Genomic DNA, 57,671 nt, shown 5'->3' with positions numbered 1-57,671 from the left:
ATACGCAGGATCGCGCCCGGCTCCGCCTCGAAGCCGGAGGCCTCGACCCACTTGCGCCAGCTCTCCGGCGCGGCCTCCAGGCGGACCGGGAGTGACTCGCGGCTGACCGGGATCAGCGGGACAGCGGTTTCGGACGACGCAACAAAGACAGAATCCACGCGGCTTTCCTCGAAATCGATCCAAAACGGCCATAATACGCATCTTGTCGATCCCCCGGGATCGTACCCACTCAGCCGGTGCACGGTTCCGTGTGCCGGGGCCCTACAGGATGTGACGATGACGCCAGCGCTGGAGATTCGCGGGCTCAAGAAGACCTACAAGAACGGATTCGAGGCCCTCAAGGGGATCGACCTCGAGGTGGCGCCCGGCAGCTTCTTTGCCCTGCTGGGCCCCAACGGGGCCGGCAAGTCCACCACCATCGGGATCATCACCTCGCTGATCAACAAGACCGCGGGCACGGTCAAGGTCTTCGGTCACGACCTGGACACCGACCTGCAGGCGGTCAAGCGCTCCATCGGGCTGGTCCCGCAGGAGTTCAACTTCAACAACTTCGAGCCGATCGGCGAGATCGTCGTCAACCAGGCGGGCTACTACGGCATCCCCCGGCGCGAGGCCTGGGAGCGCTGCGAGCACTACCTGAACGAGCTGGGCCTGTGGGAAAAGCGCAAGGACATGGCGCGTACGCTGTCCGGGGGCATGAAGCGCCGGCTGATGATTGCGCGCGCCCTCGTGCACGAACCGCGGCTGCTGATCCTGGACGAACCCACCGCCGGCGTCGATATCGAACTGCGCCGCTCCATGTGGGACTTCCTGACCCGTATCAACACCGACGGACGCAGCATCATCCTGACCACGCACTATCTCGAGGAGGCGGAGACGCTGTGCCGCAACATCGCGATCATCGATGACGGCGGCATCATCGAGAACACCACGATGAAGCAGCTCCTCGCCAAGCTCGAGACGGAGACCATGGTCCTGGATCTCAGCGAACCACCGCCGGGCCTCCCCGAGGATGCGCCGGTGGCCCTGCGCCAGGTCGACGAGCTCACGCTGGAGGCCGACATCCGCCGCGGCCAGCACCTGAACGATCTGTTCCGGGTCCTGGATCAGGCCGGAATCCGCGTTCAGAGCATGCGCAACAAGGCCAACCGCCTGGAGGAACTGTTCATCCGCATGACCCGCAACGGCCAGAGCCCCAGTCACCTCACGCCGGGTGCCAGCGGCGCCAGCGAGCAGCCGGAGAACCAGGCATGAGCAGCACCCACCTGCGTCACTACTGGACCGCCTTCCGCACCATCGTCACCAAGGAGGTGCTGCGCTTCGCCCGCATCTGGGTGCAGACGGTGCTGCCGCCGGTGATCACCACGGCCCTGTACTTCATCATCTTCGGTGGCCTGATCGGCGAGCGAATCGGCGAGATGGAAGGCTACCGCTACATGGACTTCATCGTGCCCGGCCTGATCATGCTGGCCGTGATCACCAACAGCTATTCCAATGTGGTTTCGTCCTTCTTCGGTTCCAAGTTCCAGCGCCATATCGAGGAGTTGCTGGTCTCGCCGATCCCCAACAGCGTGATCATCCTCGGCTTCGTCTTCGGCGGCGTGGCCCGCGGCCTGGCGGTGGGAGTGGCCGTCCTGCTGGTGTCGCTGTTCTTCAGTCCGCTCAGCGTGCACAACGCCCCGGTCATGCTGGTCATCGTGCTGATGACGTCGATCCTGTTCGCCCTTGCCGGGCTGATCAATGGTGTCTTCGCCCGCACCTTCGACGATATCGCGATCGTCCCGACCTTCGTGCTCACGCCGCTGACGTACCTGGGCGGGGTGTTCTACTCAATCAGCCTGCTGCCGGAGTTCTGGCAGGGCGTGTCGATGCTCAACCCCATCCTGTACATGGTGGACGCCTTCCGCTACGGCAGTCTCGGCCACAGCGACTTCCCCGTGGCCATGTCCTTCGCCATCATCGCGGGCTTCATCGCCGTCCTTTACTCCGTGGCACTGATCCTGCTCAATCGCGGCGTCGGAATCCGATCCTGACGCCCAGCCCCGGCGAAACCGCCGGAAAGCGGCTTCCGACGGTGTTTATTGCCCGAAAAAACGTGGTATAAAGCGGAAACTCTCCGGGGCAAGGGCCATATGGGTTACAATAGAAAGACATCGCATTTCTTTCTGGCGGGCACCGCCGGACTCGCCATCCTGGTGGGTACCAGCCTCCTGCTCGCCTCCCAGCCCGCCGAGACCTCCCAGCCGCTCCAGATCGGTGCCGGCAACCCGCTCCCCGTCGCCAAGCTGTCCCTCGCACGCCCGGACCACCCGGCCGGAGGCGCGTTGATCAGCCCGGCACCGTCGGCGTCGTTCGATGCGGGCGCGCAGACCGTCGCGTTTGCCACCGACATGCTGGACGACCCGAGCACCGGCTACCACGACGACCCCATCGACCCGGACGCGGAGGCGCCCACCTCCTACGAAACCTTCGACCTCGACGGTGAGGGCGATACCGCCGCCGAGGCGGACGCGGCCGAGGACGAATGGCACAGCCATACGCTGAAGGATGGCGAGCGCCTGACCGGACTCTGGGAACGCGAATGGGATCTCCCCCTCGCGACGCTCTACCGCCTGCTGGATGACGACGAGAACGCCTCCATCCTGAACCGTGTGCGTCCCGGCCAGGAGATCGAATGGCAGGTGGACGACGAGGGCTATCTGACCCGCATGCGCCTGTGGACCTCCCGCGCCAGCGGGCACGAGTGGATCCGCGAGTCCGAGGGCTGGGACTTCGAACGCGGCGAGGTCGAGAATGGCCGCGAGGTCAGCCATCTGATCATCAGCGCCGAGATCGACGGGAACATCGCGTCCGCGCTGAGCGAACGCGCGGATATCTCCCCGGGGGCGGCCAACGCCCTGGCCGTACTGCTCGACCGCTACCTGCCCGTGCGTACCCATGCCCGTACCGGTGACCAGTTCACCCTGCTGGTGGAACAGGAGACGCTGGTCGGCGACGACACCCCGCACAACCTCCGCCTGCTCGCCTTCGACTACGAAGGCGAACGCATCGAGATCCGCGCCGCCCGCAACGTCAACGGCCGGTTCTACACGCCCGAGGGCGAGAGCCTGCTGCCGCCATTCGATCGTCGCCCGTTTGCGGGCAATTACCGCATCAGTTCCAGTTTCAATCCCCGCCGCCGCCATCCGGTCACCGGCCGTGTGGCCCCCCACCACGGTACGGACTTCGCCATGCCGGTGGGCACGCCCATCCTCGCGCCGGCCGACGGCCGCGTGACCCGCGTGGAGAATCACCCCTACGCCGGGCGCTTCATCGTCATCGAGCACGGCCAGGGATACTCCACGCGCTACCTGCATCTGCAGCGACAGCTGGTACGCCCCGGGCAGACCGTGGAGCGCGGTGACCGTATCGCCCTGTCCGGCAACACCGGACGCAGCACCGGGCCCCACCTGCATTACGAGATCCACGTGAACAACCGGCCGCAGAACCCGATGCGCGTGGAGCTCCCGGAGAGCGATGCCCTGGAAGGCGACGAACTCGACCGCTTCAAGTCCATCAGCCAGACCCTCCTGGCCCAGCTGGACAACGGGGTGCGCAACCAGCAGGTCGCCTTCACCTCGTTCGAAGAGCTGACCCGTTGAGGGATTGATCCGAGGGTCCCGTCGGTGGGCGCCTCGCGTTCATCGCCGGGGTCCTGATTGCGTGGTGGCCTCCTCTCCCTTGTCTCCCCTGCTCGACTGGGCGCGTCTTGACTGGCGCGACGGCATGCCCTTTGCTGTCGACTACGGCGACGGCTATTTTGGATCGCGCCAGCCGCGCGCAGAAGCGCAAGAGGTCTTCCTCGAGGCCAACAGCCTGCCGGAGCGGTTCTCCGGCTGCCGCCACTTCGCGATCGGTGAAACCGGCTTCGGCACCGGGCTGAACCTGCTGCTGGCGCTGGAGCAATGGCGCCGGCACGCCCCGTCGGATGCCTTCCTCTCACTGCTCAGCCTGGAGGCACACCCCCTTTCGCCGGAGGACCTCGCCACCCTGCACCAACACCTCGGGCTCGACGATGCCGACAGCCGCGCCCTGCGCGCGCAGTACCCGCCCCCGGTACCGGGACTGCACCGGATCGAATTCCCCGGGGCGCGCGCCACCCTGACCCTGGGCCTGGGCGACGCCGCGCCAATGCTTGCGGGCGTGCGCGGCCGGATCGATGCCTGGTTCCTGGACGGCTTCGCGCCGCGCAGCAATCCCGCGTTGTGGAACACCGGCGTTTTTCGCCAGATCGCCCGGCTGTCCGCGCCCGGCGCCACGTTCGGCACCTACACCGCCGCGGGCCAGGTCCGGCGCGATCTGGAGGGTGTCGGATTTACGGTCCGGCGCGCCCACGGCCACGGACGCAAGCGCGAGCGCCTGACCGGGGCTCTCCGCGCGCCGTCCGCCGAACCGGCGCCGTCGGCACCGCGGGCGCCCCGCCACGTGGCCGTCGTCGGGGCCGGACTGGCCGGGCTGGCCAGCGCGCACGCGCTGGAACGTCGCGGCATCCGCACCACCCTGTTCGACCCCGCCGGAGTCGCCGGCGGTGCATCCGGCAACCCGGCCGCCGTACTGCTGCCCAACCTGCACCCGCGCGATGCCGACCTGAACCGCCTGGCCCTGGCCGGGATGCGCAGGACCCGGACCCTGATCAACGAACTGGAGGCCCATACGGGGGAAGTATTGCGGCTGGCCTCCGGCGTCGCCTTCCACGGCATCAGCGCCCACGGGAAGAAACGGGTGACCCGTCTGCTCAAGGCCGGCAGCGAAGCGACCGGGGTGCTCTTTGATCCGGCGGGCCCGGGATGCACCGACGCCCCGCATCTGTACTACCCCGAGGGCCTGGCGGTGGATATGGCCGCTCTTTGTCGTGCCCTTGCCGGCACCCTGCCGGCGCCCCGCGCAGAGGCTGTCACGCACATCCACCTGACTCCCGGCCAAGACGCAGTGCAACTGGAGACGGAGTACGGCCGGGAGTCATTCGATGCCGTCGTGCTGGCCAATGGCGCCGGTCAGGGGGCGCCCCTGAGCCCCGAACACGGGGCGGTCTCGACGGTCACCGGCCAGATGACCCGAGTGGCGGCCACCCTGCCCGACTGGGGCGGGTTCGTCGCCACCGGACAGGGCTACTGCATCCCGTCCCCCGACCAAACAGCATGGATCGGCGCGACCTACCGGCGCACGCAAGGCCCCGGCATCCGTCAGGCCGACACGCTCCTGGCTACGGACGACGCGGCGAACCTTCGCCACCTGGCCTGGGTGCCCGGCCTGGACGATCCCGCCACCCAGGTCCTGGACCACTGGGCCGGCGAACGGGCGGTGGTCCGCGATCGCCTGCCCCTGGTCGGGCCCAGCCGAATGGACGCGCGCGGCCGCGTCCAGCTCAACCTCGCGCATGGCTCACGCGGCCTGCTGTACGCACCCCTGGCCGCCGAGTGGCTGGCCGACCATTGGCTGGGCCTGATCGAACCCCTGGAGACCACTACCGCCGCGCGACTGGATCCCGCCCGACACGCGGGTCAGGCCCCGGGAGCCTCCGACGAGGCGTAGGCCACATCGTTGCGGCCCGCCGCCTTCACCCGGTACATCGCATGATCCGCGGCCATCATCAGGTCGGCGAGCCGCTGTCCGTCACCCGGATAGAAGGCGACGCCGATGCTGCATGACAGGCTCACCTCCACCGTATCCATATGCCCGGGGTGCAGCTCAAAGGGCTCACGGAAGGCCTCTTGCAGCCGCTCGACCAGCCGCGTTGCCTCCTCCGCGTGGTGCAGCGGGGCACTCAATACGATGAACTCGTCCCCGCCCAGGCGAACCAGCAGGTCATCCGTGCGCAGGCTGCCGGCCAGACGCCTGGCGAGCAGCCGCAGCAACTCGTCGCCCACCGCGTGGCCATACTGATCGTTCACCGGCTTGAAGCGATCCAGGTCGATGAACAGCAGCGCCAGCTGACCCTCCTTGCGGTCGGCCCGGGCCGCCAGACGGGGAAACGCGCGGTCCAGCGCGGCCCGGTTCGCGGTGCCGGTCAACGGGTCCTCCCACGCGAGCGCCTGCATGCGTTCCTCCAGCTGCTTGCGCTCGGTCACGTCCAGGGCATGCCAGACCACGGCCGCGGAACCCTCGAACGGCGTGTGAATCGGTCGGACCCGCGCCTCGTACCAGCGCGTCTCGTCCGCTGCCACCCCCGGCTCGGGCGCGTGGAACGCACTGGCCTGCAGACGGTACTCGGGTTCCTGCATCGCCCCCTCGCGCAGGGCCCTTTGTACGATATCGGAGAACCGATCCGCCACCTCGGGGGGTAACAACTCGGCCAGGGTATGCCCCACGGCCGTGGTGTGCGGGTCGCGGCCATGGCGCGCCTCGCCGAACACCCGCCGCACCAGCCCGGACGCATCAATCACCAGGGCATCGCCGGGCATGGCCTCGAACAGGGCGTCCTGGAGGTCCCGCGCCTCGCTCAGGGCATTGAACAGCATGCGATTCTCGTGCACGTCGACGAAGCTCAGCAGACAGGCCCGCTGCCCGTCCCAGTCGATCGGCACCCAGCGCAACAGATGAAAACGCTGATCCCCGTCCGCGGCCTTCACCCGGATCTCGCGCCCCCGGGGCTCCTCCGGCACCGCGGCGCGGGTGAAATCGAGATCGGGGGGCAGACGCGGACGATCCGCCGGGTGGATCACATCCAGTGTGGCCAAGGCCTGCCCGGGGTTCGGCGACACCCCGGTCATGCGCGCGAAGGCCGGGTTGGCCCACAGAACGCGCCGCCCGGCCACGACCAGCGTCGCGTCCTCCAGGCGGTTGACCAGGGCCTGGTAGCGGCTCAGAGCCTCGCGGCGCTGCCGCATCCCCTGCCCAATGCGGAAGGTATATCCGCTGACCGCCATCAGGCCCACTGCGCCCAGGACCCACCAGGCGGCGGGGCGGGCCGTGGCGGACGGGCTGGGGACCGGCTTTGCCAGCAGCCGCCACTGCCCCCCGGCAAACGTCACATCGAGCTGTAATGGCGCCGATTCGACGTCGAGCGCCTCCGGGTTGTAGAACACCTCGCCCTCGGCACCGGTCCCGTCGCGGCCGCGCAGGGCCAGCTTCAGGCGCTCCGAGCCGGGTACCAACCCGGCCTGCCGCAGCAGGGTGTCGAAATCGAGCGCGATGCTCGACAGGCTCCACGGGTTGGCGGCACCCGACACGTCCTCGTCCTCAGCTTCGGTCAGGACCGGCGCCCGCACCAGCAGCCCGCGGCCGCCCTGGGCCAGCGGCCAGGGCCCGGCGACCACGGTCTCGCGGCTCTCCAGCACGCGATGGAAGGACGCGGACTGCTGGGGATGCTCGGCCAGGTTGAGCCCAATCGCGCCCTCGTTACCGGCCCGTGGGTAGACCAGCTCCAGCACCTCGCCGCGTGCCAGCGTCAGCGACCGGATCAGCTCGGGTTGCCCCCGGTAAAGTCGTTCCGCGGCGCGGGCGAACTCCTCCTCGTTCAACTCCGGATGGACGTAGGCGTAGGCCGCCAGCCCGATGGTGGCGTGTACCGACGCATTCAGCACGCTCTCCAGGCGGGAGCGCAGGCTGTTCGCCTCGGTCGCGAGCGACTGCTCATAACGATCGGCCATCTGCTGCTTCCAGCCGTGATCGATGGCCAGAAAAAGCAGGGCGAACAGCAGCGCCGCGAACAGCGCGGCCACCATCGGGCCCCGCACATACGGTTCGGTGGTGCGGGCCCGCGACGACGAAGCGCTGTCACGGGCGGCGATTTGGGCATCGGAAGCTTCCGAGGTGTCCGGTGGTGGGCTCATGCCGGGTCTTTTGCGGGCGCACAGGGTTCTACTATGCGCCAACGGGGGGCAAACCGAAACGGCTCCGGAAATGCCCCGCTGACGCCCCGCTCACACGGGAGACCCGGCACCCCGCATGGAGCAGGCGGTAGCGCCCGGACGGGGACGGACTGGCAGCCGTCCCGGCGACCACTGCCCGCTCGGCACCGAGGCCAAGGGGCCCGCCGAGCGAAACAATCTGGGATTGGTGGGGACGGCCGGAATCGAACCGGCACGGCCTTGCGGCCAGCGGATTTTAAGTCCGATGCGTCTACCAGTTCCGCCACGCCCCCGGAGCCGCCGCATCATACCGTGCGTGCCACGATGCCGCACCCGAACCCGGCGGGGCCTACTCCGCTTCCGCGGCCGGCATCTCCGCGACTGGCAACGGCACGTGCAGGGACGCCGCGATCGCCCGGAGGAGCTCGACCTCGGCGATCACCGTCTGCCCGCCATGGGTGATGGTGGCGAGCATTGCCGTGACCAGCCTTTGCTTGTCGGCCGGACGCAGTGCGTCCAGCGCCTCCAGGGCGCGATCGAGCTCATCCGCCCAGGCCGCCGCGTCCGCAGCGGCCTCCAGGGCCGTATCCAACACGTCTTTCGCCGGATCTGCGATGCCCAGGGCGACATGGCCCGCCCGCAGCGCCTCGCGCGCGGCCTCGAAGTCCTCCGGATGACCGTGATGGGCGAGCACGGCCAGCACACTTCGCGCATGGCGTTCGTGGCGTTCCAGCCGATCCCGTCCACCCGGGCGGGCGCGGGCCGGCTGATCGAGGTCGCGCAGCTGGCGCCGCAGGAGCCGGCCGGTGGCGTATTCGAAGGCCGACACCCGGCCGTCGGCCCGGACCAGTTCGTCGATCAGCGCCTCCAGCGCCTGGCGCTCCTCCGACGGACGGTGGCGCACGGCCGGGAAGCTCATCTCCAGCAGCGGGATGCGCAGGTCCGGCCGCAGGTGCGGCGCAGCGTCCAGCAAGGTACGCACACGCGACTCGCTCTCTCCGCCCCGCTTCGCGGCGATCCGCAGCAACTGGTGATCCCGCACCTCGGGGTCGGCGCTGATCAGTAGATAGAGCAGCACCTCCACGGCCCAGGCATCGGAATGCGCGGCGCGCTCCAGTGGTCCCGGCATCGCCGCGACCAACAGTCCGGCGCCCAGGATCTGTGCCAGGCCCGGATCCCCGATGTTCTCCATCAGGCGTTCCGGATTCAGCAGCATATTGCCCGACTCGCGCGGCTGTTCGCGCTCGCGCGCCTCCGCCTCGGCCTGCGCCTCCTGTTCCCTGCGACGGGTTTGCGCATCCCGCTCCATCTGTTCGCGGATGGTCTCCAGTTCTTCCGGCTGGAACCCGGGCTCGATGGCCTGGATGCGCCGCACCAGCGGCGGATGGGTCGCGAACATCTGGCCCAGGGCGCCGGAGGCGAACAGCATGTGCCCCACCTCCTCGGTATCGGCGCGCAACGCAGTGTGTCCGGCCCCGATCTTCTTCAGGGCACCGGCAATGCCGGACGGCTGACGCGTGAACTGCACCGCCGAGGCATCGGCCAGGTACTCCCGCTGGCGCGAGACCGAGGCGCGAATCCAGCGCCCGAAAAACAGCCCGATATATCCCACCATCATCAACGCCAGACCCGCCGCAACAATGCCCCCGGCGTTGCGGTTGTTGCGCGACAGGCGCATGGCCAGCAGCACGCGCTGCCCGATGAGCGCCATCACCAGGATCCCGAACAACATCCCCATCAGGCGGATATTCAGGCGCATATCGCCGTTCAGGACATGCCCGAACTCGTGCGCCACCACCCCCTGCAGTTCGTCGCGATCCAGCTGTTCCAGGGCCCCGCGCGTGACGGCAATGGCCGCGTCGTCCGGCGAGTACCCCGCGGCAAACGCGTTGATACCGGCCTCCTGCTCCAGCACATAGACCTCCGGCACAGGCACGCCGGAGGCAATCGCGATCTCCTCGACCACATTCATCAGGCGCCGCCGCAACGGGTCGCGGGTATCGCCGTCCACCCGGGTGCCACCCAGCTCGCGGGCCACGGCCCCGCCGCCATCGCGCAGCCCCAGGGTGCGATAGAGGCTGCCGACCCCGATCAGCCCGATCGTCAGCACGCTGGTCCAGACCATCACCTCGACGTTGCGCGCCAGAAATTCCCGGGTCAGTCAGGGTTCCCCCGCCGCCACCGGCTCGGCCTGCCCGAAAAGCACGAGCACAATGGCGTTCATCACCAGCACGATCGCCAGCACCGCCAGTCCGAACAGGAACAGCAACCAGCGGGTGCGTCGCTGGGCCCGGTCCTGATGCTCGAAGAAGTTCATATCGCCCGGGCCATCAGGAGAAATTCACCTCGACCGCCTCGCGCTTCTGCGGATCCTCGATCTCCAGGAGCTGCGCCGGACGGAAGCCCAGATTGTTGGCAATCAGGCTGTTCGGGAACATCTCGCGCAGGATGTTGTACTGCATGACCGCGTCATTGAAGGCCTGACGGGCATAGGCGACCCGGTTCTCGGTACTGGTGAGCTCCTCCGACAGCTGCATCATGTTCTGGTTAGCCTTCAGATCCGGGTAGCTCTCGGACAGCGCGAACAGCCGCCCGAGGGCGCCGGACAGCCCCTGCTCCGAACTGGACAGCTTGCGCACGGCCTCCGCGTTGGTCGGGTCGCCGGCCACCTCCTGCAGGCTCTGCTGGGCCTGATTCCGGGCCTGGATGACCGCCTCCAGGGTATCCCGCTCGTGGCTCATGTAGCGCTCGGCGACCTTCACCAGATTGGGGATCAGGTCGTAGCGCCGGGTCAGCTGCACATCGATCTGGGCAAACGCGTTCTTGTACCGGTTGCGCGACGTGACCAGCCGGTTGTACGTCCATACCCCCCAGACCACCAGCAGGACCAGAATCGCCAGCACCACCCACTTCGTATCCATCGTGCAAAGCTCCTTTGCGGTTTACCCGGCCGAGTGTACGCGGCGGACGGGTCCCCCGCGAGAGGATTCTCGGGCGCAGACGGCAACCGCCGCCGTGCTTTATCCTTGCGCCAGGCCATCCTCGGAACCTCGCATGAATCTCTCCACCCTGCTCGGCATCCTCGGCAGCCTGCTGGTGTTCGGCAGTGTCATCGCGTTCTCCTCCCAGGACCTCGACGCCTTCCTGAACCTGCCGGGACTGGGGATCGTGGTGGGCGGCACCATTGCGGCCACCCTGATGAGCTACCCCTTCCACGAGGTCATGCGCGTCTTCCGCGCCGGGGCCAACGCGGTCCGCGAGGAACGCTACGACGCCAGCCAGGACCTCGAGGAAATCGTGCAGGTCTCGCGCTACTGGTTCTCCCAAAACCTGCAGCGCATCCAGGACCGCCTGGACCAGATCCGCAACCCGTTCCTGCGCACCGGCATCCAGCTGGTCATCGACGACACCCCGATGGACGACGTCTCCGACCTGCTGAACTGGCGCATGGCCCGCCTGCGCGCCCGCGAACAGGCCGACGCCCAGATGTTCCGGACCATGGCCACCTATGCCCCGGCCTTTGGCATGCTCGGCACCCTGATCGGGCTGATCAACCTCCTCCTGACGACCGAGAGCGACGATTTTACCGTGATCGCGGTCAACCTCGGCATCGCGCTGATCACCACCTTCTACGGCATCCTCCTGGCCAACCTGGTGTTTCGCCCCATCGCCATCAAGCTGGAGCGACGGACCGAGGAGCGCGTGGTCCTCATGACCATGGTGCTGGAAGGCATCATGCTCATGCGCAAGGGCCGTTCGCCCGGATACATCCGCGAGACCCTGCGCTCGTTCATGGAGAACCACAGCGACGAGATCCGCCAGGCCGCCCCCAACGGGGACGAAGAACCCGCCGCGGACCCACGGGACCCGGACCCGTCGAACGAGCGTCGCTGAACCATGCCCGGCCCCGCCTACTCCACCTCGGAGCGCGCCGCGCTGCAGGCCGAAATGGACGCCCACGCGGCGACCCGCCCGGAACAGGCATTTCTCGCCTCCTACCCCGGCGAACGCCAGCGCGACGACGAACACGCCTGGATCCTCACCTACCTCGACGTGCTGACCCTGGTCATCGTCGTCTTCGTCATCCTGCTGACCTTCATGGACCCGCGCGACGACGATCCCCGCGCGGTGTCCGCCAGCCCCGTCGCGCTGGCGCATCCCGACCGCAGCGCGCTGGTCGAGCCCCTGGTCCACCCCACGCTGCTCGGTCTTGCCGACCTCGACGACAGCGTCGCCGAGGACCCGGCGACCCCCGAAACGTCCGCCGAAACAACCGGAACCGGCGCCGATGCCGATCAACTACGGGATCGGGCCCCGGAGGGGGTCGATATCGTCGAGCAACCCGGGCGTCTGGAACTGCGCATCCGCGACGAGATCCTGTTCGCCACCGCCCAGGCCGATCTGCGTTCGGACGGCGCAACGCTCCTGGAAGGACTGCTGACCATCCTGGCGGACCACCCGGGCCTCATCACCGTAGAGGGGCATACCGACAACGTCCCCATCGCGACCGAGCGCTTCCCCTCCAACTGGGAACTGTCCGCGGCGCGCGCCAGTAGCGTCGTGCGGCATCTGGTCGCGCAGGGGCTGGAGCCCTCGCGGCTGCGCGCGGTCGGGCGCGCCGACACGCTGCCGGTGGCGGGCAACGAAACACCGGGCGGGCGCGCCGAGAATCGGCGCGTGTCACTGATCCTCGAGGCCGAGGCGTACTGATACCCGACGCCCCACCCGCATTCCGCGAGCCCGCAGGGCCACTTGACGCCCGCGCGACCCCCCATAGAAGATGCGCAACACTTGCACTTTAAGGAGGCTGGTGTGCGTACCGGACGCGGGTCCCTGCTGGGCGACTTCCTCGACACCACCAATCACTGGGACAAGCTCATTGCCCTGATGGGCGGGATGATCGGCCTTTACCTGTCGCTGGAGGTCGCCGCCTCGGTAACCGACAACGGCATCAACGGTCTGATCCTCGCCTCCCTCGGCGCCACCGCCGTCCTGCTGTTCGCCGCGCCGCATGCCGCCCTCTCGCAACCCTGGAACGTGCTCGGTGGTCATGGCGTTGCCGCCATCGTAGGGATACTGATACGCGACCTGCTGCCCCACCCCCTGCTGGCCGCCGCCGTCGCCGTGGGCCTCGCCATCTGGCTGATGCACTACCTGCGCTGCCTGCATCCCCCTGGCGGGGCCACGGCGCTCTATGCGGTCGTGGGCGGCGACTCGGTCACGGCCCTGGGGCCGTGGTTCCTGCTGCACCCTGTGCTGACCAGTGTCGGGGTCATGCTGATGGTGGCCGTCATCATCAACTACCCGTTCCCCTGGCGCCGCTATCCCGCGAGCCTGACCCCGTCCCCCGAAAGCCCGGAACAAAGCCCGCTGGCGGCCCTGGAGCGGGCCGGTCTCGGCCGCGAGGATCTCGAGCACGCCATGCGCGAGATGAACCTGTATCTGGATCTGACCGAGGACGATCTGGCACGCGTGTACCTGCTGGCCCGCCGCCATCACCAGCACCCCGACCCGATCACCCCGGAGGCCATCCAGCCCGGGGCCTGCTTCAGCAACGGTGGAACGGACGCCGACTGGGCGGTTCGCCGCGTGCTCCGGCGCGACGGGGCGCAGGTGATCTACCGCCACCTGGCGGGCCCCGAGGCCCCGGGTGAAGACCGCGCCACACTGGACGACTTCCTCGCCTGGGCCCATCACCGGCTGGAGCCGGAATACGGCCCGGACGAGTAAGCGCGTTTGGGCCTCTCCGCACCCGGCGCTTATACTCTCGCGCCAGACCTCTGTCGGGTTTCGGTGATCGTCGCAAGCGTGGCGGGATCGCGAAGCCCAAATCCGGCAGATTCCCGGGTCTCCGTAGCTCAGCTGGACAGAGCAGCCCCCTCCTAAGGGGCAGGTCGCAGGTTCGAATCCTGCCGGGGACACCATCTTTTCCCGCTATTTCCGACACTTATCCAACCCCGCCCATCGGGCCAATCCGCAGAAATACGCACGAATTGGCCTCCTCACTGTGGCATGAGTGTGGCAGGAACCGCCCGCCACAATGCTCCACATTCTCATGAGGAACAGGAAGTTACGTGTCGGTATGGCATTGCGCGCGATGGCGCACTGTGGCAAAGTTGTATCCATGACGACCACACCGGCCACATACGCCCACCGCCGCGCCGTCGCGGAATGGTGCGATCGCGCCGCAGCGCGCGCCCGCGCTCTCCCGGGGTGGCAGTGGGTCGTATCCGGGGCGCTCGCGGTCATTGCCATCGGCCTGCTGGCCGGTGGCGCAGCGACCGGAGCGGACGTCCTCGATCTCGCCGTCGCCGCAGTGATGATCCTGATTGGCGGCGGCGTGGCGGGTGCGATGCACGGCGGGCGCGGCTATGCCGCGATGGCCCGCGCCATCCGTCCTGCTCGTCCCCCGTCCACCGTAGGCATCCCCTCCCCTGGGACGGACGACACCACCCCCACCCCGCCGGATCGCCACGACGACTCCGACCAGCCTCCTCGCGCGTAACCCCAGCCTGACGACGCGCCGCGCTCCGCGCGCGGCATCCGTATCGCCAGGCCGGGGTCACCCGGCGCCACCACATCACACGTAGACACGCACGGGTCCCCGGCCACCTGCATCACAGGTGACCGTATGTCCGACCATACCGATACCGAGGGTCCGCGCCAGTACGCGGACGATGAGATCATCAGCGGCCTGCCTACCATCGCCGACGTGCTCGGCGTCTCGGTGGATTGGGTCGTCCGCCACAAGCACGAGCTGCCGTGCCGCCAGATCGGCGGCAAGACCTTCACGACGCCGGGCGCGCTCCGGGTATGGATGATGACGCCGAACACCGCGCCGAAGGTGCTCCCGGCCACCCAGGAGGATCGGAGCCGCCGCCGTCCGAAAAACCGCAAGCACCCCGCGCACATCGAGGCCGCCATCGAGGCCGTGCGCTTGGCCGGGAGGGGGGCGTGATGGGTGGTATGCGACATGCCGCGGACGACGCCTTGACGGGGCGGCTCCAAAGACTCCAGCAGATGGCGGGCTCCCGTCGTCGAGCCCACGACATAGACGCCCAACACAACCACGCCACCGCCGGAGCCTCGGAGCCACCGGCTCAGCCCCCAACGTGGGCAGACAGCCAGCGCGGCGTCTCCAACTGGCTCATCCGATCCTCGCTGTTCGGCATCGTCCGTCGGGGCAGGCGCGCCTATATGCACGACGAGGTGCTGGCGAGCCAGGGCAGTACCCGGATCGTCTATACCGGCGAGCGACTCGACATGGCCGACTCAGAGGTCTGGGATCAGTGCGTCCACTACTGGGCGCGCGAGGCCGCGCCCGAACGCGAGCTGCCCGACCGTATTCGGTTCCGTCCAGGCCGCCTCCTGCGAGAGATCGGCAGGAGTACCGGCACATCCGACCGCCGATGGCTCGATCGCGTCCTCGACCGCCTCACGCCGACGATGGTGCATGTCATCGGCGGTGACGGTACGACCATCTACCGGGGCCAGCTCATCGGGCCGAGCGGGGTCGATCGGGTCACGCGCGAGTACACCGTGGATATGCACCCCGATTTGGTCGCCCTGTACGGGCCGACTCAGTACACCCGCCTCGATGCCGATCAGATCGCAGCTCTGCGGTCCCACCCGACGGCGCACTGGCTCTACCGCCACTACGCGTCCCATAGGGAGCCACATCCCGTCCGTCCCGAGTACCTGCGGGAGCTGTCCGGCGCGGCGATCAGCCCCCGCGTATGGCGTCAGCGACTCCCGGGTGCGCTCGCTCGGGTATGCGATGTCGCCGGATGGTCGTGGCGGATGGATGATCGCGGCCTCGTACAGGTCACCCGTACCCCGGGGGTATGGGCATGACCCCCGGGCGCTGGACGTGTCCCGGGTGGGATAGCTGTTACGCACAGGGTGGGATAGCTGTTACGCGAGGGTGGGATAGCTGTTACGCACAGGGTGGGATAGCTGTTACGCAGGGTGGGATAGCTGTTACGCGAAGGTGGGATAGCGGTTACGCGAGGGTGGGATGGCTGTGCCTATCCACAGGCCCAGAAGTGGCTATTTCGCATTTTGTATCAATGCCTTACCGGACTCCCCCCCGTGCCGCTAATACGGTTTTTAATTCGTTTCTAATCCCGGGGCTGGCCGAAGGCGCTAGCGCGCCCCGTCTCGCTCGGCGCTACGCGCCTCGATCGCGCGCTGCGCGCGCGCCTGCCCTCCGGTCGCTGCGCTCCCTTCGCCCCGCCGCCTGCGGCGGCGGCCTGGGGCCGCTGCGCGGCCCGAAGTACCTGGGGGCCATCCCGACGACCGGGGGACGGGCACGTCTCGCGCGCGACCCAGCGCCCATGGGCGCGAAAGGCGTCTCCGCGGAGGACGGGAGCGGGGTCGAGGGACAGCAGTGCGCCGCAGAACATCACGACATCACGGCCATCGTGGCCGCCGGTCACCGTCCCGCCGTCCGGGTATCCCCGCGCCGTGCGCGCCCGACGGGCGCACAGAGGCCCTGCACGACCCTGGCACCCCCCCATCCCCGCGCCCCGCCCGTGATCGGGGCGCATACACGACGACACGCAGCCGCAGACCGCACAGACACAGGACACACGATATGACACCGATCATCCGCACCCTGCCCGCCGCCCTACTGGCCGCTGGGCTCACCGTCACCGCGCCCGCCTCCGCCGATATCGGCGATGCGATGGACTCGTTCCTCGACTCCTATACCGTCAACGAACCGGGGTTCTATCAGTCGGAGTCGGCCGGGTTCGTCAACTTCGGCCAGCTCACCGCGCGCACCGGCACCCGGTACTACCAGCCGATTCAGATTCAGGCCCCGCGCGCCGAGTTCGGCTGCGGCGGGATCGACGCCTTCCTGGGCGGGTTCAGCTTCATAAACATGGATCAGATCGTGGCGATGGCCCGGCAGGTCGGCTCGCAGGCGGTATCGACGGCGTTCTACCTGGCGCTGGACTCCCTCTCGCCGCAGCTCGGCGCCCTGATGAAGCAGATGCAGGATTGGGCCAACAAGGCCAACCAGTTCAACATCGACTCCTGCCAGACGGCCGTGGACATTAACCGGGGTGCCCTGGGCGCGATGGGGATGCGGGAGTCGATCTGCGAGCGGTGGCGCGACGGCGAATCGATGGCGTCGGACACCTTCGCGTCTAGGTTCGAGTGCGGATCGGAGAAGGAGTGGGATTGGGGCCTGCTGAACCCCCTGAACGACGACGGCCAGCCGCAGGATGATGGCGACGCCCTCAAGATGGCCCTGCGAGGCAATGTCGTGTGGCAGGCGCTCCGCAATGGAGGGCTGGAGGACGAGGACATGATCGAGGTGGTGATGTCGCTGGTGGGCACCGTGGTGTGGCCGGAGGGCGACTACGAGGACTCCGCACTCGATCAGGTCGTGCCGCCGACCACGACGTGGACGGAGATCACCGAGTCGGGTGAGCACTCCGCTGGGGCGGTGACGCTGCTCGCCTGCTCCGACCCGGACGATGGGTGTCTGCGCCCCTACGAGCGGGAGGTAGATGCCAGCGATGCCAATCCGATCCGCATCCGGGTGACGCGCGCGATCGAGGAGATCATGGATGCGGTCCAGCAGCCGCCGAGCGCGACCCATATCGGGTTCTCGGACGACGCGACCCTCGTGCTGGCCCTGTCGCGCCTGCCGATCTTCCAGATGATTCAGGCTGAAACGGATGCGGGCTATCCGGGGATCACCGCCGAGATGTACACCGATGTCGTGGTCGCGGAGGTGATGTACCGCTGGCTGGAGCAGTTCCTTCCCCGGGCGCGCTCGGCCCTGATGGGCGCGGCCAATATGCCTGGCGGCCAGATGGGCGAGGCCCAGCGCCGCGAAATCTCGCTCGTCGTAGCGGAGGTCATGGATCGCGCGCACCGCGACTACCAGGCCGCAATGCGTCAGGCAGGCGGGATGCAGGAGTTCATCCGGATGCAGCGCGACCTCAAGTCGATCATGGAGGCCCGCATGAGCCCGAGCATGGCCCAGCGGATCAAGTTCGCGCAGGAACTGGCGCGATAAGGAGACGAGCATGGCACTGGAGATCATCACCTACGGCTCGGGCTCCTACGTCCAGCAGACGCTCACCTCGCTCTCCGCTCTCGCGGGGAGCAGCGATTGGGTCACGCTCGCGCGGATTGCCGGTGTGGTCGGGATCGTGTGGGTGATGCTTGCGGCATTCAAGAACGCGCGCGGCGGGTCATTGCAGGTCGATTGGTCGTGGTTCCTCGGGTTCGGGTTCATCTACCTGGGTCTGATGGTGCCGAAGGTGGACGTGGCCGTGATCGACCGGATCGAGTCGGGGTGCGGGACGGCGCCCCCGGCGATCGTGACCGGCGTTCCCGTTGGGATCGCGGCATTCGGCTACGTCACCTCGGGCATCGGGGACGGGATCACGCGCCTCTATGAGCAGTACATCAGCCTGCCGGGCGATCAGCAGTACGCACAGAACGGGATGCTGTTCGGGTCGCAGATGGCGCGGACGGTGACGCAGAGCCGGATCACGGACATGCGCCTGTCCTCGGACATGACCTCGCTGATGTCGTCGTGCGTGATGCCGATGATCGCGCGCGGATGGATACCGCTGGACGAGGCGGCGCGTTCGACCGATTTGTGGCAGACGATCAGCTCCCAGCTCCCGAATAACCGCTGGGTCGCGCGTAGCGATGGCAGCGTCCTCTCCTGTCGGGAACTGGGGAACGAGCTGACGCCGGAGATCACGGGCGACGGAGCGCCCGCGATCCAGGCCATTGCGCGCTCGCACGGTGGCGCGATCTGGCCGCAGTGCGATGCTGATGATGCGGCGGCGCGCTACCTGGCCTCCGTCGGGGGTGTGACCGGCCAGGACATGCTCGGGATCAACCAGGATGCCGCGACCCTCACCCGCCAGGCGATGACGATCAATGCGATGCAGGATGCCCTCGCACAGGGGGTCACAGAGACGGACAATGCCGCGCTGGCGCAATCGATCTTCACCGCTCAGGCCGAGCAGACCCAGCGCAACACCTACATGCTGATGGGCAACATGGCCTCGCGCACCCTGCCGGTGATGCGCGCGGTGATCGAGGCCCTGCTGTATGCCCTGTTCCCGGTCATTATGATCTTCATGCTGACCCCGGCCTGGCTGTCGGTGCTGGGCCAGTACATCCTTGTGATGATGTGGATTCAGCTCTGGCCGCCGATGTACGCGGTGCTGAACTCCATCATGTACTGGTACGGAGCGCCGCAGTCGCAGCGTATGGCCGAAATGAGCGACGGCAGCTCCGGGCTGACCATGGAGACCATATCCTCGGTCGCCTACGCCAATTCCGACATGGTGGCGCTGGCCGGGTACATGGCGCTCACGATCCCGATGATCTCCTACATGATGATCCGTGGCGGGGCCATGATCGGGGCGAGCGTGGCGTCGAGCCTGAACCAGCCCATGTCGCAGGCGGCGACCCGCTCGGGCGCGTCCCTGACGGACGCCTCGATGCAGTCCGGCTCGGTGTCGTGGGATACCTCGCAGGTGAACACGTCCAGCGCCAACCAGATCAACACCGCGCCCAACATGCGCTATGGCTCCGGCACCGTCGAGCAGGTCACCGCCGCCGGTGGTGTCTCCCGCATGAGCGAAGGTGGGCAGGCGAGCTATAACGCGAGCCCCGGCGCAACGAGTCTCGGGAATGTCTCTGCGTCCGCTCAGGGTACGTTGGAGTCGGGCATCCAGACCCAGGCTCAGCGCGCCCAGCAAGCGGCGCAGGAACAGGCCCTTGCCTTCGACCAGCGGGTTCAGGGCACGGCTGCCCAGCAGTCCCAGCTCAATGATCTGGTGGGGGATCGAGCCATGGCCTCGGATATGGGGCTGAGCAGCGATGAATCCTTCAAGTACCAGCAGGCGTATGGGCAGCGGGAAGGATTGGTACGGGAAGCCGCAGAGCGCGCGGAGGTCTCGGAATCCGACATGCGTGCGACAGTCAGCGAAATATCCCACTCCATCGCTGCTGGCCTCCCTGGCTCGGTCGTGTCCGCACGCGCACAAGCCTCCTTGGCGGCGCGAGGCCTGTCCCAGGAGCAGGCCCAGCGCGCGGTCTCGGAAGCCGAGACCGTGGCGCGGTCGCAGGAGTATCAGGTGTCGGACGACTACATTCGGCAGGTTGGAGAGCGCGTGGGGAATACCCAGACCGAGCGGTTCGGGGATTCCTTCGCCATGCTGGGCTCGGCCGGTGTGGCTGAGACGCGGGATGCGTCGCAGCGCATGGGTGCTTCCCTTCAGGAATCGCAGTCCTGGTCTGAACTCCAGTCGCGCGTCGAGAAGGACGGGCTTTCCGTGGGTGGCAAGCTCGACGGAGCGATCTACAGCACCCTGGCGCCGAAGGTCGGTGAAGCCAACCTCCAGCGCATGATCGCCAACGCCAACGATGGCGGTGACAGCGCAGACAGCCGCGCACTGATGGGGATGATTCGGGAGAACAGCGAGGAGATCGCGGGCCGGTACTTCGGCGTTGGCATTGCGGGAGCCCCGCAAAACAACGTCAATGCCGCTTACGGAGGCTATGCCTCGGGTGTTCCGGGGGCGGATCAGGCCCGCGACTTCGGCAGCGGGGCGCGGAACGATCTCGCGGACGACGCTGAGGGCCGAGGAATCACCGGCGTCGAAGGCAACGTGCGCGCAGGACGCCAAGACCTCCAGGGCCAACATGACGGTGCCCGCGACATTGCGATCGAAAACATCGGAGGTCAGGCGCCGAGCACCTTGGGCGACTGGCGCGTGGGCGAGAACGGTGGCCTGGAGCTGAAGCCGGGCGCCGACCGCTCCTTGGTCTATCAGGGCGATGGGGCCAGTTCAGGAGGCGGGGGAAGTGAGCGTGCGGCCGTGGAAGATCGTCTCCGGGGCGAGCGGCAGGATCGCGCCGATCAGCAGCAGGGAAGCGCCCAATCGGATTGGCGCGAGGATGCCCAGGAGAAAATGATCGAGGCGAAGCGCAACCAGGGGCCGCGCCCTCCGGGCCGAGGGCGGTAAAGAGAGAGCCGGGCCAGCGAGGTTACTGGTCCGGCCACCCTCCCAAGTGAGGGTCGTGCACTAGCTCCACATCGGACCCACTCTCCCTCATAGGCATCGGCCCATTCATCGCGCCCATCATGTAGGCGTGCAACACGTCGCTCTCGTGCGCGATCTCCTGCGGAGTGAGGGCGCCGTATAGGGCTTCGTCGCTCTCGCGGCTCATCTGCTGGAACACGCCTCCGGGCGATACCGTGCTTTCCTGGGCCGCGAGCTGGGCAACATAGGCATCATCAGCCGAGTCAGCGGATTCCGGCAGCCCCGGATGAGCCGTGAAGTCCTCGATGTCCGGGCTGCGCTGGGTCAGGTCGAATGCCTGGTGCGCCTGGCGCAGACCGTCCAGCACCTCGTAGCGATCCGGGACGTACAGGAGGCCCAAGGCGGCGCCTGCGGCCAGAACGATCCTCTGGCGCAGGGGTAGCTCATCCGGGCTGGTGTAGGTCTCCACACGGCCGTCTCGCACGGCGTAGTGACCCATCGGCACCGGGCGGCCACGGGCGAACGCCACGACGCTCAGCAGGAGCGGGCGATTGTTCCGGTCAACCTGGATGCTGACCGGGATGCGACGGCCCTGGCGGCCGATCAGGGTATCGGTGTATTGCAGGTTCATAGTCGTATCCCACTAGAGGGGGTATTTGTCCCCTTGAGGGCGGCGAACCGCCCTGTTGGAAGGCGGCCTCCCCTACCGGAGGGGGTATTTGTCCCCCTGAGAGCGGTCGTGTCCCAGCGGAGCGGCTGTCCAGGGCCGGAGGGCGGCTGGCGCGGACCGCAGCGCAGCGAGGACACGGGCCGCCCGGAGGGCGTAGCGGACCCTGTACGGCCGCGTAGCGACCCCACGCTCGACCGGGGGTGCGGGTTGAGCGGAGCGACCCCGCACCCCTGCCTCGCGGCGAGCAGCCCCCCTCGCCTGGGCGAGGGGCGGGGGGGAGTGGGTGCCGATGCCTCGGGCCGCACCGTCTCAGTCCACGGCCACGCGCACTACGGTCTCGCCCTCCTGTGCGCGCGTCGGTGTCGGTAGGTCACGCCCGGCGTGACGATACCCCGCTATCGCGACGCACAGAGCGTCGATCATCTCACGCAGCGCCTCGGCCTCGGAGGCACCGTCCGTCAGGGCCTCCGGCACGTCCCGGCAGGTCGCCAGATAGCGCCCGTCTACGTCGCGAGAGAGGCGGACTGGGTAGCTCGGATGTTGCATGGTCCCCTCCTCCCTCCATTCCGTTACCGGGGCGCGGCGTCCAGGTACTCGGCATAGTCGGCATCGGACATTCCCTCAGTCACGCGGGCCGACTCGGCCTCGATCAGCTCGATCAGGAGATCACGCTGTGTCGTACCACGATGCGCCGCCAGGCGGCAGAGTTCCAGCGCCGCCCCCATCGGTATCCCGGTAACGATTCTTGGCCAAAAAAAACTCCCAGCCGGAGCCGGGAGCATAGCCACCACCCCGCAGGGCGGTGATTTTCAGTCTCCGCTACAAAGCCGCAGAGCTGGCATTTCGCTTGCAACCACCGGTCTTCGAGGAGCGGTGCGTAACAATGTGACCGCAGGCCACAACTCAAATATAAAAAATGCGCGGCCTGCGTGTCAACTCCAAAATCGAAAATCCCCACTCCAGGCAATGCCTGGAGTGGGAAAGCTGCCCGCAGCCAATGACTACGGGCGTGGTCGTCGTGTGCGATCGCACATCTATGTCGTATCGACGTCGTACATCATGGTATATCCTCCATATCATTCATTGGAAAAAATAAGGCCGCCAAGCCTCACTACACTCTTTTCGGGATCGGGGGCCAACCCGATCCCGATGCTCACCACACGTCACGATCCATATAGGAACGTGACACCCATCCGCCAGGATGGGGTAATACACCATCGTGCTACCTCCCGCTTTCGGCCTCCGGGTGCCAACCCGGAGTGTTTTACTTTCCCGACAGAAAAGTAAAACTCCCTCGATCCTTTCGAGATCGTGGTTCATTGCCTGATCGCGGAACGCTCTCGGGGCGTCGAGGATTAGCGGAGTCGTTAGCTCCGTGCCGGTGTATGCCACTACACCGACCCTCTCGGCCCTTTGCCCAGTTCTCCTGGGGCAGTCATCAATATCAGCGCCTAAACCCTCGTCAGCACACATCTACCATCACCCGGCGCATCCCCGGGATTTCGGAGGCCCAATGTTCCACAACGGCTCTCTTACGGATGTGTGTCCTTTGAGTTTTCGCAGGTCTCTACCCTAGTCGGCTCTGATATCTCCACATAGCGCCTGCACGGCGCATTTACACGCTTACGCTCCCGCCTATCCACGATGCTCCCCGGAGCGACCCGGATCACATCGAGGTACACCGCCGCCCCTACGACACTCGTCGTATGACGGCGACGCCAGCATCGCTACTGGCGTGGACGGCCCGCGTGTGTGGCACACGTTGCGCGGTTTCCCGCACCCCGTGGGGTGGGCTTCACCACCTCTTGCCCCAGGCAGGGTTTCCCGTTTCTCGCGCGCGCACGCGCGGTCCCCGGTTGGCCCGTGCCCTGGTCGCCCAACATCGGTACATCGATGTCATGGATGGGATAGACCCGTGGGGTTAGTCCGGCTGGCAAGCCGGGATTAGTCCACGGGGCCTCCCTCGCACCCAGTGAGCGGAATTACCCGCGGGTGGGCGCTAAGTAGCACTAGACGTCGGTTGGCGGCCGACGTCCTGGGGATTGGCGATCCCCGGGGGCCATACGGCCCGTGGCGTATGTGCGGCGTGGCTGGCGTGTTGAGGTTGGCGGCCTCCTCCGCCGCTCCCTATGGGAGCCGCCGAGGAGGCCGCCAACGCTCGGCCAGCCGCGCGGTGCCTAGCCAATATCGCGGCCGCCCACCGAGTCCCGGTGGCCGACTCTGGCTGCGGCTAATGCGCAGCCTCCGTGTGGTGGGTATTGCCGGAAATCCGCAACCCACCCGGCATCTGCATAGGAACATTAACTGCATAATGATGCTGCCGTGCTATATTGTTTTTGCATCAGCAACTTAAACCACCCGAATTCAACCATCGGTGAATTACAATGTATAACGCATTCCCGCTTCCGCTCGACAAGAAAACCGTCCGCGCGCCATCCGCCAAGACCCTGGATAGACTGTATAAGTCACTGTTACAGCGACAGGCACAGTCACAGTCGAAGTAACTGTCACTGTAACAGTGACAGTTACACTCACAGTCACAGTGCCTGTAACCGTGACAACAGGGTGCGCCGGCCAGAGGTTGCCGCTGAAGTGCAATGTACAATCAGAACGCGATGAAACCACAGCATCCGCTGTATGTAATACTTGCGGAATCAAGATGTGACCAACGGAGGGACGATGCGGCATATATATGCCTCCCAGGCCGAGGCGCAGCGCGCCATACTGCGCTCCATCGCTCGGGGCTATCCGCTCTACACCACAGGCGTGGTGCGCGAGGACAAATGGGATCGACTAGTCGCGAAGTTCCGGCGCATCTACGAGGTCGATATATCCCCTGCTGCCCGTCAGCACCGCAAACGACGAGGCCGATGCGCCGCACTCCTGATCGGAGCTGGGCTGCCGCCGGATGATCGGGGCGAGATGGTCCGCTGGGTGCTACTGGTCACCGAGGCCGGAACCGGCCGGGTGAAGGACGAAGAAACACTGTGTGACGCTCGCTCAGAGCGTCTGACGTGGGGCGATTATGTGTGCATGTACCTGACCCGGCCCCGACAGCATGGCGGGGGCGCCCGATGGACGTGGTGCCTCACGCCGCAAGCGGAGCGCGAGTGCACTAACTACCTGACCGAGCTGGCCCAGGCCGCAGGCCGGAACGGCGACCCTAGGCGTCTACGTGCCTACGTCGACACCCTGCTCCGCCGACCCATGCACTCGGGTGTTAGAACCCAGACGGCAAAGATGCTGCGGAGAGCTCAACGGGTCTGGGCAAAGCACTCAGGCGGTTTACCGTGCCCTCTCCCTACCCCAAGCTCCCTTCCTAACTTCTCCTCCTATCGCACGAAAGCCAAGAACGCCGATCGTTCCGTTGGAAATTCAGCGAGCCTCATCCAATCCACAGCGACCGGACGCTAGCCAGCCAGACCGCCTTTCACAACCATGAAATCGGAAACGTACGGTTCTGCCGCCTCATTTATCGCTCCTCTGAGCTCTTCAATAGACACCGATCCATCTCTACGAGCAAAAATCTTTTTTTCAATACGCACGTTTTCCGAACAAAAACTATAAACCCCTTTTTCGTGCATAACCGGACCTCCGAAAAATGAGCAAATCGCCCCGAAAACGTGGCTACCCACCGCAGCCTCGAAAAAATCCACTAGTACGGCTTGATCTCCTACCTCTTCGTCACCTTCCTCTAGAGAAAACTCGACCACCATTGCCGGAGCATCGTCGAGCACCAACGTAGCGAAAGAACAGATCCCGTCACGGCCGATCAGCAACTCGTCCAAAGAAACCGCGACATCCTCTGTCACTTCGAAAAACGAAATCAAGCGCCACACACACCTTAAGCAATCCAACTCTTCAGAAAATTCAAAGTCGCTAGCTGTAGAACCCACCGGGCCGCCAAGCTCCCTACCATCCGGAAGAGACAATCTCCAATTCACCTCATCACTTCCGGAAGTCAAAAGCCTCAATACCTCTAAACGCGCTTTCACCTCTCCTATCGCGCTACGAACCTGACGATCTACGGAGAAATTAAATTTGGCCGCCCCTGTAAATGGATTCATTACTATCTCAAACCAGTCACCCTGCATTCTTACGCGAGCCATCGTTTCAGGAACCATAGGGTTAAGAACTGAGCCAAAAAGTTCAACTCGGAATCCGTGCCCAATAGATAGCTTTCCTTCCCTGAATCTCAGCTCACCAACCGCCGATGGCTCGGCCTTCAACACCTTCAGGCTACCCTCTTTCGAGCTTAGGAAGGGTGTCTTGTCTTGAATACCAAACCGTTTCTGAAACCCTGTGACAGAAACAACCGGAACCTCGGTATCCAGACCTACAGACGCCTCCACCAAGCGTTGCAGATTACATTCACCACACGTGGTAAAGCTAATCTGTCCGGCGCCATCATCATAACCTACTTCTTTTAAGTACGACTGCTTCCATGAGTGATAGTCTTCAAAGCTCTCGCCTATATATTTCTCGAAACGCTCTCTCAAGCGGTTGCCATCAACTTCTTCAAGCACATGCTCTTCATTATATTTGATGAGTATTGATTTTTTTCTCAGATTATCGTCCGGGCTCTTGTCGAGCGCCTTACGTACGCCGGATAGCGCTCGATAGATCACGTCCTTGCCTACATGCACGACAAAAATGTTTTGCGGCAAATTAGCCCCGCCAAACTCCAAGAAAACAATAAATGCAGGAAGCGGGTCGATAGCAAGGTGACGAATAACTGAGAGCGGGATAGAAAGCTTACGAGCGTTACCGTCGGTCGCCTTAACCTGCACCTTGAATTCGGGTCTTGCCCTGTGAAGGTCATCAGCACGATGTTCCGGTAGAGACATGAACTCCACGATGTAGTCCCATCCCATCCGGTCAATATCAGACTTGTTGGCAACCATGCCTGACGCATGGCAAAGACTGGCAAATGTACTTTCGCCCAGGTTCCCTAGGTCTCGCATATTAAGCGTCCTCAGCCCAAGGCACACAAATCAAGTCTTCACCGACTGCAAACCAGCCTCTCGGCCAGCCACCCCACCACCATGAAAACCCCGTATGCAGCCACTACGGCCAGCGTGGTCCATATGATGACAATCGACAATGATGACATGGCAAACCTCCCTACCCGCCTAGCCAAGCCTCTCTACCAAATCGTCGGCGCGCAGGTGCGTATACCGACGCAGCATGGCCAGGTCAGTGTGGCCGGTAATAGCCGACACCTCAACGATTGACAGGCCCCGCTCGAACAGGCGTGAGGTCGCCTCGTGGCGAAGGTCGTGCAGGCGCACCCCGACCAGCCAATCGGCGTCAGGCGCGACCCCAGCCGCCCCCTGGGTCTCGACATAGCGCGCCCTTGCCGTCTGCACCGCGCGGCCGAACGCCCGGCTGGCCGCATCGGGTGTCAGGCCCCATACCCTCCCCGACAGTCGGCGCGGGAGCGCGGCCAGCTCATCCCGCGCTCGCGTCGAGAGCGGGACGTCGCGCGCCTGTCCGTTTTTCGTCTCCGGGAGGTGTACTACCCGACGGCGCAGATCGACATGCTCCCACGTCAGGGCGGTCAGCTCGCCGCGTCGCATGGCCGTCTCCACCGCCACGCGGCACAGACTCGGCAGCTCCCGTGACCCGGTAACGGCCAGGATCGCATCCAGTTCGGCGTCCGACACCCGGCGTTCGCGACCTCGCCCCGCCGGAGGGAGACGCACACGATCCGTTGGTGCGCCATGGGGTACATGGATGCCCCAGTCGGTCATCGCCACCCGATAGATGCGCCCCAGCAGCCCCAGCTCCTTCCTCACCTGGTCGCCCGAGACGGTCTGCAGCCGACGGTCCCGGTAGGCCGCGATCCGGTCGGGAGTGAGCGCAATGAGCGAGTGCGGCCCCCACTCGTCGATCAGGCGCGTGAGGTCGGAGGCGATCTGCCGGCGGGACTTCTTCTGGGGCAGCACTTCGCGCGCGTAGCGCTCGCACGCATGGGCCACCGTGGTCCGCTCCCCGTCGGTACGCGGCAGGAACTGGCCGGTGTCCATCTCGCGCTCGGTCGCCCTCGCCCACTTCTCAGCGTCGGCACGGGCGGCGAACGTCCGGGTGATCGAGGGCTGGCCCAGCCGGCGTATCTGGGCTTCCCATTTGCCGGTGGGGCGTCGTCGAATAGTGGCCATTTTCGGGCTTCAATGTGGCAGGATTGTGGCAAGAGCCGTCAGATTGCCCTATATTTGCCGTTATTTCTACACACCCCTCCCCCCTCCTAAGGGGCAGGTCGCAGGTTCGAATCCTGCCGGGGACACCATTTCTCTCGCAGGCCGTCGGGATTCCCCCTAGCGCCGCGACCGCAACGGTCGTAAGGTAGGCCAATGGCCATGCTGACGACCGAACAGTCCAGCCGCATGATCGATCGCCTCGCCCCGCTGATCGGGATCCAGGGCGAAGTGGATGGCTGCATGGTGGAACTGGTCGAGGTCCTCGACGAAGGCCCGCGCGGGCTGCCCGGCGTGGCCCTGATGAGCATGGGCTCCCGGCGCAGCATCCAGGCCAACCAGTACGGCAATCCGCTCTGCCGGCACTCGGAGGTCCGCACCCTTTCCCTGCTGTCCGAGGTCGAGCGCGACCTGCATCCCGTCCTGCGGCAACTGCTTCCGGACAACGTTGTGGCGGAGTTGCGGGCGCTGCTGGCCGACTGAGGCGAATCGCGGGCTTTACCCGGCCGCGCGGTCACCGCGTGGCGGCTTGCGCGCCTCGGCCTCCTCCACCATGGGTTCCAGGCGTGGCCACACGGCATCCAGCAGGTGCGGCTGCGCCGCCTCGCTGGGGTGAATGCCGTCATCCATCAGCATTCCGTCCTCCAGCAGCACGTCCTCGAGAAAGAATGGCTCGAAGGCCAGATTCCGCGCGGCCGCCAGGTCGGCAAAGACCGCCTCGAAGCGTTCGGTGTAGCGCCGCCCGTAGTTGGGCGGGATGCGAATGCCCAGCAGCAGGGTCTCGGCCCCTGCGGCGTCGATCGCGTCCACCATCGCCTCCAGGTTCTCCCGCATGGCCGACGGTGCCAGGCCCCGCAGGCCGTCATTACCCCCGAGGGCCAGGATCACCAGGGCCGGGTCCATCCGCTCCAGTACCTCTGGCAGCCGCGCCCGGCCGCCGGCTGTCGTGTCACCGCTGATGGAGACGTTTTCCACCACCCATTCCCGCTCGCGCTCGGCCAGGCGCTCTTCCAGAAGGGCCGGCCACCCGGCAGACTCCGGCATGCCATAGGCCGCACTCAACGAATCCCCGAACACCAGGATTCGCAGCGGCTCGGCGGAGCGATTTTCGTCTTCCGGGGAATTCCCGGGCGCAACGGGACTCCATAGCAACGCGATCAAGCCCATCACGACCAACGGAATACGCAACATGGATGCATCCTCGTCATATGTACTGGAGGCCCGGGACATCGAACAGCGGATCAACGGACCCAGCGGGCCGCTGGACATCCTGCGCGGCATATCGCTGGCGGTCCAGGCTGGCGAGACGGTCGCGATCCTCGGCGCCTCCGGATCGGGCAAGTCCACCCTGCTCGGGCTCCTTGCAGGTCTGGACGCCCCGAGCGCGGGAGAAGTTCGCCTGCTGGGCCGGACCATCAGCGAACTGGACGAGGATGGCCGCGCCGCGTTGCGCGCCGGCCGGGTCGGGTTCGTGTTCCAGTCCTTCCAGTTGCTCCCGGCGCTGACGGCCCTGGAGAACGCCCTGCTGCCACTGGAGCTGAACCCGGCCCATGCCGGCGAAGATCAGGCCACCCTGAACCGCTGGGCCAGCCAGGCCCTGGAGCGCGTGGGCCTTGGCGAACGCGCCGCGCATTACCCGCACCAGCTTTCGGGGGGCGAGCAGCAACGGGTGGCCATTGCCCGCGCCATTGTCGACCACCCGGCGGTCCTGTTCGCCGACGAGCCCACCGGGAATCTCGACGGCAAGACCGGGCAGCGCATCATCGAGCTGCTGTTCGGCCTGGCCCGGCATCCGGACGGCGACGGGCCCGCCACCGCACTGGTGCTGGTGACCCATGATCCGGAACTGGCGGCGCAGTGCGACCGCATCATCTCCATTCAGGATGGCGTGCTGGCATGACGGCAAGCCACATCCATACCCGGGGGCAGGGCCGCAACCCCCTGCGCGCGCTGCTGCGCGGCACCTGGCGGGAATGGCGCTCCGCCGAACTGCGGGTACTGGCCGCGGCGCTGGTCGTCGCGGTCGCCGCGGTCGCGGCCGTCGGCTTCTTTACCGATCGCGTGGATCGCGGGATGGCCCAGCAGGCCACCGCCCTCCTCGGCGGTGATCTTGCGGTGGTCAGTGACAACCCGCTGCCGGCGGGCTGGCCCGACGAAGCCGCGCACCGCGGGCTGGACACGGCGCGCACCGCCTCGCTGCCCAGCGTGGTCTTCGGCAAGGACGACCAGTCGCGCCTGGCGGCCCTGCGCGCGGTCGAGCCCAGCTGGCCGTTGAAAGGCGAGGCCCGCACCCGCTCGGGACTGGACGGCGAGGAACAACCGCGCGAACGCGGGCCGCAACCCGGTACCGCCTGGCTGGAATCCACCCTGCTCGAGGCCCTGGGGCTTCAGGTGGGCGACCGGGTCGAGGTCGGTGACCTGGATCTGGAGGTCACCGGCATCCTCACGCACGAACCCGACCGTGGCAGCAATCTGCTGAACATCGCGCCGCGTCTGATGCTCGCCTTCGACGACCTGGATGCCAGTGGACTGATCGGCCCCGGCAGCCGGGTGCGCTACGAGTTCTTTGCCGCCGGACCGAGTGCGGAGATTGCCGCCTTCCGCGACTGGCTGGGGGACGACCTGGAGGCCGGGGAACGCCTCCTGGGCCTGGACGATGCGAACCCGGAGCTGCGCACCGCCATCGAGCGCGCCGAGCGCTTCCTCGGGCTCGCTTCGCTGATGGCGGTGCTACTGGCCGGGGCCGCGATCGCCGTGGCGGCCCATCACTTCGCCCAGCGCCGCGCCGACCCGGCGGCCGTGATGCGCGCCCTGGGGGCCAGCGGCCGCCAGGTCCTGCTGACCTACTTCGGCCGGGTGCTGCTGGTCGCCCTGCTGGCCAGCGCTGTCGGGCTCGCCCTTGGCTTCGCCGCGCAGTTCGTCCTCGCGTCCCTGCTCGGCGGCTGGCTTGACGGAGACCTCCCTCCTCCGGGAGCACGGCCACTGGTCGCCGGCCTGGGCGTGGGACTGATTACCGCCGTTGGCTTCGCCCTCCCCGCGTTGTTGCGCATTGGCCAGGTCTCGCCGTTGCGCGTCCTGCGCCGCGATCTGGGCCTGCCGCCCACCTCGGTATGGCTCTCCGGCGCCCTCGCACTGCTCGCCTTCGGCGGCCTACTCTACTGGCAGGCCGCCGACCCGCAACTCGCCGCCTGGGTCCTGATCGGCACCGCGGTGGCCATCGCGTTGCTGGCCGTCCTCGGGATGGGGCTGGTGCTCGCCCTGAGGCCTCTGCGCAACCGCGGCGGCATGGCCCTGCGCTTCGGGCTGGCCAACCTGTCCCGGCGCGGCGGCCTCAGCGCGGTGCAACTGGTGGCCTTCAGTGTCGGGATCCTGGCCCTGCTGCTGCTGGCGATCGTGCGCGTCGACCTGCTGGAGGCCTGGGATGCCAGCATCCCGGAGGACGCCCCCAACCAGTTCTTCATCAACATCCAGCCGGGCCAGGAGCAGGCCTTCGCCGACCGGGTCGAGGCGGCCGGCCTCGAACGCCCGCAACTCGACCCGATGATCCGCGGCCGCCTGATCGAGATCAACGACGAACGCGTTCATCCGCAGGATTTTGACGATGATCGCGACCGAAGACTGGTGGATCGCCAATTCAACCTGTCGTATGCGCACACCCCGCCGGCGCACAATCGCATCGTCGACGGACACTGGTTCGGCGAGGCCGGGCAGGATCCCGACCGGGGCTGGTCGGTGGAGGCCGGACTCATGGAACGCTTCGACCTGGCACTGGGCGACTACCTGACGTTCCGGGTTGGGGGGCAGCCCATCCGCAGTCCGATCACCAGCGTCCGCGAGGTCGACTGGGACAGCTTCCAGGTGAATTTCTTCGTCATCGGCCCGCCTCCGCTGCTGGACCAGCAGCCCCGGACCTTCATCACGGCCATGCACGTGCCCGAAGACCAGCGCAGCGCCCAGAACCAGTGGTTGCGGGAGTTCCCCGCCGTATCGGCCATCGACGTCAGCGCCATCCTCGCGCAGGTCCGCGATGTGATGGACCAGGCCACGCGGGCGGTCGAATACGTCTTCCTGTTCACCCTGATCGCCGGGTTGACCGTGCTCTACGCCGCGGTCCAGGCCACCCGCGACGTCCGACGACGGGAGGCCGCCCTGCTGCGCACCCTCGGGGCACGTCGCCACCACATTCGCAACGGCTTGCTGGCGGAATTCGGGACCCTGGGCCTGCTGGCCGGGCTGCTCGCGGCCGTGATCGCCACGGCAGTGGGCGCCCTGCTCGCCTGGCAGGTGTTCGAGTTCGACTACAGCGTCAATCCCCTGACCTTCGTCTACGGGATCGGGGGCGGCACGCTGGGGATCGCCCTGGCCGGCTGGCTGGGGACGCGCCGGGTGCTGGACCAGGCCCCGCTGGCGGTGCTGCGCGGCCCGGAATAAGCCGGGCCGGACCGCTCGCGTACCGGGATCAATGGCCGTACATGATGTCCACGTCGAGGAAGCCGAACAGGACCAGTAACGCCAGCGCCCAGAGGTAGAAGGAGAAGACCTTCAGGTTGGCGCGGTACAGGAAGAACAGCACCATCTTCAGCGACACGATCCCGACCAGCGCGGATACCACAAAGCCCACCGCCAGGGCCGTCCAGTTCAGGTCCCCAAGGCCGTTGCCGTTCAGGACGTCCAGCGACTGCACGGCGGTCGCCGCCAGGATCGTGGGGATCGCGAGGAAAAAGCTGTACTCCGCCGCCCAGCGCCGCTTGAGCCCGGTGAACAGCGCGAAGACGATCGTCATTCCGCTGCGCGAGAGCCCGGGAATCAGCGCGAAACCCTGCGCCACGCCGATGATCGCCGCGATCTTCGGGCTCAACTGGCGCAGGCCCAGCGGGCGCCGCTGCAACCGGTCCGTCCACCACAGCAGCACGCCGGTGAGGCTGAGCGTCCCGGCGATCAGCGTCGGGTGGGCAAACACCTGCTCGAACCCGGCCTTCAGGGTAAAACCCACGACGGCGGTCGCGAACACCGACAACCCGCACAGCAGCGCCAGGCGCAGGAACAGCATCTCGCGCCCCGCGGAGCCCCGGACGGAGGCCCACTGCCAGCTCTCGCGGGCGATCCCGCCACTCAGCCGCAGCAGGCTCTTGCGGAAGACAAAGACAATCGATACCAGCGTGCCGACGTGCACCACCAGATCGAACAGGATCATCTCAGGGCTTTCCGGGGGCGGCAGTGGCTCGCCCTGACGAATCAGCCAGTGCTGGGTCAGAACCAGGTGGGCGGTCGAGCTGACCGGCAAGAACATGAAGATGCCCTGCACGATCCCGAGCAGGGTGGCGACCCAGACTGTCATGACAGGTGCGGCTCCGTGATCCCGAGGCGGGCCGCAGTATACGCAAACCACCTACCCGGCGTCGGTACCGGCGTCGCACCGCCGGCAAAAGCCCGGCCAGGAGCCTGTCGGATTTGGGCGATCGTCGCGAGCGTGGCGGGAGAGCGAGCCCATTTTTTCGGTCTCTCGAGGCGCATAGTGGGCACTATGTAACGAGAGAGAGCGGAAAAAGGGGCCGTTCTCCTGCGCGCGCAGCAGATCAGTCCCAAATCCGACTGGCTACTAGACTCGGAACTGGGTCGTCAGACTTCGCAACTGCTCGATGCGCGCCACCAGGGCATCGGTCTCGCTGGCGGTGGCCTCGGCATTGGCCGCTGTCACCTGGGCCCCCTGACTGACCTCCGTGAGGGTGCCATCGACCTCGCGCGCGACCTCCGCCTGCTGTGACACGGCACCGGAGATCTCGTTGTTGAGATGCCGGATCCGCTCGACCGCCGAGCGGATCGACTGCAGGGCCTCGCCGGCACCGGCGGCCTCGTCCACGCCGGTCTCGCCCTTCTCCCGACTGCGCTCCATCGCACCGGCCGCCGAGCGCGCACCCGCCTGCAGCCGCTCGATCATGGCCTGGATCTCGGTCGTGGACTCCTGCGTCCGGGTCGCGAGCGTCCGGACCTCGTCGGCGACCACGGCAAACCCCCGACCCTGCTCGCCCGCGCGGGCCGCCTCGATGGCCGCATTCAGTGCCAGCAGGTTGGTCTGCTCGGCGATCCCGCGTATCACATCGAGAACCGACCCGATCTGGTCCGACTCGGCCTGAAGACGCGCCACCTGTTCGTTGGCGGTGCCGATCTCGCTCGCCAGCTCGCGCATGGTGCGCACGGTTGTGTCGACCACGCCGGAGCCGGTCCGGGTCTCGGTCTCGGCCTGGTCGGCCGCCTCGGAGGCCGTGCGCGCGTTGCGGGCGATCTCCTCGGCCGAGGCCGTCATCTGGTTCATGGCCGTCGCCACCTGGCCCAGCCGCGCCTGTTGCTGCTGCACCTCCTGATTCGTCTCCTCCGCCACGCGGTGCAGGGTGCCAACCGACTCCCCCAGCTCCCGTGCATGCTCCACCATCTCGGAGACCATGCGCTGCAGACGCTCGATGAAGGCGTTGAACAGACGAGCCAGGCGGTCGATGCCGTCGTTGCGCGGGGCCTCGATGCGCTGGCGCAGGTCCCCCTCACCCTCCGAGACCGCACGGAAGCGCCCGGCCAGTCCAGCCAGGCGGCGACGGATCATGAACACGAACAGGAAGTACACCACCACGATCACGCCAATCGCCACGCCCAGCATCATCGCGTTGACCTGCCAGGCCGCGACATCCAGCAGCCGGTCCACCGCAGCGGCCACTTCGGCCTCCAGGGCCGGCGTGGTCGCGTGCTCCTGCATGACCTGCTCCAGGGTGGCCTCCATCCCGCCCTTCAGCGTGGCCGTATGCCAGAACACCGCCGCGGCGGCGATCAGGAAGAACACCCCGACAATCGCACTCAATGCGAGCGAGAAACGTCCCGCCAGCGAAAGGCGACTCAGCCACCCACTCTCCTGCTCCATTGCCGCCCCCTGATGCCGGTACACTCCGGATTTTGTTATCGCTGTAACGACCCACCGGCCCGAAACTATAGGCCGTGGCGCACCTGTGCTTCACGTGCCCGCAACGCATGCGCTTGTGACGCAGGTCCGGACCGATTAAGGTTCTCTGAAATATACGTTCAAGCATATCCTCGATCACCGCGAACCGACGAAACCCTCCTATGCAGCTCACCCGCTATACCGATTTTTCCCTTCGCGTCCTGATGTACCTCACCGTGCAGCCGCGCGAGCAGCGCGTAACCGTCAGCGACATCTCCGAGCAGTTCGCCATCCCCCGCAACCACCTGGTCAAGATCGTGCACCAGCTCGGCCAGAAGGGCTACATCATCACCCGGCGCGGCAAGGGGGGCGGGATCTCGCTCGCCTGCGAACCCGCGGAGATCAACGTCGGCAGCGTAATCCGCGACATGGAGCCGAACCTGAACGTGGTGGACTGCGAGAACCCCGTCTGCCCGATCCTGCCCGCCTGCCAGTTGCGCGGTGTTCTCAACGACGCACGCGACGCCTTCCTCGCCGTGCTCGACCGCTACACCATTGCCGATGTGACCCAGGCGCCCGACTACCTCTACGAGCTCCTGCATCCCGGCAAGAGCGCCTGAACCCCGGTATCCTTCGGCCATGGAACGGCCCGACCCGGCACCCCGAAAACGAACCGCCCTGCACGCGCACACCGGCGCCCGCTGGCTGGCCGTGGCCGTTCCGTGCCTGCTGGCGCTCGCGAGCGCCGACGCACGCCAGGCCTGTCCCGATCCCGGGACCACACCCACCCCCCTCGCCGAACTGCGCGCGGGGACCCTCCCCGAAGGAACGGAGGTGGTCGCGGAAGGCACCGTAACCGGCGTCTTCATGGACACGGACCAGCTGGGGGGCTTCTACCTGCAACAGGGCTCGGCCACCGGGGCCACGGGCCTGTTCGTCTACGCCCCACGAAGGGACCCGGTCGCGGCCGGGCAGCGCCTGCAGGTGCACGGCGCCTTCACCCGCCATCGAGGCCGCCCCCAACTCTCGCAACTGGACGCGGTGGTGACCTGCGCCGACGGCGAACCGCCCGCCCCCGTCGACCTGCGCCTGCCCGACGCAGCCGACCGGCTGGGCGACTTTATCGACCAGCCGGTCCGTTTCCCGCAGCGCCTGACGGTCACCGACAACCGGGACCTCGGCCGCTACGGAAGCATGACGCTGGTCGCCGACGGGCGCCTGGCGCACCCGGGCCAGACCGCCCCCGCGGACAGCCCGGGGCGCCAGGACATAGATCGGCGGATCGAACTGGACGACGGGAGCTATCGCGCGAACCCCGACCCGATCCCGTACCTCGACGACCAGGGGACCCGCCGCGCGGGAAGCTCGGTGGAAGGCCTCACCGGTATCCTCACCCACGCCTTCGGCGCGTACCGGATCCACCCCACCGAGCCCGTAGACTGGACCGGCGGCCAGCGTCCCGACCCGGTGCCAACCGCGGATGCGGGTGACCTGCGCATTGCCACCGCGAACATGGAGAATGACTTCGTCACGCTGGGCGAGCGTGGTGCGCAGACCCCGGCCGAGCGCCAACGCCAGACCGCCAAGCTGGATGCCCTGCTGCAGGGCCTGGATGCGGACCTGCTGGGCGCGGTCGAACTGGAAAACGCCGCGGCTGCGCGCGAGACCCTGGTGGCGCGCCTGAACGCCCGCCCCGGGGAGCGTGGCGAATATGCGGCCATCGTTCACCCGGCACCGGGGGACGACGCGATCAAGGTCGGCCTGCTCTACCGACCGGAACGGCTGCGTTTGGTCGACACGGCCGCCGACCGCGATACCGTCCACCACCGCCCCCCGCTGCTGGGCTGGTTCGAAGCGGGCGCTACCGGCGAACATCTCGGTGCCGTGGTCGTACATTTCAAGGCCAAGAGCGGCTGCCCCGACAGCGGCGATATCGACCGTGGCCAGGGCTGCTGGAACCAGCGCCGTACCGCGCAGGCCGAACGCCTCGTCGCCTGGATACGCGAACAGCAAACCGGCGAGTTCGCGGATGCTCCCGTCGTGGTCCTGGGCGATCTCAACGCCTATGCCGCCGAGGACCCCCTGCACGTCCTCCATGCCGCAGGAAAACACGATCTCGTGCACGACGACCCAAGTACCGCCCATACCTACGTCTTTCGCGGCCAGGCCGGGCAGCTGGACTACCTGCTGGGGCCCGACACGCTGCGTGAACGAGTCCGGGACGGCGCCACCTGGGCGGTCAACGCCGACGAACCGGAATTCCTCGGATTTGATGGCCGCGCCCCGGCCGACGGGCCCTGGCGCGCCTCGGATCACGATCCGGTCTGGGCCGACCTGTACCTGGACTAGTCGGTGACTGCGGCCACTCAGTCGCGGGCGTCCGGTTCCGCAGGCACGGCGGCCTCCGCCTCGGCCGCCGACACGTTGTCGACAATCCGTACCGGCAACGGCCCGCCCAGGCTGCCCAGGGTCCTCTGCGGGAACGGGATGTCGATACCGGCCTCGTCCAGTGCCGCCTTCACCCCCTCGTGCATGGAGTTACGCAGGTCCAGGAATTTCTCCCGCCGCGCCCAGACCGAGAGCTGGATCTTCAACGCGGAGTCGCCGTACTCGAGGAAGATGAACAACGGCTTGGGCTCCTCCAGACAGACCGGGTTGCCCTCGGCGACCCCCATCAGCACATCGCGCAACTGCTTGAGATCGGTGTGATAGGCGACCCCGATCTGCATGTCGAGCCGACGGATCGGGAACCGACTGAGGTTGGTCAGCTGGGACTTCACCAGGCTCTCGTTGGGCACCCGGACCATCAGGTTGTCGAAGGTCCGCAGCTTCACCGACAGCGGATCGATGGACAGTACCTCTCCGGTGGCATCCCCCACCTTGATCACATCCCCGACAGAGAACGGCCGCTCACCGATCAGGAACAGCCCGGAGATCAGGTTGGAGGCGGAGGTCTGCGAGGCAAAGCCCAGCGCCACCGTGAGGATCCCGGCCGCACCCAGCAGCACGGTGAGGTCGAAGCCCAGCTCGCGCAGGGCCGAGGCCAGCACCAGGAGCACGATTACATAGAAGCTGATGCGCCGGGTCAGCATCACCTGCTGGGCATCGAGCTTGTCTTCCAGCACCCGCGCCAGCCCGCGCGACACCAGACGCGCGACCAGCAGACCCACCAGCAGATAAACCGCCGCGCGGACGGCCGCGAGGAACGCCTCGCTGGTGACGAAGGCCTGCGCGGCCTGTAGCCATTCGTTCATCGTGTGCGTCGCCCCCTACTGAAACAGGGCGCTGAACGCCCGCACCATCAAATGCCGTCCGCCGGCCTCGCGGGGCTCGGCGATACGCTGCGCCTCCGTCGCGGCCCCGGGCGGCCCCGGGTCGATCTTCATCGCCGCCATGTCACGGTCCTCCTCGCGCTCCATGCGCACGGCCGGGGTCCACAGCCGATGGTGGCGATCGGCATACACCGGCAGTCGCGGCACCGGCAGGTTCACGCGCTCCAGGAACAGGGCATCGTCCGCCTTGTTGGCGATGGTCAGCGGCGTCACCACACGATGCGGCCGTTCCGGCACATCCGCCAGGTCCAGGCGCGCCTGGGTCCGGGTCGCGTAGCACAGCTCGCCATTCACGGTGTTGGGGCCGAACCAGGTATCGGAAGGCGTATACACCGGGAATTCCTGCACCCGCGCCGCCCCCAGGTGCAGCTGCACCCAGGCCGGCGAACTGAGGTACAGGGTGACCTGCCCATGGGCCGGCACGTAGAACGGATTCTGCGGGCGGCTCACCATCGGACGATCGGCCAGGGCCACGCGCAGCTCCGGCTCGGCATCGGCCGGGGCCCCGGCAAACCGCAGCAGGTCCCGGGCACCGGCGGGAAAGGGTTCACTGCAGGGGACGTCGATCGCCAGGGTCGCGTCCGCCGCGTCGCGCGGTCGTTCCAGCACCATCTGCCATTCCTGCGCCCCATGCAGGAGCCACAGGTCCAGCGGACCGATGGACCAGCGACCGTGCGCGCCCGAGGCCAGCGGCCGGCGCCCCCACCAGGTCGCGGGATCGGTTCGCGTTGTCGAGGTCTCCGCCATCATCCCGTCCTTGCCATGCACCGCCTCACTGTAAACCAGAAACGGACGCCCGGGAGCCGGCGACGCGCGTTCTCCGGTCAGAAAAGGTCCAGCTGCCCCTCCTCGCGTCTCTGCCGCGGGCGCGCCGGCGGCACGAACTGGCTGCAGTCCAGCTCCAGCAGGCGGCCACCCAGGCCCGCCCGCCGCCGGGCCAGCCGGAAGCGCTGGCGCAGCAGCTCGGCATACGCCCCCGCCCCGCGCATGCGGTGCCCGAAGGTCGCGTCATACAGCTTGCCACCATGGGCCTCACGCAGGCGCTGCAGCACATGGTCTGCCTTGAGCGGGTGGTGATGGCGCAACCAGTCCTCGAACAGCGGCGCCACCTGGCGTGGAAGACGCAGTAGCACATATCCGGCGGCCACCGCCCCGGCGGCGGCCCCAGCCTCCAGCAGGGACTCCAGCTCGCCGTCCGTCAGCACCGGGATCAGGGGTGCCACCAGAAGGCTCACGGGCACACCCGCCGCGCTCAACCGCTTGATAGTCTGAAAACGCCGTTGCGGAGCCGCGGCGCGCGGCTCCAGGTGCCGCGACAGGTTGCGGTCCAGCGTCGTCACCGATACGGCGACCTGGACCAGCCCGCGCTCGGCCATCGGGCCCAGCAGATCCAGATCGCGCTCCACCAGGGCCGACTTGGTCACGATCGACACCGGATGCCCGGTCTCCGCCAGGACCTCCAGCAGCTGCCGCGTAATCCGCCAATCCCGTTCCACGGGCTGATAGGCATCGGTGTTGATACCCAGCGCAAGTGGCGTCACCCGATGGGACGGGCGGGCCAGCTCGCGCCGCAGGCATTCGGCCGCGCCCACCTTGGCAAACAGCCGGCTCTCGAAGTCGAGGCCAGGGGACAACCCGACGTAGGCATGCGCCGGGCGGGCGAAGCAGTAGGCACAGCCGTGTTCACAGCCCCGATACGGGTTCAGCGAAAGCTCGAAGGGCACATCCGGCGACTGGTTCCACGACAGCACGCGGCGTGGATGCTCGACGGTCACCTCCGTACGCAGGGGCGGCGGCGCCTCGCCATCGCCTTCCCAGCCATCATCGAAGGGTTCTCTCTGGGTGGCCTCGAAGCGGGCATGCGGGTCCAGAGTCGCCCCGCGCCCTCGTGCAAGCCCCCTCGTGGGACCGCAGCGCTCGGTCATCGGGTCAGCCCGTCCATGCGCTCGCACAGCTGGCGAAAATAGCCGGACTCCGACAACATCGCCCGGCCTTCGCCGCTCTGGTTCAGCCGGTCCAGCAGGAGCCGCAGGCGCCGCGCGGCGTGCTGCCGGGAGGCCTCGTCATCCGCCGCCTGCAGCAGGGCCTCCGCCGATGCGATCTCGCCCCGGATCCGCACCGCCTCCGGCACATAGCCGGCATTCTTCAGCACGCGATAGGCCATGCGCAGCTCTTCCGGCACCGCGCGGTCATCGTCCAGCTCCAGCGGCCGGCCAGCCCCCGGGAGGTCGTCGAACGCCCCGCGACGCGCCGCATCCGCCAGTTTCGCCTCGATTTGTGCCTCATTAAGCAGCATCGCTCGCCGCGTCAACCGCATCCGTTATGCCGGCCGAACCCGCCCTGTTGAGGACCGAACGGGTTTACCGTAAGGTCCGCCGCACCCGCACAACACGACCAGCGCACGGACCCCGATGGCAGCCACTTCGCGAGAAAACCCGTCGGCGTCCGCCGTGCGTTCCCTCGCGCCGGCCCGCGAGGCCCTGCGCGCGGACCCGCGGTTCGACACCTACCTGACTCGGCAGATCCCGGTGCTGGTGGCATTATCGCTGCTGCCCGGGCTCGGGTATATCCTGCTGGGCGCCCTGCACGATGCGCTTGTCGCGGCCGCCTCCTGGTACGCAGTGATGTTTGCCGCCTCGCTCTGGGGAGTCCAGCTTTTCTGGCGGTACCACCGATCGCCGCTGTCACCGGAGCAGCGCAGCCGCTGGCGCCTGCGGCTGACGCTCTTTCTTTATCTCTACCTGGCGCTGTGGACCTGGATCTTTCTGGTCTTCGTGCGCCTCGACGCCCAGAACCTGCACTACATCGCCATCTTCACGCAGATCGGCGCCACCACGGTCGTCGCGGCCCTGCTCTACCCAGCCCCGTGGGTCTTCCGCCCGTTGATCCCGGCCATGATGGTGCCGCTGGCCGGCTACTTCCTGCTGATCGGTGACTGGTATGGCTACGTGCTGGCCGCCTTCTCCGCGACCCTGGCCCTGGTGCTGTACTACGCCGCCAGCAGCAGCTTCGGGCTTCTGCGCGACAGCCTGTATCAGGCCTCGCACGACGCCCTCACCGGGCTCAACAACCGCGCCGCCTTCATCGAGCACCTCGAGCAGAGCCTCGAGGTGCTGCAGCATCATCGCCAGCATTCGTTTCTGCTGCTGATCGACCTGGATCATTTCAAGACGGTCAACGACCTTCTGGGCCACGACATCGGCGACGAGTTGCTGAAAGCCGTCACCCGCGACTTCGCCAACACCCTGCCGCCGGGCCACCATCTCGCCCGTCTGGGCGGCGACGAGTTCGTGATCGTCGCCCCCGGAAAGGAAGACCGGCATACCTGCGAACGGGCGGCCCGGCGCCTGGCGCACTCGCTGCTGCGGGTGGTCAAGACGCCCTACATCATCCGCAATCATCACCTGCATGTCAGTGCCAGTATCGGCATCCGCCTGATCGAGCCGCACCCGGGGATCGACTCGCACCAGCTGGTCCGCGAGGCCGACATCGCCATGTACGAGGTGAAGGACCGCGGGCGCGACGGCGTGGTGGTGTTCAGCGACGAACTGTCGCAAGCGGTGGAACGGCACCTGCAGATCGAGCGCTGCCTGCATTTCGCGCTGCAGAACCGGGAGATCGAGGTGCTCTTCCAGCCGCAGCTCGACCGCGACGGCCGCATCCGCAGCGCCGAAAGCCTGATCCGCTGGAACAGCGCCGAACTGGGCCCGGTTTCCCCCGCGGAATTCATCCCGATCGCCGAGCAGACCGGCTTCATCAGCGAACTGGGCGACACCGTGATCGCTCGGGCCTTCCAGACCCTGCGCGACTGGGATCGCGCCGGCTTCCACCTGGAACAGCTCGCGATCAACATCAGCCCGCGCCAGCTGGTGCACCTGAATTTCGTGCAGCGCATGCAGGAGCTGATCGCGCGCCACCTGGGCCGTGAACACGCGCATCGCATCACACTGGAGATTACCGAACACGTCGTCGCCGAGGATACCGACCGCGTCGTGTACATCATGCAGGCCCTGCGCGACATGGGCCTGCGCTTCTCGATGGACGACTTCGGCACCGGGTTCTCGTCACTGAGCTACCTGAAGCGCCTGCCCTTCGACGAACTCAAGATCGATCGCAGCTTCGTGCGCCAGGTCGACCACGACCCCGGTGATCAGGCGATGGTGCGGACCATCTGCGACATCGCCCGGCAGTTCGAGCTGGAAGTCGTCGCGGAGGGGGTCGAGACCGAGGCCCAGCATCAGTGGCTGGCCACGCACGGCAATCTGCGCTTCCAGGGCTACCTGTTCGCCCGCCCCATGGAGGCCGGCGCCTTTCTCGACTATTGCCAGGGAATCCCGGCACCGAGCCGTGCGGTGGCGCCGTCGACCGGAGGGTAGCGGCCCGGGATCAGGCGCCGCCGGTCGCGGCCGGCACCACCCAGAGCGTGAGCGACAGCAGGATCGCCGTCAGGCTTACCCCGATGATCGGCAGCATCATCACCCCGGCCAGCGCCTCGCGCCGAAACAGGCGCACGGCCATCCCGCCCAGCGTCAGCGTCCACCCGATCGCGACAAAGAACGCCAGGGCGTTGAGCTCCGCGCGCCACAGCAGGATGAGCGCCACCGGCAGCCCGAGATTCAGGATCACGACCCCCATCTCCTGGCTCCCCGCCGCCCGTCCGGCGGACAGGGCATAGGCGTACGCGGCCCAGACCATCAGCAGGCCGAAGCCGAGCGCACCCGCCGCGGGCGAACTGAGCGGGGCCCGCAGGATGGCCGCCCCGGCCGGTTCCAGGCCGACCCCCAGCGCAATGATCAGCAGCGCCACCCCCAGGCTGATGGCCAGCCAGAACCACAGGGTTCCGCGTTGCACATTCGGTTCCGTCATATCCTGGTCCTCGTCCTGTCGGTGGCTGCCTGACCTGCTGACCGCGCGCGTCCTTCAGGGTTCGCGTTGTCCGATCGCACCCTGGTTACGGCCCGGCCCCTGATTACCGGGCCAGCTGCCAGGCAATGGTCTCGCCCGCGCGCAGCGGTACACCCGGGTCATGGCCGAAGAGTACTGCCTCGGGCACGGTCCAGGGTGAGCGTTCCAGCGTCAGGGTGTCGGTGTTGCGCGGCAGTTTGTAGAAATCGGGCCCGAAATGGCTGGCGAATCCCTCCAGACGATCCAGCGCATCCGCGGCGGCAAAGGCCTCCGCATACAGCTCGATGGCCGCATGCGCGGAATAGATTCCCGCGCAGCCACAGGCCGACTCCTTCGCGTGGCGCGGATGCGGCGCGCTGTCCGTGCCCAGGAAAAAGCGCGGATGGCCGCTGGTCGCGGCCTCCATCAGTGCCTTGCGATGGCGTTCGCGCTTGAGGATCGGCAGACAGAAGTGATGCGGGCGCATCCCGCCGGCAAACAGCGCATTGCGGTTGTAGAGCAGATGCTGGGGCGTGATGGTGGACGCGACATTGGCGGGCCCGTCCTGGATGAACTGTACGGCCGACTCGGTCGTGATGTGTTCCAGCACCACCCGCAGCTCCGGAAAATCCCGGATCAAGGGCTCCAGATGGCGCTCGATGAACACCGCCTCGCGATCGAAGATGTCCACGTCCGGATCCGTCACCTCGCCGTGGATCAACAGCGGCAGATCCACCCGCTGCATGGCCTCGAACACCGGGTAGCAGCGGCGGATATCCGTCACCCCGCTGGCCGCGTTGGTCGTGGCCCCGGCCGGGTACAGCTTCACCCCGTGCACAAAGCCGGAGGCCTTTGCCGCGTCGATCATGCCCGGGGTCGTGCCCTCGGTCAGATAGAGCGTCATCAGGGGTTCGAAATCGGCCTCCTCCGGCAACGCCGCCAGGATGCGGTCGCGGTACTCCGCCGCGGCCTCCAGCGTGGTCACCGGCGGCTTCAGGTTGGGCATGATGATCGCGCGCCGGAAGCGGCGCGCGGTATCCGGCAGCACCGACGCCAGCACATCGCCATCCCGCAGGTGCAGGTGCCAGTCGTCCGGTCGGGTCAGGGTCAGGCGGTTCATCCGTAGTTCCCTTCGCAGGGGCCCGCACCGTACGGGCCCGTCACAGTCATCAGTTATCAGGATAGCGCGGAGCGCAAGTCGGTCTCGGACCAGCCCTCCACCAGTAACGTCTTGTTACGCGAGTTGGCGCCTGCCACCACCCGCACAGCCGACTTCGGGCATTCCAGTTTTGCTGCGAGCAGCTCGATCACGGCCGCATTGGCGCGCCCCTTCTCCGGCGGCGCCTGGACCTGCAGCTTGAGGGTCTCCCCCATCCAGCCGGCCACCGCGTTGCGCTTGCTGCCCGGAGCGACCTTCACCTTCAGCCGCGCCATGCGAAACACTGAGCCATGTATACGCTCTACTCGGCGGGCCGCGTCGCCATGTAGGCACTGAACACGCCCAACTGCACATCCCGCTGCACGTCCTCGAACCCGACCGCGCGCAGGGTGTCCTGGATCTCTTCCGGCGGCACGCACTGGTCGATGGTGTCCCAGAAATAGCGCATCAACAGGTGGCCGTCGGGATCGCGGGTCAACACCTTGCCGACGAACGGCACGAAGTCCCGGAAATAGAAACGCGCCAACGCGAACTGGCGCCGGGTCCGTGGCCGCGAGACCTCCAGGATGGTGCAGCGACCGCCCGGCTTGAGCACGCGGAAATACTCGCTGAACAGTTCATGCAGATCCCGCACATGGCGCAGCCCGTAACCCATGTACAGGCGGTCGAACTGGCGGTCCGGCAGCGGCATCTGCTCGCCGAGGCTCTGGACGAAGGTCGCGTCCATCTTGGTGCGGGCGATGTCCATCATCCCCCGGCTCGGATCCACGCAGGTCAGATGGTCGTCGCCCACCACCTTCCGGATCTCCTGCGCGACCGGCCCCGTCCCGGTCGCCACATCCAGGACGTTCATCCCGGCCTTCAGGCCGGACTTCTTCAGCACGAAGCGGCGATAGGCCTGCCCCGTCCCGAAAAAACCGACCCGCAGGATGCGGTCATAGTACGGGGCCGTCCGGTCGAACAGGTCGTCGACGTAGGCGCGGCGGCTGCCCTCGTCCCCGTAGTAGTCCTTCAGGACCGGGTGCGGCTTCTTGGTCGTTGGCTGCATTGCGTATTCTCCCAGGCAGGGGACCAGGGGCCGACCAGACACTGCGGCCGACCCGATCCGGCGTCAGTTCATCATGGCATTGCGAGCGCCTCGCACAGGCGCTCCGAGTACTGTCCCTCGATCTCCACCAGCAATTCCTCGCGACAGATGTCGCCATGCAGCAGAAGCCAGGGGATGTGGTGACCCAGGCGCGCCCGCAGGTGGTTCTCCACGGCGGGCGCATCCTCGGCGTGGCGCAGATAGACCTTGAGCAGCGAGAGCGCCTGCGGCGTTTCCGCTCGCACCGGGTGGTGGGTGGAGGCCTGCTCCAGCAAAGCCCCGATATTGCGCAGGCTCTCGTCAATCTGCGCCTCGAGATCCCCTACATGGCGGCTTTCATGGCCCACGATGCTGGCCGTGCCCGAAATGAACAGCTCGGCGGCCTGCGGGCCCGGCTGCCAGAGGCTGGCGCGGGCAAACGAGGGGCTGCGCGGCCCGTACTGCCGGGGGTAGCGGTAGGCACTGACCTGGCGCGGATTCTCGATGCGCGCCGCGGGCTCGCCCGTCGCAATGAAGTAGATCAGCAGGCCGTCGGAGTGCGTGCCGATCGCCGTGGCCGCCGGCAGGATGCGCTCGTACTCCGGCAAGGCCTCGAAGACCTGCGCACGCCCGCTGCAGAACCCGCGATAGCGCTCCTGCCCGTCGACCGGATCATTGATGGCCGGGAGGTAGTTCCAGACCCGCACCAGGTGGTCAAAGCCCAGCGCCCGACAACCGGACAGGATCTCGCGGTAGGCGCGTTCCGTCAGCGGTTCCGGGTCCGCGCGGGCATCCAGCGGCGCGTGCCAGCAACCCACCAGGCAGTCGCGGCCGCGCAGGTAGGTCAACGAGCCGTCTGCCCCTGTCTCCCCGCGTACGCCGTCCCGCAGCGACCAGCACTCCACCCAGTCCGTATCGCGGCCCAGCGGCTCCAGCCCCACGTGGATCTCCAGGCGTCCGGGCTTGCGCTCGACACCACTGGTGCGACCAAAACGAATCACCACGGACGCCGAGGCGCCGTCCGGATCCTGTGCTCGACGGTAGGTGACCGTCAGCGGGGCTTTGTCAGCGGATTCCATCATTCGGTGGGAGCGGGAGGCGCATCGCCTCTCCATCGGCATCCATTCCGGCCAGAACAGCGGCGCAGTCTACCAATCTCCCGCGCTGGAGACACGGTCTCCTGGCGGGCCGGGGCCCGCCAGAATGTCGCTGGGCTTCCGTCAGGGCTCGTCAAGCTCGATACCCGCCTCGGTCAGAAATGCCCGCAGGCCTTCGAGGTAGGCATCCCCGGTGGCCAGAAAGGCCTCGTTATGGCCGCCTTCCATTTCCAGCAGTCGAGCCTGCCCGGCGGCCGCGTACAGCCGTTCGGTGTGGGCAAACGGCACGATCTCGTCGTCCACGCTGTGGGCCAGCAGCAGCGGCGCGGTGATGGCCTCGATGCGGCTCAGGGTGTCGTATTCGTGGCGCAACAGGGCCCGCACCGGCAGCCACGGATAGTGGCGCGCTCCGAGATCCGCAGCCGAGGTAAAGGCCGATTCCAGGATCACCGCGCCCGGCTCCACCCCGGTGGCCAGATCCGCCGCCACCGCCGCCCCCAGGGAGCGCCCGAACACCGCGACCGAGTCGGGGGCGATCGAGCGCCCTTCCGTCAGGTACTCCCAGGCGGCGCGGGCATCCGCGTAGGTGCCCGCCTCGTCCGGGCGGCCCGCGCTGCGGCCATAGCCGCGGTAGTCGATGATCAGGACGGCAAGCCCCAGTTCATGGAAGAGCTGCAGGGAGTGCAGTCGGTGGCTGATATTGCCGGCATTGCCATGCAGAAACAGCAAGACCGGCGACTCCTCGCCCTGCGGCGACGGCACAAACCAGCCATGCAGCTGCACCCCGTCCGCAGTCACCAGTTCGACGTCTTCGTAGTCCAGTCCAATGCGTTCCGGCGTGCCGGTCAGGTTGCTGGAAGGCATGTAGACCAGACGGTCCTGGGTCACGAAGATCAACCCGGTCATCAGGGCGTATCCGAGCCCTGCGAGCACCAGGATCTTGAACAGATTGGCCATATCCCGATCCTGACCGTCCAGTCGCCCCTGTGCAAGGCAAACACCGAGTGTGTGAAGCGCTCTCGCCCGTGCGCCCGGACCGGTACAATGCCCGCGAACGATCTGGCTGAAACGACCCTACCCCATGCGCCATTCGCTGCTTACCAATACGGATCTGCAGGGCCTCGACCGCGACGCGCTGCTGCGCCACTTCGCGGGCAGCCAGCCGCTGGACGATTCCACCGGCCAGCAACTGGCCGAGGCACTGGACCTCGCGCTGGAGGCGGTCGAGGCCGCCGGGCTCGAATCCCACCCGCTGGACGTGGCCGAGATCCTGCGCCACCTCAACGTGGACCGCCAGACGCTGATCGCAACCCTTCTGGTACCCGTCTATCTGGCCTCCCGGATCACCCCGGCCCGGATCGAAACGGACTTTGGTGCGGCTATCGCGCGTCTCACCACCAACGTCGCGGCCCTGGTGCGGCGCCGTTTCGAGGCGCCGGCGGGCCGGCCGGAACAGGCCGAGCGCCTGCGCCGCATGCTGATGGCGATGGTCGACGACGTGCGTGCCGTGCTGATCAAACTGGCGTTCCGCGTGCAGCACCTGCGCCTGCTGGTACGCGAGCCGGATGACAGCGCCCGAGCCCTCGCGCAGGAGACCCTGGACGTCATCGCGCCCCTGGCCAACCGCCTGGGCGTCGGCCAGCTCAAGTGGGAGATGGAAGACCTCGCCCTGCGCATCCTGGAACCGGAGACCTATCGCGAGATCGCCAGAGGCCTGGAAGAAAACCGCACGGAAAGAGAGACCTATGTAGAAGCATTTGCGCAGACTCTTAAGGACCGCTTGCGCGCCGAAGGCATCGAGGCACGGGTCTTCGGGCGGCCCAAGCACATCTACAGCATCTGGAGGAAGATGCAGCGCAAGCGGACCTCGCTGTCCGAGTTGTACGATCTGCGCGCCACCCGCGTGATCGTCGACCAGCTGGCCACCTGCTACACCGTACTTGGCATCGTCCACAACGACTGGCGCCACCTGCCCAGCGAATTCGACGACTACATCGCCAACCCCAAGGACAACGGCTACCAGTCACTGCACACGGCCGTGGTCGGACCTGAGGGCAAGGTGGTGGAGGTGCAGATCCGTACCCGCGAGATGGACGACTTCGCCGAGCTGGGGGTCGCCGCCCACTGGCGCTACAAGGAAGGCGGGCGCGAGGACCAGGCTCTCAACCGCGCCATCAACAGCCTGCGCCAGCTGCTGGAGGCCGCCGACAACAACGATCAGAACCTGCTCGACGAGATCCAGAGCGAACCCCTGCACCAGCGCGTGTTCGTGCTTACCCCCCAGGGCGAAGTACTGGATCTCTCCCTGGGCGCGACGCCGCTGGACTTCGCCTACGCCGTCCATACCGAGGTCGGCCACCGCTGCCGTGGCGCCAAGGTGGACGGGCACATCGTGCCGCTCACCTACAAGCTGAAGTCGGGCGAGCGCGTCGAAGTCCTGACCACTCGCGAGGGCGGCCCCAGCCGCGACTGGCTGAACCCCAATCTCGGCTACCTGAACACCGCCCGCGCCCGCTCCAAGGTCCGCACCTGGTTCCGCCAGCAGCACCAGGACGAACACCTGGCCACCGGCAAGCACCTGTTCGATCGCGAATGCCAGCGTCTCGGCTGCGGACAGGACCTCGACCGCGGCGCCCTCGCCGAGGCCATGAAGTACCAGACCTTCGACGAGCTGCTGGTCGCGTTGGGTGCCGGCGACATCACCACGGCCCAGATCGCCGGGCGCATCTCCCAGCAGATGCGCGAGACGCGGGGTCGGGAAAAGCCCGTCGCGCCGCCCGCGCCCCAGCGCCCGCGGCGCCATGACGGCGAGGCAAAAGAGGACGACATCAAGATCCGCGGCGTCGGCGGCCTGCTGACCACCCGGGCGCGCTGCTGCAACCCGCAGCCCGGAGACCCCGTCATCGGCTTCATCACCCGCGGTGCCGGCGTCTCCGTCCACCGCAGCGACTGCGTGAACATCCTGCGCATGCCGGAGGAAAAGCGCGGCCGCCTGATCCCGGTCTCCTGGGGCGAAGAACCGGAACGCGAGGCCATCACCCTGGAGGTGGACGCCCATGACCGCCCCGGCCTGCTTGGCGAGGTCGGCAACGCCTTCTCCGAATGCGGCATCAACCTCCTGCGCGTGAACACCCAGACCAACCGCGAAGACCGCAGCGTCCGCATGGAACTGGAGGCGGAATACAGCGACCTCGGCGAGCTCAGCAACCTCTTCGACCGCCTCCAGGCCCTCAACAGCATCCAGACCGTCCGCCGCCTCCCACCCGCGGCCTCCACGTAGACATGTAGGAGCCCAGCCCTCTGGGCGATCCGGGCCTGTCCAGTGCCGCATCGCCGAGAGGGCTCGGCTCCTACAGGAGATACGGAACAGGCTTCTGCCCTAACCCTCGGGATGCCCCCGACCGGTGCGCATGGAATATCGGCGGGTGGTCTCGTAGGCGTTGGTGCCCTTGCGACCGGATTTCAGTTCGCGGATCTGCTGCGCGACCTCGGTGCGGCGCTGGGCCAGCTCCTGTACCGAGCTTTCATAGAAGCGGCCAAGCTCCTCGAGCGCGGCACGCAATGCCGCCCCGGAGTCATCGCGAAGCGGCACCGGCTCCGGGCCGAAGGCCCGTTCAACCAGGCTGCGCGCCTGCCGATCCAGCTCCTGGAGCTCTTCCCAGTCCTCTTCAGCCACCGCGCGCGCCATGTGGGCGCGGATCGCCTCGACGGCATCTTCGAGCGTGGCTTCCGAACCGGCCCCACTGTTCGAAGTGGCGGGACCGCTCATGGGTAAAGGCCGGACTCAAAAACCGCGCAAAGAGCCATGCAAGGCCTTCCGCTAGCCTGCCCGGCGCTGGTCAGCCGGGATCTCGTCCCAGCCCGCCTTGATCTCGCGCAGCAGCTTGGCCACCTCGTCCAGAGCCGCGGGGTCATTCTGGGCGTTCGCCTCCAGCAGACGACGGCTCATGTATTCGTACAGGGCATCCAGGTTCCCGGCCAGTTCGGCATTGTGCTTGTGGTCCAGCACGGCCCGCAGCGACTCGACGATATCGATCGCCTTGCCGATCTTCTCGCCCTTCAGGCCCACGTTACCCTGCTGCATCGCACCCTTGGCCACGGCGATCCGCTCCAGTGCGCCCTCGAAAAGCATCTGGATCAGCCGGTACGGGTCCGCTACCTGCGCCTCGGCCAGCGCGCCCGACTGCCGGTACTGGTTCACCGCTCGATTCATGCCCGGTCCGTACATGCGTTGCTCTCCGTTATCCGTTCGCCCCAGCGGCGCGACTATCGACGAGAATTGTTCTGGGCCAGCGGCATATTCGCCAGCTGGTTGGTCAGAAAGTCGCCCGTACTCTGCATCTGCGCTACGGCGGTATCCATGCGCGAGAACTGTGCGATGAGGCGGCTCTCCATGCGCTCGAGGCGGACATCCAGCCGCTCTCTCTGCTGTTCGATACGTTCCAGGTCGTTACGCAACCCGTCGGTACGGTTCCCGATCAAGCCGTCCGGTGCAACGAAGGTCCGGGTAACCTCTTCCATGCGTCCACCGACTTCACGCACGACCTGGGCAATACTATCGAAGTCGTTGTTATCCATTGCTTGATTAAAGCGACTGGTGTCGAAATTCAGCGTCCCGTCGCGATTCGAGACAATCCCCAGTTCGGCCAGCGTCTGCACCCCCGAATCCGGCACTCCGGCCTGCTGCAACAGGGCCTCACTCAAGCGGCTGCGCACACCGCGCACGGTACTGTCACCCGTCAGCACCGACGGCTCGTCGTCCTCCACGTTGTAGGACGTCAGTTCTCGGGTTTGTCCGACCAGCGTGTTGTACTGCTCGACAAAGCCCTGCAGGGCCTCGCGCAGCGCGCTCTGGTCTTCCCGCACCGAGACTGTAGCCGGGGCCGTGGAGGTGCCCTGCAACTCGATCGTGATGCCTTCAATGGCGTCGTCCAGGGTGTTGGTGGCGCTGGTCACGGTCACGCCGTCGATTACCGCCTCGGCATTCTGCGCGGCACGCGTCTCGACCAGGTTGCTGCCATCCAGTCGCGCCAGACCGCTGCCGGCCGGGTCCTCGGTCGCGGTCAGCGAGATGGTGTTGTCCGCGCCCGTCTCGGTGGAATTCAGCACCAGCCGCGCACCGTTACCATCGTTCACGATAGACGCACGCACGCCCGCACCGGCCTCGTTAATGGCATCGCGTACATCGCGCAGCGTTTCGCCTTCTTCGACATTGATCGTCACCGGGCTGCGATCCCCCAGCTGCAACTGCAACTGCCCGGCCCCGACTTCGGCATCACCGTCCGCAAAATCCCCTGCGGCAGTGGCGAGGGCCTGCGCCTGCGCCAGCTGGTTCACCTGCAGTGAGAACGCGCCATTGGCCGCGGTGCCGTCGGCACTCACGTTCGCCACGCTGTCGTCGGAGATCGAGGCCGTCTGATTCAGTTCAAATCCGGACAGAGACAGCAGCGAACCCTGGAGCTGTTCGATCCCGTTGCGCAGGTTCCCGAAGGCCGAAATCTGTGCCTCGATGCGCTCCTCGCGCTGGTTGAACCGCTGCTCCTTCGGAACGCGTTCGGCGTTCAGCAGGTCGCCTACAATCTGGTTCAGATCCAGCCCGGACCCAACACCCATCGCACTGATTGCCATCGTATTGCTCCTCGCAGGTCGACGTCTCGACCGCCTCTGTGCACGTACAACCTCTATAACGACAGCCTAGCGCAAATCTTGATCCCCCACTGCGAAAAATCTGCGCAGCCGCAACACAAAAAAAGGCCGCACCTCGGGGGATGCGGCCTGTCGGGACCGGGCGGGCACTCACGACCGGCGCAAGTGATCCCCGGGAATCGGCCGGGCTTCATTCGAAGGCCGACGCGGACCCGCTTACTGCAAAAGGGCCAGCACGTTCTGCGGCACCGCATTGGCCTGCGACAGCACTGAGGTACCCGCCTGCTGCAGCACCTGGGCGCGGGTCAGCTCCGCCGTCTCAACCGCGAAGTCCGCATCGCGGATCCGCGAACGCGCGTCCGACAGGTTCTCGGCACTCACACCCAGGTTGTCGATCGTGGACTCGAAGCGCACCTGCACCGCCCCCAGCTCCGCGCGCAGGCTGCTCACCTGGCTCAGCGCCCCGTCCAGCGCACCGAGCGCCTGGGTCGCGCTCTCGCGAGTGATTACGTCGATGTCGTTCAGGTTCACCTGTGTCATGGATGTCCCGCCAGCAAAGAGGGGGAAGGTCACTGTTGCACCGTCCGAATCCCGTACGGTAATCCAATCATCCGCGATGAATTCCGCATCAAAGGCCCCGTTGATCACGATCGCGGTATTGCCGTCGTTGGCCACCCGCAGGGCTGCGCTCAGCCCGGCGTCGGCGATGGTGCTGTTATCGGCCGCCGAATCCTGGATCGCGCTGTTGATCCCACGCACCAGCTCCTCCAGCGAGGTCACCCCGGAAAAGGTTGTGGTCACCTCATCGCCCGTAGCTACGCCATCTTCATATAGGGTGATGTCAAAGGGACCCGAGAACGTCAACCCATCTTCGATCTGCTCCTGGCTGAATCGCGCGGCGGAGATCGCCTCGGTTGTACCGAGCTGGGAGGTCCGCGAGTCCACGCCGCTGACCGCAATGGTCTGGCCCTGGTTCGCGCCCACCTGGAAGAACAGGTCCTCCACACTGCCGTCCAGCACACGGCCACCGTTGAACTCGGTGCTGTTGGCGATCCGCGAGACCTCGGCCATCAGCTGCTGAACCTCGTCGTTCAGCGCCTGACGGTCGGAAGCCGAGTTGGAATCGTTCGCCGCCTGCACCGCCAACTCTCGTGCACGCTGCAGCGCATCGCCCACGGTACTCAGCGCACCCTCGGCCGTCTGCGCGAACGAAATCCGTCATTGGAATTACGCACCGCCTGGTTCAGACCGCGAATCTGGGTGCTGAAACGCTCGGAAATGGCCAGACCGGCCGCGTCATTCTTGGCGCTGTTGATCCGCAGGCCCGAGGACAGACGCTCCAGACTCTGCGCCAGTGCGCCCTGAGAATTCCCCAGATTGCGCTGCGCGTTCAGGGACAAAACGTTGGTGTTGATAACCTGGGACATTACCCCCTCCCTGTAAGCCCCGAAACTGGGGCAACGAAGGCCCAATTAGCCCTCTCTATGCACCTTTATCTGCCGGAGACCCGGCATCTTTAGACCCGGCCGGCAGTTTCTTGCCGTGCGTCCGGCAACCCCCCGTCACCACAATCAAAAAGGGCCGACCCCGAACCCGGGACCGGCCCTTCTGGGCACCATCATGCGGACCGGTGCGGCGCGTCCCGAAAGGCATCAGGCCTGATCCTCCAGGCCTGTACCGCCCAGCTCCTGATCACTCTGGAATCGCTCCACCAGGGCCAGCACGGCCTCCGGCGGGATCTGCCGGATCACCTCTTCGCGTTCTCCATCCATCACCGTGATCACCGTGCGGCCACTGGCATCATCCACACTGAACTCCAGCGCCCGCTTGGTGGATTGCAGGTAGGAATTGATCGACTCCACCACCTGATTGACCTCGTCCATGTCCATGGCCTCGATCGCCGGGCCCGTGGAAGCTGGAGCCGTCGATTCCGTACTACTGCCCGTACGCGCAACGGCCTCCGGCCGCACCTCGCCACGAACAAGACCCACGCCAGGCCCCGGGGCCTTGGCCCCTTCGCCCCCGCGCGGGTTCACTGCCACCAGCGGTGATGTGATATTGCCAATTCCATCACTCATATCGCTGTCCTCTTCAGAAGGGGAGGATGACGCCCTCGCCATCCTCCCTCAACCAGAAGCTCGAGTGATCGAGCTTACTGCAGCAGGGCCAGCACGTTCTGCGGAACCGCGTTGGCCTGCGACAGCACCGAGGTACCCGCCTGCTGCAGCACCTGGGCGCGGGTCAGCTCAGCCGTCTCGGCCGCGAAGTCCGCATCACGGATCCGCGAACGAGCGTCCGACAGGTTCTCCGAACTCACACCCAAATTGTCGATCGTCGACTCGAATCGAACCTGCACCGCACCCAGTTCTGCCCGCAGGCTGTTCACCTGGGTCAGCGCACCATCCAGCGCACCAATCGCCTGCGTAGCCGATTCACGCGTGATCACATCAATACCATTCAGGTTGACGTCCTCCGAGGTGACAGCACCTGTGCCTGCTGTCTCGGAGAAGAGATCAACCGTACTTGAGTCCTCGAGCGTAATCTGGCCCCCACTTACCTCTAAACCTTCAGTTCCCAGCTGCGAGGTAATGGCCAAGGTTGTGTTGCCCTCGTTGTCCACGCGAAGCGCCGCCCGTAGGTTGGCATTCGCCACCTCCAACGCATTGGCGTCCCCACCAGCCACAACATCGGTGATCTCGGAATTCACGAGGCGGACCACATCCTCCAGAGTTTCGGCACCTGACAAGTCAACAGTGATGTCAGCGAATGCATCTCCTGATATCTGGATATCAGAAAAAGCCGTATCCGTATCAATCTCACCGATTTCCTCTTGACTCAGCCCGTTGGCCCCAACTACCTCGGTCACGCCCAGCTCCGAGGTCCGCGAGTCCACGCCACTGACCGCAATGGTCTGGCCCTGGTTGGCCCCCACCTGGAAGAACAGGTCTTCAACACTGCCATCCAGGACGCGACCGCCATTGAACTCGGTACTATTCGCAATGCGCGACACCTCCGACATCAACTGCTGAACCTCATCATTCAGTGCCTGACGGTCGGAAGCGGAGTTCGAATCGTTCGCGGCCTGCACCGCCAGCTCGCGCGCACGCTGCAACGCGTCGCCCACAGTACCCAGCGCGCCCTCCGCCGTCTGCGCAAAAGAAATGCCGTCGTTGGAGTTGCGCACGGCCTGGTTCAGACCGCGGATCTGGGTGCTGAAACGCTCGGAAATAGCCAGACCGGCCGCGTCGTCCTTGGCGCTGTTAATGCGTAGGCCCGAGGACAAACGCTCCAGACTCTGGGCCAGCGCACCCTGGGAGTTCCCCAGATTGCGCTGCGCGTTCAGGGAAAGAACGTTGGTATTAATCACTTGAGACATGGTCGCTCTCCTGTAGAGTCGTACTCGCCACCTCGGGCGGTTCAGCCGACGGACTCAGCCCGCCTTCAACAAAGTTAACGACACCCAGACACCATCCTTTAGCCCCAAACCGGAATTTTTTTCAAATCCGTTGCGGTTCTTTCTCGAGACCACAAAAAAAGGCCGACCCATGGGGTCGACCCTCTCAAATTGCCTCTAAGTTCCTGGGGCACAAGCCCGGTTGTGAGGCTCAGGCCTTGTCCGCCAGCCCCGTACCACCGAGCTCCTGCTCGCTCTGCAACTGTTCCACCAGGGCCAGCACGGCCTCCGGCGGGATCTGCCGGATCACCTCTTCGCGTTCTCCGTCCATCACCGTGATCACCGTGCGGCCACTGCTGTCGTCCACGCTGAACTCCAGCGCCCGCTTGGTGGATTGAAGGTAGGAATTGATCGACTCCACCACCTGATTGACCTCGTCCATATCCATGGCCTCGATCGCCGGGCCGGCGGAACCTGGAGCCGTTGATTCCGAACGATTGTCCGCTCGAGCCACGGCCTCCGGCCGCACCTCGCCACGAACAAGACCCGCACCGAGACCCGGGACCTTGGCCCCCTCGCCCCCGCGCGGGTTCACTGCAACGAGCGGTGATGTGAAATTGCCGATTCCATCACTCATATCGCTGTCCTCTTCAGAAGGGGAGGACGGCGCTCTCGCCATCCCCCCTCAACCAGAAGCCCGAGTGATCGAGCTTACTGCAGCAGGGCCAGCACGTTCTGCGGAACCGCGTTGGCCTGCGACAGCACCGAGGTACCCGCCTGCTGCAGCACCTGGGCGCGGGTCAGCTCAGCCGTCTCGGCCGCGAAGTCCGCATCACGGATCCGCGAACGAGCGTCCGACAGGTTCTCCGAACTCACACCCAAATTGTCGATCGTCGACTCGAATCGAACCTGCACCGCACCCAGTTCTGCCCGCAGGCTGTTCACCTGGGTCAGCGCACCATCCAGCGCACCAATCGCCTGCGTAGCCGATTCACGCGTGATCACGTCAATCTCATTCAGGTTGACGTCATCAGCCGTGGAAGTACCAATTAGATCCACGTTGTCCTGCGGAGCGTCGGCGTCCGTAGAAACTACGCCCCCGTCAACCTCCAGGCCTTCGGTCCCAAAGGCGGAAGTAATCGCGATGGTCGTCTCGCCATCATTGTTTACGCGGAGCGAAGCCTGAAGATTTGCGTTCGCCACTTCCAGTGCATTGTCGTCACCCGTGGCGACGGTATCTGCAATCTGGCTATTGATGGCACGCACCGCATCTTCAAGAGTGTCAACATCCGTGAACTCGACCGTAATCTGATCAAAATCGGCACCGTCGATCGTAAGGTTGGTGATGCCCGTTATACTCGCATTGTTGATCGTCTCCTGCGTAAGACCGTTTTCACCCGCCACTTCGGTCACGCCCAGCTCGGAGGTACGCGAGTCCACGCCGCTCACCGCGATGGTCTGACCCTGGTTCGCCCCCACCTGGAAGAACAGGTCCTCGACACTGCCATCCAGCACGCGACCGCCATTGAACTCGGTGCTGTTCGCAATGCGCGAAACCTCCGACATCAGCTGCTGAACCTCATCGTTCAGTGCCTGGCGGTCGGAAGCGGAGTTCGAATCGTTCGCGGCCTGCACCGCCAGCTCGCGCGCACGCTGCAACGCGTCGCCCACAGTACCCAGCGCGCCCTCCGCCGTCTGCGCAAAAGAAATGCCGTCGTTGGAGTTGCGCACGGCCTGGTTCAGACCGCGGATCTGGGTGCTGAAACGCTCGGAAATAGCCAGACCGGCCGCGTCATCCTTGGCACTGTTAATCCGCAGGCCCGAGGACAGACGCTCCAGACTCTGGGCCAGGGCCCCCTGGGAGTTCCCGAGGTTGCGTTGCGCGTTCAGCGAAAGAACGTTGGTGTTGATCACTTGAGACATGGTCGCTCTCCTGTAGAGTCGTACTCGCCGCCTCGGGCGGTTCTGGTGAACGGGCCGATCCCCGCTCTCAGGACCCTTAACGACCTCCCCCACAGAACCTTTAGCCCATCCTCGAAATTTTTTTCACCGCGGGCGGCAAATCGTTGGCGCCCGCTGCGCTGTGTCCGGGGTGACGGTTCTGTGGCAGAAAGTTACGTAAACGGGGACCACGGGCCGGCCACCCCAGGGTGGCGACCACATCCCGTCATTGCGTACATGGACGCCCCCGGTTTGCCAAGCGTTTGAGTGATGGTTTCGGGGCGACGATTGCTCCCGTACATTCGGACTGCGTGTGCGGCTTTCATTCGCCACGGTCCCGGATGGATTCCGCGGGTGGAGGGTCCCAGCGAGGTCACGCACTCGAGGTGCTTCGCAATGATCGGACTGGCCCCCACCGGGATCGCTCCCGTTGCCATCATGCTCAATCGCTTGCGCAATCGAGGGTTGGGTACGTAATAACGCGTTCGCTTCTCCGTTTT

47 protein-coding genes, 2 tRNA genes and 2 pseudogenes (1 of these 51 running past the window's edge) are annotated in these 57,671 nt (G+C 66.4%); 20 read left to right on the top strand and 31 right to left on the bottom strand.

Features of this window, described 5'->3' with window-relative positions; translation table 11 throughout:
- On the bottom strand, positions 1–158 hold the 5' end (the start) of the coding sequence (locus F627_RS0105680) for a M17 family metallopeptidase (RefSeq protein WP_018875499.1). It extends 1,228 nt beyond the left edge of the window; only the first 158 of its 1,386 coding nucleotides appear in the window; its start codon is at positions 156–158; its stop codon lies off the left edge, out of view.
- 118 nt (positions 159–276) lie between these two features.
- Here F627_RS0105680 and F627_RS0105675 point away from each other — a divergent pair, with 118 nt between their 5' ends.
- From F627_RS0105675 to mnmD, 4 genes are all read left to right on the top strand, one after another.
- Positions 277–1,254 carry an ABC transporter ATP-binding protein gene (locus F627_RS0105675; RefSeq protein ID WP_018875500.1) on the top strand — a complete coding sequence of 326 codons (978 nt, stop codon included), beginning with the start codon at positions 277–279 and terminating at the stop codon, positions 1,252–1,254.
- Positions 1,251–2,033 carry an ABC transporter permease gene (locus F627_RS0105670; RefSeq protein ID WP_018866346.1) on the top strand — a complete coding sequence of 261 codons (783 nt, stop codon included), beginning with the start codon at positions 1,251–1,253 and terminating at the stop codon, positions 2,031–2,033. Before F627_RS0105675 ends, F627_RS0105670 begins: the two co-directional genes overlap by 4 nt.
- 99 nt (positions 2,034–2,132) lie before the next feature.
- Positions 2,133–3,641, top strand: a complete 1,509-nt coding sequence (locus tag F627_RS0105665) for a peptidoglycan DD-metalloendopeptidase family protein (RefSeq protein ID WP_019583539.1) — start codon at positions 2,133–2,135, stop codon at positions 3,639–3,641.
- Positions 3,642–3,765: 124 nt separating this feature from the next.
- Complete coding sequence (gene mnmD, locus F627_RS0105660; RefSeq protein ID WP_019583538.1) at positions 3,766–5,571, top strand: tRNA (5-methylaminomethyl-2-thiouridine)(34)-methyltransferase MnmD; 1,806 nt, start codon at positions 3,766–3,768, stop codon at positions 5,569–5,571.
- On the opposite strand, the gene F627_RS0105655 is transcribed toward mnmD, so the two are convergent.
- The 4 genes and pseudogenes from F627_RS0105655 to F627_RS0105640 form a co-directional block, all read right to left on the bottom strand.
- Positions 5,541–7,703 (bottom strand): diguanylate cyclase, encoded by a 2,163-nt coding sequence (locus F627_RS0105655; protein ID WP_019583537.1) that lies wholly within the window; start codon positions 7,701–7,703, stop codon positions 5,541–5,543. The two genes, mnmD and F627_RS0105655, sit on opposite strands and share 31 nt — an antisense overlap.
- Positions 7,704–8,035: 332 nt before the next feature.
- Positions 8,036–8,122 (bottom strand) — tRNA-Leu (locus F627_RS0105650).
- A gap of 56 nt (positions 8,123–8,178) precedes the next feature.
- Positions 8,179–10,146, bottom strand: a pseudogene (locus F627_RS15570) (M48 family metallopeptidase).
- 13 nt (positions 10,147–10,159) lie between these two features.
- A complete protein-coding gene (locus F627_RS0105640; protein WP_019583534.1) occupies positions 10,160–10,750 on the bottom strand; it encodes a LemA family protein in 591 nt (196 codons plus the stop codon).
- Between the two features lie 133 nt (positions 10,751–10,883).
- Here F627_RS0105640 and F627_RS0105635 point away from each other — a divergent pair, with 133 nt between their 5' ends.
- The 9 genes from F627_RS0105635 to F627_RS0105595 all read left to right on the top strand — a co-directional run bounded on the left by F627_RS0105635 (position 10,884) and on the right by F627_RS0105595 (position 20,842).
- Complete coding sequence (locus F627_RS0105635) at positions 10,884–11,723, top strand: motility protein A (protein WP_019583533.1); 840 nt, start codon at positions 10,884–10,886, stop codon at positions 11,721–11,723.
- Between the two features lie 3 nt (positions 11,724–11,726).
- Positions 11,727–12,539, top strand: coding sequence for an OmpA family protein (locus tag F627_RS0105630; protein ID WP_019583532.1), 813 nt, complete (start codon positions 11,727–11,729; stop codon positions 12,537–12,539).
- Between the two features lie 102 nt (positions 12,540–12,641).
- Positions 12,642–13,559, top strand: coding sequence for an HPP family protein (locus F627_RS0105625; RefSeq protein WP_019583531.1), 918 nt, complete (start codon positions 12,642–12,644; stop codon positions 13,557–13,559).
- A 117-nt stretch (positions 13,560–13,676) separates the two neighbouring features.
- A tRNA-Arg gene (locus F627_RS0105620) sits at positions 13,677–13,753 on the top strand.
- A gap of 200 nt (positions 13,754–13,953) precedes the next feature.
- Positions 13,954–14,334, top strand: coding sequence for a hypothetical protein (locus F627_RS0105615; protein WP_231363077.1), 381 nt, complete (start codon positions 13,954–13,956; stop codon positions 14,332–14,334).
- A gap of 126 nt (positions 14,335–14,460) precedes the next feature.
- Positions 14,461–14,787 (top strand): hypothetical protein, encoded by a 327-nt coding sequence (locus F627_RS0105610; protein ID WP_019583529.1) that lies wholly within the window; start codon positions 14,461–14,463, stop codon positions 14,785–14,787.
- Positions 14,787–15,683, top strand: a complete 897-nt coding sequence (gene trfA / locus F627_RS0105605) for a plasmid replication initiator TrfA (protein ID WP_019583528.1) — start codon at positions 14,787–14,789, stop codon at positions 15,681–15,683. The genes F627_RS0105610 and trfA overlap by 1 nt, the downstream gene beginning before the upstream one ends.
- A 742-nt stretch (positions 15,684–16,425) precedes the next feature.
- Positions 16,426–17,862: a conjugal transfer protein TraH gene (locus F627_RS0105600; RefSeq protein ID WP_019583527.1), complete on the top strand. Its 1,437-nt coding sequence runs from the start codon at positions 16,426–16,428 to the stop codon at positions 17,860–17,862.
- A gap of 10 nt (positions 17,863–17,872) precedes the next feature.
- Positions 17,873–20,842, top strand: coding sequence for a conjugal transfer protein TraG N-terminal domain-containing protein (locus F627_RS0105595; RefSeq protein WP_019583526.1), 2,970 nt, complete (start codon positions 17,873–17,875; stop codon positions 20,840–20,842).
- Positions 20,843–20,864: 22 nt separating this feature from the next.
- On the opposite strand, the gene F627_RS0105590 is transcribed toward F627_RS0105595, so the two are convergent.
- The 5 genes from F627_RS0105590 to F627_RS0105565 all read right to left on the bottom strand — a co-directional run bounded on the left by F627_RS0105590 (position 20,865) and on the right by F627_RS0105565 (position 27,511).
- A complete protein-coding gene (locus tag F627_RS0105590; RefSeq protein WP_019583525.1) occupies positions 20,865–21,491 on the bottom strand; it encodes a hypothetical protein in 627 nt (208 codons plus the stop codon).
- Positions 21,492–21,839: 348 nt separating this feature from the next.
- Positions 21,840–22,076, bottom strand: a complete 237-nt coding sequence (locus F627_RS0105585) for a type II toxin-antitoxin system HicB family antitoxin (protein WP_019583524.1) — start codon at positions 22,074–22,076, stop codon at positions 21,840–21,842.
- 23 nt (positions 22,077–22,099) lie between these two features.
- Complete coding sequence (locus tag F627_RS16900) at positions 22,100–22,255, bottom strand: hypothetical protein (protein ID WP_019583523.1); 156 nt, start codon at positions 22,253–22,255, stop codon at positions 22,100–22,102.
- A gap of 2,685 nt (positions 22,256–24,940) precedes the next feature.
- A complete protein-coding gene (locus F627_RS16895) occupies positions 24,941–26,434 on the bottom strand; it encodes a hypothetical protein (RefSeq protein ID WP_155987099.1) in 1,494 nt (497 codons plus the stop codon).
- 228 nt (positions 26,435–26,662) lie between these two features.
- Positions 26,663–27,511 (bottom strand): site-specific integrase, encoded by an 849-nt coding sequence (locus F627_RS0105565; protein WP_231370136.1) that lies wholly within the window; start codon positions 27,509–27,511, stop codon positions 26,663–26,665.
- 372 nt (positions 27,512–27,883) lie between these two features.
- Between F627_RS0105565 and F627_RS0105560 the strand changes: the two genes are divergently transcribed.
- The gene (locus tag F627_RS0105560) at positions 27,884–28,210 is read left to right on the top strand and encodes a hypothetical protein (RefSeq protein WP_018866355.1); all 327 of its coding nucleotides are present in this window, start codon (positions 27,884–27,886) and stop codon (positions 28,208–28,210) included.
- Between the two features lie 15 nt (positions 28,211–28,225).
- Here the strand turns inward: F627_RS0105560 and F627_RS0105555 are convergent, their stop codons facing one another.
- A complete protein-coding gene (locus F627_RS0105555) occupies positions 28,226–28,918 on the bottom strand; it encodes an arylesterase (protein WP_019583519.1) in 693 nt (230 codons plus the stop codon).
- Here F627_RS0105555 and F627_RS0105550 point away from each other — a divergent pair.
- Positions 28,917–29,627 carry an ABC transporter ATP-binding protein gene (locus F627_RS0105550; protein ID WP_018875510.1) on the top strand — a complete coding sequence of 237 codons (711 nt, stop codon included), beginning with the start codon at positions 28,917–28,919 and terminating at the stop codon, positions 29,625–29,627. The genes F627_RS0105555 and F627_RS0105550 overlap by 2 nt on opposite strands.
- A complete protein-coding gene (locus F627_RS0105545; RefSeq protein ID WP_019583518.1) occupies positions 29,624–32,158 on the top strand; it encodes an ABC transporter permease in 2,535 nt (844 codons plus the stop codon). Before F627_RS0105550 ends, F627_RS0105545 begins: the two co-directional genes overlap by 4 nt.
- A gap of 28 nt (positions 32,159–32,186) precedes the next feature.
- Here F627_RS0105545 and F627_RS0105540 read toward each other — a convergent pair whose 3' ends face one another.
- Positions 32,187–33,065, bottom strand: coding sequence for an undecaprenyl-diphosphate phosphatase (locus tag F627_RS0105540; RefSeq protein WP_019583517.1), 879 nt, complete (start codon positions 33,063–33,065; stop codon positions 32,187–32,189).
- 261 nt (positions 33,066–33,326) lie between these two features.
- Positions 33,327–34,634, bottom strand: coding sequence for a methyl-accepting chemotaxis protein (locus tag F627_RS0105535; RefSeq protein WP_019583516.1), 1,308 nt, complete (start codon positions 34,632–34,634; stop codon positions 33,327–33,329).
- Between the two features lie 200 nt (positions 34,635–34,834).
- On the opposite strand from F627_RS0105535, the gene F627_RS0105530 reads away from it, so the two are divergent.
- Both F627_RS0105530 and F627_RS0105525 read left to right on the top strand, forming a co-directional pair.
- Positions 34,835–35,272 (top strand): Rrf2 family transcriptional regulator, encoded by a 438-nt coding sequence (locus F627_RS0105530; protein WP_018875514.1) that lies wholly within the window; start codon positions 34,835–34,837, stop codon positions 35,270–35,272.
- Positions 35,273–35,291: 19 nt separating this feature from the next.
- Positions 35,292–37,001 carry an ExeM/NucH family extracellular endonuclease gene (locus tag F627_RS0105525; RefSeq protein WP_019583515.1) on the top strand — a complete coding sequence of 570 codons (1,710 nt, stop codon included), beginning with the start codon at positions 35,292–35,294 and terminating at the stop codon, positions 36,999–37,001.
- Between the two features lie 17 nt (positions 37,002–37,018).
- Here F627_RS0105525 and F627_RS0105520 read toward each other — a convergent pair whose 3' ends face one another.
- From F627_RS0105520 to F627_RS0105505, 4 genes are all read right to left on the bottom strand, one after another.
- Positions 37,019–37,906 carry a mechanosensitive ion channel family protein gene (locus F627_RS0105520; RefSeq protein ID WP_018866363.1) on the bottom strand — a complete coding sequence of 296 codons (888 nt, stop codon included), beginning with the start codon at positions 37,904–37,906 and terminating at the stop codon, positions 37,019–37,021.
- 15 nt (positions 37,907–37,921) lie between these two features.
- Positions 37,922–38,731, bottom strand: coding sequence for a hypothetical protein (locus F627_RS0105515; RefSeq protein ID WP_019583514.1), 810 nt, complete (start codon positions 38,729–38,731; stop codon positions 37,922–37,924).
- A gap of 77 nt (positions 38,732–38,808) precedes the next feature.
- The gene (locus tag F627_RS0105510; RefSeq protein WP_019583513.1) at positions 38,809–39,909 is read right to left on the bottom strand and encodes a PA0069 family radical SAM protein; all 1,101 of its coding nucleotides are present in this window, start codon (positions 39,907–39,909) and stop codon (positions 38,809–38,811) included.
- Complete coding sequence (locus F627_RS0105505; RefSeq protein WP_019583512.1) at positions 39,906–40,280, bottom strand: DUF1992 domain-containing protein; 375 nt, start codon at positions 40,278–40,280, stop codon at positions 39,906–39,908. Before F627_RS0105505 ends, F627_RS0105510 begins: the two co-directional genes overlap by 4 nt.
- Positions 40,281–40,395: 115 nt before the next feature.
- On the opposite strand from F627_RS0105505, the gene F627_RS0105500 reads away from it, so the two are divergent.
- Complete coding sequence (locus F627_RS0105500) at positions 40,396–42,360, top strand: bifunctional diguanylate cyclase/phosphodiesterase (protein ID WP_026332041.1); 1,965 nt, start codon at positions 40,396–40,398, stop codon at positions 42,358–42,360.
- A gap of 10 nt (positions 42,361–42,370) precedes the next feature.
- On the opposite strand, the gene F627_RS0105495 is transcribed toward F627_RS0105500, so the two are convergent.
- The 6 genes from F627_RS0105495 to F627_RS0105470 all read right to left on the bottom strand — a co-directional run bounded on the left by F627_RS0105495 (position 42,371) and on the right by F627_RS0105470 (position 47,147).
- Positions 42,371–42,850, bottom strand: coding sequence for a hypothetical protein (locus F627_RS0105495; protein ID WP_018866368.1), 480 nt, complete (start codon positions 42,848–42,850; stop codon positions 42,371–42,373).
- A 103-nt stretch (positions 42,851–42,953) separates the two neighbouring features.
- Positions 42,954–43,988, bottom strand: coding sequence for a dihydroorotase (gene pyrC / locus F627_RS0105490; protein WP_018875520.1), 1,035 nt, complete (start codon positions 43,986–43,988; stop codon positions 42,954–42,956).
- 56 nt (positions 43,989–44,044) lie between these two features.
- A complete protein-coding gene (locus tag F627_RS0105485; protein ID WP_019583510.1) occupies positions 44,045–44,302 on the bottom strand; it encodes a DUF167 domain-containing protein in 258 nt (85 codons plus the stop codon).
- Positions 44,303–44,328: 26 nt separating this feature from the next.
- Entirely contained in the window at positions 44,329–45,075 is a 747-nt protein-coding gene (locus F627_RS0105480; RefSeq protein WP_018866371.1) for a class I SAM-dependent methyltransferase, read from the bottom strand.
- Positions 45,076–45,146: 71 nt separating this feature from the next.
- On the bottom strand, positions 45,147–46,175 hold the full coding sequence (locus F627_RS0105475) for a hypothetical protein (RefSeq protein ID WP_018875522.1): 1,029 nt from the start codon (positions 46,173–46,175) through the stop codon (positions 45,147–45,149).
- 138 nt (positions 46,176–46,313) lie between these two features.
- Positions 46,314–47,147 carry an alpha/beta hydrolase gene (locus F627_RS0105470; RefSeq protein ID WP_019583509.1) on the bottom strand — a complete coding sequence of 278 codons (834 nt, stop codon included), beginning with the start codon at positions 47,145–47,147 and terminating at the stop codon, positions 46,314–46,316.
- A gap of 124 nt (positions 47,148–47,271) precedes the next feature.
- On the opposite strand from F627_RS0105470, the gene F627_RS0105465 reads away from it, so the two are divergent.
- Positions 47,272–49,470: a bifunctional (p)ppGpp synthetase/guanosine-3',5'-bis(diphosphate) 3'-pyrophosphohydrolase gene (locus F627_RS0105465; protein WP_019583508.1), complete on the top strand. Its 2,199-nt coding sequence runs from the start codon at positions 47,272–47,274 to the stop codon at positions 49,468–49,470.
- Between the two features lie 99 nt (positions 49,471–49,569).
- Here F627_RS0105465 and F627_RS0105460 read toward each other — a convergent pair whose 3' ends face one another.
- The 8 genes and pseudogenes from F627_RS0105460 to F627_RS0105425 form a co-directional block, all read right to left on the bottom strand.
- On the bottom strand, positions 49,570–49,959 hold the full coding sequence (locus tag F627_RS0105460) for a flagellar protein FliT (RefSeq protein ID WP_019583507.1): 390 nt from the start codon (positions 49,957–49,959) through the stop codon (positions 49,570–49,572).
- Positions 49,960–50,010: 51 nt separating this feature from the next.
- Positions 50,011–50,418: a flagellar export chaperone FliS gene (gene fliS / locus F627_RS0105455; protein ID WP_018866376.1), complete on the bottom strand. Its 408-nt coding sequence runs from the start codon at positions 50,416–50,418 to the stop codon at positions 50,011–50,013.
- A gap of 38 nt (positions 50,419–50,456) precedes the next feature.
- Positions 50,457–51,818, bottom strand: a complete 1,362-nt coding sequence (gene fliD / locus F627_RS0105450) for a flagellar filament capping protein FliD (RefSeq protein ID WP_019583506.1) — start codon at positions 51,816–51,818, stop codon at positions 50,457–50,459.
- Between the two features lie 234 nt (positions 51,819–52,052).
- Positions 52,053–53,263 (bottom strand): annotated as a pseudogene (locus tag F627_RS15565) (flagellin).
- Between the two features lie 225 nt (positions 53,264–53,488).
- On the bottom strand, positions 53,489–53,914 hold the full coding sequence (locus F627_RS17280) for a flagellar protein FlaG (protein WP_255349516.1): 426 nt from the start codon (positions 53,912–53,914) through the stop codon (positions 53,489–53,491).
- Between the two features lie 74 nt (positions 53,915–53,988).
- Complete coding sequence (locus tag F627_RS0105435; RefSeq protein ID WP_019583503.1) at positions 53,989–55,212, bottom strand: flagellin; 1,224 nt, start codon at positions 55,210–55,212, stop codon at positions 53,989–53,991.
- Positions 55,213–55,441: 229 nt separating this feature from the next.
- Complete coding sequence (locus tag F627_RS17275; RefSeq protein ID WP_255349515.1) at positions 55,442–55,867, bottom strand: flagellar protein FlaG; 426 nt, start codon at positions 55,865–55,867, stop codon at positions 55,442–55,444.
- 74 nt (positions 55,868–55,941) lie between these two features.
- Positions 55,942–57,153 (bottom strand): flagellin, encoded by a 1,212-nt coding sequence (locus F627_RS0105425; RefSeq protein ID WP_019583501.1) that lies wholly within the window; start codon positions 57,151–57,153, stop codon positions 55,942–55,944.
- Positions 57,154–57,671: the final 518 nt, after the last annotated feature.

This window comes from Thioalkalivibrio sp. ALE16, assembly GCF_000381305.1.
Lineage (GTDB): Bacteria > Pseudomonadota > Gammaproteobacteria > Ectothiorhodospirales > Ectothiorhodospiraceae > Thioalkalivibrio.
The sequence above is the reverse complement of the archived record's forward strand: the minus strand, read 5'-3'. Positions and strand labels throughout refer to the sequence as shown.

Bases quoted from the DNA above. Each gene is read 5' to 3' on its own strand.
- F627_RS0105675 (WP_018875500.1), top strand. From the start codon at position 277: ATGACGCCAGCGCTGGAGATTCGCGGGCTCAAGAAGACCTACAAGAAC.
- F627_RS0105670 (WP_018866346.1), top strand. From the start codon at position 1,251: ATGAGCAGCACCCACCTGCGTCACTACTGGACCGCCTTCCGCACCATC.
- F627_RS0105665 (WP_019583539.1), top strand. From the start codon at position 2,133: ATGGGTTACAATAGAAAGACATCGCATTTCTTTCTGGCGGGCACCGCC.
- mnmD (WP_019583538.1), top strand. From the start codon at position 3,766: ATGCCCTTTGCTGTCGACTACGGCGACGGCTATTTTGGATCGCGCCAG.
- F627_RS0105655 (WP_019583537.1), bottom strand. From the start codon at position 7,703: ATGGTGGCCGCGCTGTTCGCGGCGCTGCTGTTCGCCCTGCTTTTTCTG.
- F627_RS0105640 (WP_019583534.1), bottom strand. From the start codon at position 10,750: ATGGATACGAAGTGGGTGGTGCTGGCGATTCTGGTCCTGCTGGTGGTC.
- F627_RS0105635 (WP_019583533.1), top strand. From the start codon at position 10,884: ATGAATCTCTCCACCCTGCTCGGCATCCTCGGCAGCCTGCTGGTGTTC.
- F627_RS0105630 (WP_019583532.1), top strand. From the start codon at position 11,727: ATGCCCGGCCCCGCCTACTCCACCTCGGAGCGCGCCGCGCTGCAGGCC.
- F627_RS0105615 (WP_231363077.1), top strand. From the start codon at position 13,954: ATGACGACCACACCGGCCACATACGCCCACCGCCGCGCCGTCGCGGAA.
- F627_RS0105610 (WP_019583529.1), top strand. From the start codon at position 14,461: ATGTCCGACCATACCGATACCGAGGGTCCGCGCCAGTACGCGGACGAT.
- trfA (WP_019583528.1), top strand. From the start codon at position 14,787: ATGGGTGGTATGCGACATGCCGCGGACGACGCCTTGACGGGGCGGCTC.
- F627_RS0105600 (WP_019583527.1), top strand. From the start codon at position 16,426: ATGACACCGATCATCCGCACCCTGCCCGCCGCCCTACTGGCCGCTGGG.
- F627_RS0105595 (WP_019583526.1), top strand. From the start codon at position 17,873: ATGGCACTGGAGATCATCACCTACGGCTCGGGCTCCTACGTCCAGCAG.
- F627_RS0105590 (WP_019583525.1), bottom strand. From the start codon at position 21,491: ATGAACCTGCAATACACCGATACCCTGATCGGCCGCCAGGGCCGTCGC.
- F627_RS0105585 (WP_019583524.1), bottom strand. From the start codon at position 22,076: ATGCAACATCCGAGCTACCCAGTCCGCCTCTCTCGCGACGTAGACGGG.
- F627_RS16900 (WP_019583523.1), bottom strand. From the start codon at position 22,255: ATGGGGGCGGCGCTGGAACTCTGCCGCCTGGCGGCGCATCGTGGTACG.
- F627_RS16895 (WP_155987099.1), bottom strand. From the start codon at position 26,434: ATGGTTGCCAACAAGTCTGATATTGACCGGATGGGATGGGACTACATC.
- F627_RS0105560 (WP_018866355.1), top strand. From the start codon at position 27,884: ATGGCCATGCTGACGACCGAACAGTCCAGCCGCATGATCGATCGCCTC.
- F627_RS0105550 (WP_018875510.1), top strand. From the start codon at position 28,917: ATGGATGCATCCTCGTCATATGTACTGGAGGCCCGGGACATCGAACAG.
- F627_RS0105555 (WP_019583519.1), bottom strand. From the start codon at position 28,918: ATGTTGCGTATTCCGTTGGTCGTGATGGGCTTGATCGCGTTGCTATGG.
- F627_RS0105545 (WP_019583518.1), top strand. From the start codon at position 29,624: ATGACGGCAAGCCACATCCATACCCGGGGGCAGGGCCGCAACCCCCTG.
- F627_RS0105540 (WP_019583517.1), bottom strand. From the start codon at position 33,065: ATGACAGTCTGGGTCGCCACCCTGCTCGGGATCGTGCAGGGCATCTTC.
- F627_RS0105535 (WP_019583516.1), bottom strand. From the start codon at position 34,634: ATGGAGCAGGAGAGTGGGTGGCTGAGTCGCCTTTCGCTGGCGGGACGT.
- F627_RS0105530 (WP_018875514.1), top strand. From the start codon at position 34,835: ATGCAGCTCACCCGCTATACCGATTTTTCCCTTCGCGTCCTGATGTAC.
- F627_RS0105525 (WP_019583515.1), top strand. From the start codon at position 35,292: ATGGAACGGCCCGACCCGGCACCCCGAAAACGAACCGCCCTGCACGCG.
- F627_RS0105520 (WP_018866363.1), bottom strand. From the start codon at position 37,906: ATGAACGAATGGCTACAGGCCGCGCAGGCCTTCGTCACCAGCGAGGCG.
- F627_RS0105515 (WP_019583514.1), bottom strand. From the start codon at position 38,731: ATGGCGGAGACCTCGACAACGCGAACCGATCCCGCGACCTGGTGGGGG.
- F627_RS0105510 (WP_019583513.1), bottom strand. From the start codon at position 39,909: ATGACCGAGCGCTGCGGTCCCACGAGGGGGCTTGCACGAGGGCGCGGG.
- F627_RS0105505 (WP_019583512.1), bottom strand. From the start codon at position 40,280: ATGCTGCTTAATGAGGCACAAATCGAGGCGAAACTGGCGGATGCGGCG.
- F627_RS0105500 (WP_026332041.1), top strand. From the start codon at position 40,396: ATGGCAGCCACTTCGCGAGAAAACCCGTCGGCGTCCGCCGTGCGTTCC.
- F627_RS0105495 (WP_018866368.1), bottom strand. From the start codon at position 42,850: ATGACGGAACCGAATGTGCAACGCGGAACCCTGTGGTTCTGGCTGGCC.
- pyrC (WP_018875520.1), bottom strand. From the start codon at position 43,988: ATGAACCGCCTGACCCTGACCCGACCGGACGACTGGCACCTGCACCTG.
- F627_RS0105485 (WP_019583510.1), bottom strand. From the start codon at position 44,302: ATGGCGCGGCTGAAGGTGAAGGTCGCTCCGGGCAGCAAGCGCAACGCG.
- F627_RS0105480 (WP_018866371.1), bottom strand. From the start codon at position 45,075: ATGCAGCCAACGACCAAGAAGCCGCACCCGGTCCTGAAGGACTACTAC.
- F627_RS0105475 (WP_018875522.1), bottom strand. From the start codon at position 46,175: ATGATGGAATCCGCTGACAAAGCCCCGCTGACGGTCACCTACCGTCGA.
- F627_RS0105470 (WP_019583509.1), bottom strand. From the start codon at position 47,147: ATGGCCAATCTGTTCAAGATCCTGGTGCTCGCAGGGCTCGGATACGCC.
- F627_RS0105465 (WP_019583508.1), top strand. From the start codon at position 47,272: ATGCGCCATTCGCTGCTTACCAATACGGATCTGCAGGGCCTCGACCGC.
- F627_RS0105460 (WP_019583507.1), bottom strand. From the start codon at position 49,959: ATGAGCGGTCCCGCCACTTCGAACAGTGGGGCCGGTTCGGAAGCCACG.
- fliS (WP_018866376.1), bottom strand. From the start codon at position 50,418: ATGTACGGACCGGGCATGAATCGAGCGGTGAACCAGTACCGGCAGTCG.
- fliD (WP_019583506.1), bottom strand. From the start codon at position 51,818: ATGGCAATCAGTGCGATGGGTGTTGGGTCCGGGCTGGATCTGAACCAG.
- F627_RS17280 (WP_255349516.1), bottom strand. From the start codon at position 53,914: ATGAGTGATGGAATTGGCAATATCACATCACCGCTGGTGGCAGTGAAC.
- F627_RS0105435 (WP_019583503.1), bottom strand. From the start codon at position 55,212: ATGTCTCAAGTGATTAATACCAACGTTCTTTCCCTGAACGCGCAGCGC.
- F627_RS17275 (WP_255349515.1), bottom strand. From the start codon at position 55,867: ATGAGTGATGGAATCGGCAATTTCACATCACCGCTCGTTGCAGTGAAC.
- F627_RS0105425 (WP_019583501.1), bottom strand. From the start codon at position 57,153: ATGTCTCAAGTGATCAACACCAACGTTCTTTCGCTGAACGCGCAACGC.